The organism is Streptomyces sp. NPDC059398 (assembly GCF_042751845.1).
Lineage (GTDB): Bacteria > Actinomycetota > Actinomycetes > Streptomycetales > Streptomycetaceae > Streptomyces.
In genome coordinates this window covers 272-57,942 of sequence record NZ_JBHYWP010000035.1, presented here as the reverse complement: position 1 = coordinate 57,942, position 57,671 = coordinate 272, and the positions used below count along the sequence as shown (strand labels likewise).

Annotated in this window: 48 protein-coding genes (1 of these 48 cut by a window edge); 32 read left to right on the top strand and 16 right to left on the bottom strand. The window is 71.1% G+C overall.

Annotation, left to right across the window (positions count from 1 at the left end):
- Together ACFXBC_RS15460 and ACFXBC_RS15455 are read right to left on the bottom strand one after the other, a co-directional pair.
- A protein-coding gene (locus ACFXBC_RS15460) for a YhgE/Pip family protein (RefSeq protein WP_385023711.1) crosses the window boundary here: on the bottom strand, positions 1-123 show its beginning. The gene continues 1,962 nt to the left of window position 1, outside the view; only the first 123 of its 2,085 coding nucleotides appear in the window; its start codon is at positions 121-123; its stop codon lies off the left edge, out of view.
- The gene (locus tag ACFXBC_RS15455; RefSeq protein ID WP_385023709.1) at positions 95-985 is read right to left on the bottom strand and encodes an ATP-binding cassette domain-containing protein; all 891 of its coding nucleotides are present in this window, start codon (positions 983-985) and stop codon (positions 95-97) included. Before ACFXBC_RS15455 ends, ACFXBC_RS15460 begins: the two co-directional genes overlap by 29 nt.
- A 398-nt stretch (positions 986-1,383) precedes the next feature.
- Between ACFXBC_RS15455 and ACFXBC_RS15450 the strand changes: the two genes are divergently transcribed.
- The 3 genes from ACFXBC_RS15450 to ACFXBC_RS15440 all read left to right on the top strand — a co-directional run bounded on the left by ACFXBC_RS15450 (position 1,384) and on the right by ACFXBC_RS15440 (position 3,467).
- Entirely contained in the window at positions 1,384-1,968 is a 585-nt protein-coding gene (locus ACFXBC_RS15450; RefSeq protein WP_385023728.1) for an SAV_6107 family HEPN domain-containing protein, read from the top strand.
- 93 nt (positions 1,969-2,061) lie between these two features.
- Positions 2,062-2,820: a methyltransferase gene (locus ACFXBC_RS15445; RefSeq protein ID WP_385023707.1), complete on the top strand. Its 759-nt coding sequence runs from the start codon at positions 2,062-2,064 to the stop codon at positions 2,818-2,820.
- A 248-nt stretch (positions 2,821-3,068) separates the two neighbouring features.
- Entirely contained in the window at positions 3,069-3,467 is a 399-nt protein-coding gene (locus ACFXBC_RS15440) for a DUF3040 domain-containing protein (RefSeq protein WP_385023706.1), read from the top strand.
- A 195-nt stretch (positions 3,468-3,662) separates the two neighbouring features.
- Here the strand turns inward: ACFXBC_RS15440 and ACFXBC_RS15435 are convergent, their stop codons facing one another.
- The 4 genes from ACFXBC_RS15435 to ACFXBC_RS15420 all read right to left on the bottom strand — a co-directional run bounded on the left by ACFXBC_RS15435 (position 3,663) and on the right by ACFXBC_RS15420 (position 9,443).
- Entirely contained in the window at positions 3,663-6,080 is a 2,418-nt protein-coding gene (locus tag ACFXBC_RS15435) for a DUF3488 and DUF4129 domain-containing transglutaminase family protein (protein WP_385023704.1), read from the bottom strand.
- Positions 6,077-7,600, bottom strand: a complete 1,524-nt coding sequence (locus tag ACFXBC_RS15430; protein WP_385023702.1) for a DUF58 domain-containing protein — start codon at positions 7,598-7,600, stop codon at positions 6,077-6,079. Before ACFXBC_RS15430 ends, ACFXBC_RS15435 begins: the two co-directional genes overlap by 4 nt.
- Positions 7,600-8,604, bottom strand: a complete 1,005-nt coding sequence (locus ACFXBC_RS15425) for an AAA family ATPase (protein ID WP_385023700.1) — start codon at positions 8,602-8,604, stop codon at positions 7,600-7,602. The genes ACFXBC_RS15430 and ACFXBC_RS15425 overlap by 1 nt, the downstream gene beginning before the upstream one ends.
- A 257-nt stretch (positions 8,605-8,861) precedes the next feature.
- The gene (locus ACFXBC_RS15420; protein WP_385023698.1) at positions 8,862-9,443 is read right to left on the bottom strand and encodes a beta-class carbonic anhydrase; all 582 of its coding nucleotides are present in this window, start codon (positions 9,441-9,443) and stop codon (positions 8,862-8,864) included.
- A gap of 435 nt (positions 9,444-9,878) precedes the next feature.
- On the opposite strand from ACFXBC_RS15420, the gene rsmH reads away from it, so the two are divergent.
- The 16 genes from rsmH (at position 9,879) to ACFXBC_RS15340 (ending at position 27,639) form a co-directional block, all read left to right on the top strand.
- Positions 9,879-10,835 (top strand): 16S rRNA (cytosine(1402)-N(4))-methyltransferase RsmH, encoded by a 957-nt coding sequence (gene rsmH, locus ACFXBC_RS15415; RefSeq protein WP_385023696.1) that lies wholly within the window; start codon positions 9,879-9,881, stop codon positions 10,833-10,835.
- Positions 10,832-11,341, top strand: coding sequence for a hypothetical protein (locus tag ACFXBC_RS15410; RefSeq protein WP_385023694.1), 510 nt, complete (start codon positions 10,832-10,834; stop codon positions 11,339-11,341). Before rsmH ends, ACFXBC_RS15410 begins: the two co-directional genes overlap by 4 nt.
- Before the next feature lie 4 nt (positions 11,342-11,345).
- The gene (locus tag ACFXBC_RS15405) at positions 11,346-13,322 is read left to right on the top strand and encodes a peptidoglycan D,D-transpeptidase FtsI family protein (RefSeq protein ID WP_385023692.1); all 1,977 of its coding nucleotides are present in this window, start codon (positions 11,346-11,348) and stop codon (positions 13,320-13,322) included.
- A gap of 14 nt (positions 13,323-13,336) precedes the next feature.
- Positions 13,337-15,013, top strand: coding sequence for a UDP-N-acetylmuramoyl-L-alanyl-D-glutamate--2,6-diaminopimelate ligase (locus ACFXBC_RS15400; RefSeq protein ID WP_385023690.1), 1,677 nt, complete (start codon positions 13,337-13,339; stop codon positions 15,011-15,013).
- Positions 15,014-15,017: 4 nt separating this feature from the next.
- The gene (gene murF / locus ACFXBC_RS15395; RefSeq protein WP_385023688.1) at positions 15,018-16,439 is read left to right on the top strand and encodes a UDP-N-acetylmuramoyl-tripeptide--D-alanyl-D-alanine ligase; all 1,422 of its coding nucleotides are present in this window, start codon (positions 15,018-15,020) and stop codon (positions 16,437-16,439) included.
- Positions 16,436-17,506 carry a phospho-N-acetylmuramoyl-pentapeptide-transferase gene (mraY, locus tag ACFXBC_RS15390; RefSeq protein ID WP_385023686.1) on the top strand — a complete coding sequence of 357 codons (1,071 nt, stop codon included), beginning with the start codon at positions 16,436-16,438 and terminating at the stop codon, positions 17,504-17,506. Before murF ends, mraY begins: the two co-directional genes overlap by 4 nt.
- Positions 17,503-18,912, top strand: a complete 1,410-nt coding sequence (gene murD / locus ACFXBC_RS15385; protein WP_385023684.1) for a UDP-N-acetylmuramoyl-L-alanine--D-glutamate ligase — start codon at positions 17,503-17,505, stop codon at positions 18,910-18,912. Before mraY ends, murD begins: the two co-directional genes overlap by 4 nt.
- A gap of 69 nt (positions 18,913-18,981) precedes the next feature.
- Positions 18,982-20,310: a putative lipid II flippase FtsW gene (gene ftsW, locus ACFXBC_RS15380; RefSeq protein ID WP_385023682.1), complete on the top strand. Its 1,329-nt coding sequence runs from the start codon at positions 18,982-18,984 to the stop codon at positions 20,308-20,310.
- A gap of 6 nt (positions 20,311-20,316) precedes the next feature.
- Positions 20,317-21,411 (top strand): undecaprenyldiphospho-muramoylpentapeptide beta-N-acetylglucosaminyltransferase, encoded by a 1,095-nt coding sequence (gene murG / locus ACFXBC_RS15375; RefSeq protein ID WP_385023680.1) that lies wholly within the window; start codon positions 20,317-20,319, stop codon positions 21,409-21,411.
- Positions 21,412-21,428: 17 nt separating this feature from the next.
- A complete protein-coding gene (locus ACFXBC_RS15370; RefSeq protein WP_385023678.1) occupies positions 21,429-22,235 on the top strand; it encodes a cell division protein FtsQ/DivIB in 807 nt (268 codons plus the stop codon).
- Between the two features lie 274 nt (positions 22,236-22,509).
- Positions 22,510-23,718 carry a cell division protein FtsZ gene (gene ftsZ / locus ACFXBC_RS15365; protein WP_385023676.1) on the top strand — a complete coding sequence of 403 codons (1,209 nt, stop codon included), beginning with the start codon at positions 22,510-22,512 and terminating at the stop codon, positions 23,716-23,718.
- A 32-nt stretch (positions 23,719-23,750) separates the two neighbouring features.
- The gene (pgeF, locus tag ACFXBC_RS15360) at positions 23,751-24,479 is read left to right on the top strand and encodes a peptidoglycan editing factor PgeF (protein WP_385023674.1); all 729 of its coding nucleotides are present in this window, start codon (positions 23,751-23,753) and stop codon (positions 24,477-24,479) included.
- A gap of 6 nt (positions 24,480-24,485) precedes the next feature.
- Complete coding sequence (locus ACFXBC_RS15355) at positions 24,486-25,205, top strand: YggS family pyridoxal phosphate-dependent enzyme (protein WP_385023672.1); 720 nt, start codon at positions 24,486-24,488, stop codon at positions 25,203-25,205.
- A 139-nt stretch (positions 25,206-25,344) separates the two neighbouring features.
- Positions 25,345-25,959 carry a cell division protein SepF gene (locus ACFXBC_RS15350; RefSeq protein WP_385023670.1) on the top strand — a complete coding sequence of 205 codons (615 nt, stop codon included), beginning with the start codon at positions 25,345-25,347 and terminating at the stop codon, positions 25,957-25,959.
- A gap of 71 nt (positions 25,960-26,030) precedes the next feature.
- Complete coding sequence (locus ACFXBC_RS15345; protein ID WP_385023668.1) at positions 26,031-26,315, top strand: YggT family protein; 285 nt, start codon at positions 26,031-26,033, stop codon at positions 26,313-26,315.
- A gap of 49 nt (positions 26,316-26,364) precedes the next feature.
- Positions 26,365-27,639, top strand: a complete 1,275-nt coding sequence (locus ACFXBC_RS15340) for a DivIVA domain-containing protein (protein WP_385023666.1) — start codon at positions 26,365-26,367, stop codon at positions 27,637-27,639.
- 245 nt (positions 27,640-27,884) lie between these two features.
- Here the strand turns inward: ACFXBC_RS15340 and ileS are convergent, their stop codons facing one another.
- The gene (gene ileS / locus ACFXBC_RS15335; RefSeq protein ID WP_385023664.1) at positions 27,885-31,031 is read right to left on the bottom strand and encodes an isoleucine--tRNA ligase; all 3,147 of its coding nucleotides are present in this window, start codon (positions 31,029-31,031) and stop codon (positions 27,885-27,887) included.
- A gap of 554 nt (positions 31,032-31,585) precedes the next feature.
- On the opposite strand from ileS, the gene ACFXBC_RS15330 reads away from it, so the two are divergent.
- The 4 genes from ACFXBC_RS15330 to ACFXBC_RS15315 all read left to right on the top strand — a co-directional run bounded on the left by ACFXBC_RS15330 (position 31,586) and on the right by ACFXBC_RS15315 (position 34,671).
- The gene (locus tag ACFXBC_RS15330) at positions 31,586-32,449 is read left to right on the top strand and encodes a TraR/DksA family transcriptional regulator (protein WP_385023662.1); all 864 of its coding nucleotides are present in this window, start codon (positions 31,586-31,588) and stop codon (positions 32,447-32,449) included.
- A gap of 72 nt (positions 32,450-32,521) precedes the next feature.
- Positions 32,522-33,157, top strand: a complete 636-nt coding sequence (lspA, locus tag ACFXBC_RS15325; protein WP_385023660.1) for a signal peptidase II — start codon at positions 32,522-32,524, stop codon at positions 33,155-33,157.
- Between the two features lie 81 nt (positions 33,158-33,238).
- The gene (locus tag ACFXBC_RS15320; protein ID WP_385023658.1) at positions 33,239-34,186 is read left to right on the top strand and encodes an RluA family pseudouridine synthase; all 948 of its coding nucleotides are present in this window, start codon (positions 33,239-33,241) and stop codon (positions 34,184-34,186) included.
- Positions 34,183-34,671 (top strand): GNAT family N-acetyltransferase, encoded by a 489-nt coding sequence (locus ACFXBC_RS15315; protein WP_385023656.1) that lies wholly within the window; start codon positions 34,183-34,185, stop codon positions 34,669-34,671. The genes ACFXBC_RS15320 and ACFXBC_RS15315 overlap by 4 nt, the downstream gene beginning before the upstream one ends.
- Positions 34,672-34,725: 54 nt before the next feature.
- On the opposite strand, the gene ACFXBC_RS15310 is transcribed toward ACFXBC_RS15315, so the two are convergent.
- A complete protein-coding gene (locus tag ACFXBC_RS15310; protein WP_385023654.1) occupies positions 34,726-37,038 on the bottom strand; it encodes a hypothetical protein in 2,313 nt (770 codons plus the stop codon).
- A 214-nt stretch (positions 37,039-37,252) separates the two neighbouring features.
- Here ACFXBC_RS15310 and ACFXBC_RS15305 point away from each other — a divergent pair, with 214 nt between their 5' ends.
- Together ACFXBC_RS15305 and ACFXBC_RS15300 are read left to right on the top strand one after the other, a co-directional pair.
- Complete coding sequence (locus tag ACFXBC_RS15305) at positions 37,253-37,579, top strand: hypothetical protein (RefSeq protein WP_385023652.1); 327 nt, start codon at positions 37,253-37,255, stop codon at positions 37,577-37,579.
- 257 nt (positions 37,580-37,836) lie between these two features.
- Positions 37,837-39,423, top strand: a complete 1,587-nt coding sequence (locus ACFXBC_RS15300; protein ID WP_385023650.1) for a Na+/H+ antiporter — start codon at positions 37,837-37,839, stop codon at positions 39,421-39,423.
- Between the two features lie 149 nt (positions 39,424-39,572).
- Here the strand turns inward: ACFXBC_RS15300 and ACFXBC_RS15295 are convergent, their stop codons facing one another.
- Entirely contained in the window at positions 39,573-40,697 is a 1,125-nt protein-coding gene (locus ACFXBC_RS15295) for a mechanosensitive ion channel family protein (protein ID WP_385023648.1), read from the bottom strand.
- A gap of 30 nt (positions 40,698-40,727) precedes the next feature.
- Here ACFXBC_RS15295 and ACFXBC_RS15290 point away from each other — a divergent pair, with 30 nt between their 5' ends.
- Positions 40,728-41,297, top strand: a complete 570-nt coding sequence (locus ACFXBC_RS15290) for a dienelactone hydrolase family protein (RefSeq protein ID WP_385023646.1) — start codon at positions 40,728-40,730, stop codon at positions 41,295-41,297.
- Between the two features lie 44 nt (positions 41,298-41,341).
- Here ACFXBC_RS15290 and ACFXBC_RS15285 read toward each other — a convergent pair whose 3' ends face one another.
- The 3 genes from ACFXBC_RS15285 to ACFXBC_RS15275 all read right to left on the bottom strand — a co-directional run bounded on the left by ACFXBC_RS15285 (position 41,342) and on the right by ACFXBC_RS15275 (position 44,273).
- Positions 41,342-42,151: a thioredoxin domain-containing protein gene (locus tag ACFXBC_RS15285; RefSeq protein WP_385023644.1), complete on the bottom strand. Its 810-nt coding sequence runs from the start codon at positions 42,149-42,151 to the stop codon at positions 41,342-41,344.
- A gap of 50 nt (positions 42,152-42,201) precedes the next feature.
- Positions 42,202-42,885 (bottom strand): hypothetical protein, encoded by a 684-nt coding sequence (locus tag ACFXBC_RS15280; RefSeq protein ID WP_385023642.1) that lies wholly within the window; start codon positions 42,883-42,885, stop codon positions 42,202-42,204.
- Between the two features lie 62 nt (positions 42,886-42,947).
- Positions 42,948-44,273, bottom strand: a complete 1,326-nt coding sequence (locus ACFXBC_RS15275; RefSeq protein ID WP_385023640.1) for a DUF2252 domain-containing protein — start codon at positions 44,271-44,273, stop codon at positions 42,948-42,950.
- A 147-nt stretch (positions 44,274-44,420) separates the two neighbouring features.
- Here ACFXBC_RS15275 and dnaE point away from each other — a divergent pair, with 147 nt between their 5' ends.
- A complete protein-coding gene (dnaE, locus tag ACFXBC_RS15270; RefSeq protein WP_385023638.1) occupies positions 44,421-47,957 on the top strand; it encodes a DNA polymerase III subunit alpha in 3,537 nt (1,178 codons plus the stop codon).
- A 91-nt stretch (positions 47,958-48,048) separates the two neighbouring features.
- On the opposite strand, the gene ACFXBC_RS15265 is transcribed toward dnaE, so the two are convergent.
- Positions 48,049-48,234, bottom strand: a complete 186-nt coding sequence (locus ACFXBC_RS15265; RefSeq protein ID WP_385023636.1) for a hypothetical protein — start codon at positions 48,232-48,234, stop codon at positions 48,049-48,051.
- 285 nt (positions 48,235-48,519) lie between these two features.
- Between ACFXBC_RS15265 and ACFXBC_RS15260 the strand changes: the two genes are divergently transcribed.
- The 3 genes from ACFXBC_RS15260 to ACFXBC_RS15250 all read left to right on the top strand — a co-directional run bounded on the left by ACFXBC_RS15260 (position 48,520) and on the right by ACFXBC_RS15250 (position 51,741).
- Complete coding sequence (locus ACFXBC_RS15260) at positions 48,520-49,779, top strand: NYN domain-containing protein (protein ID WP_385023634.1); 1,260 nt, start codon at positions 48,520-48,522, stop codon at positions 49,777-49,779.
- Between the two features lie 100 nt (positions 49,780-49,879).
- Positions 49,880-50,851, top strand: coding sequence for an ABC transporter ATP-binding protein (locus ACFXBC_RS15255; RefSeq protein WP_385023726.1), 972 nt, complete (start codon positions 49,880-49,882; stop codon positions 50,849-50,851).
- Between the two features lie 92 nt (positions 50,852-50,943).
- Positions 50,944-51,741 (top strand): ABC transporter permease, encoded by a 798-nt coding sequence (locus ACFXBC_RS15250; RefSeq protein ID WP_385023724.1) that lies wholly within the window; start codon positions 50,944-50,946, stop codon positions 51,739-51,741.
- Between the two features lie 163 nt (positions 51,742-51,904).
- On the opposite strand, the gene ACFXBC_RS15245 is transcribed toward ACFXBC_RS15250, so the two are convergent.
- Complete coding sequence (locus tag ACFXBC_RS15245) at positions 51,905-52,948, bottom strand: DMT family transporter (RefSeq protein WP_385023632.1); 1,044 nt, start codon at positions 52,946-52,948, stop codon at positions 51,905-51,907.
- Between the two features lie 74 nt (positions 52,949-53,022).
- Here ACFXBC_RS15245 and ACFXBC_RS15240 point away from each other — a divergent pair, with 74 nt between their 5' ends.
- Positions 53,023-53,940: a LysR substrate-binding domain-containing protein gene (locus ACFXBC_RS15240; protein ID WP_385023630.1), complete on the top strand. Its 918-nt coding sequence runs from the start codon at positions 53,023-53,025 to the stop codon at positions 53,938-53,940.
- Positions 53,941-54,102: 162 nt separating this feature from the next.
- On the opposite strand, the gene ACFXBC_RS15235 is transcribed toward ACFXBC_RS15240, so the two are convergent.
- Positions 54,103-54,564, bottom strand: a complete 462-nt coding sequence (locus tag ACFXBC_RS15235; RefSeq protein ID WP_385023628.1) for a pyridoxamine 5'-phosphate oxidase family protein — start codon at positions 54,562-54,564, stop codon at positions 54,103-54,105.
- A gap of 139 nt (positions 54,565-54,703) precedes the next feature.
- On the opposite strand from ACFXBC_RS15235, the gene ACFXBC_RS15230 reads away from it, so the two are divergent.
- Entirely contained in the window at positions 54,704-55,378 is a 675-nt protein-coding gene (locus ACFXBC_RS15230) for a cysteine hydrolase (RefSeq protein WP_385023626.1), read from the top strand.
- On the opposite strand, the gene ACFXBC_RS15225 is transcribed toward ACFXBC_RS15230, so the two are convergent.
- On the bottom strand, positions 55,379-57,520 hold the full coding sequence (locus ACFXBC_RS15225; protein ID WP_385023624.1) for a prolyl oligopeptidase family serine peptidase: 2,142 nt from the start codon (positions 57,518-57,520) through the stop codon (positions 55,379-55,381). It abuts the gene before it with no gap.
- Between the last annotated feature and the right edge of the window lie 151 nt (positions 57,521-57,671).

The window sequence follows — 57,671 nt, the reverse complement described above, 5'->3', positions numbered from 1 at the left end:
CGACCAGAGGTAGAGCGCGCCGTAGAGCAGGGGCAGCAACAGCAGCGCGACGAGGGCGGCGCGCGGGAGCCTGCCCCTGCCGAACCGCTTCAGCTCAAGGGCGGCCAGTCTCGGCGAGCGCATCGGCCGCCCCTTCCTGCTCGGTCCCGGTGTCCTTCACGGTCTCCGCGCCCTTCTCGGTCTGCGTGCTCTTCTGCGGCTCGTCCTGCGGCTGGGCGGCCTGCTGCGCGTTCTTCTGCCGGGCGTTCGTCTTCTGCTGCCGCGCGTCCGCGGTGTCCGCCCGGTCCGCGGCCGGCCGGGTCGAGACGGTGACCGCGCCTTCGGGCGCGCTGCTGCAGACGGCGAGTGTGGTGACACCACTGGCCGCGACGGACCGCAGCAGCTCCCAGGCCGCGTCCCGTTCCGGGCCGGAGAGCTTGAGGTCCGCGTCGTCCACGGCGAGCAGCCGCGGACCGCCCAGCAGGCCGAGCGCCACCGAGAGCCGCAGCGCTTCGAGACGCTCCAGATCCCGTACGGAGGTCCTGCCCTGCTTGGGCAGCGTGGCGGGGTCCAGCCCGGCGGCCTCCAGCGCCGTGCCGATACGGGAGCGGGCCGCCGCCCGTCGCTCGGAGCGGGGCCGCAGCAGAGCGCGGAGCGATCCGCTGTACCGGCGCTGCAGCAGGACGCGCTCGCGCAGATGCTCGTCGACGGTCAGTGCGGGGTCGAGCTCGCTGACACCCGGGACCGGGCCCAGCGCGCTGATCCGGCGCACTTCGGCCGGTTTCCCGGGCAGCCGGAACCCGGCCACCTCGGCATGGCCCTCGCTCGTCCGCATCCGGCCCGTCAGGGCGAGGAGCAGACAGGTGCGCCCGGAGCCCGACGGACCCTCCACCGCGATGAGCGCGCCGGGCTCCGCGTCGACATCCACTCCGCGGAAGGCCCAGCCGTACGGGCCCTTGAGCCCCAGGTTCTCCGCTCTGACAGCTGCCCCGTGCGGGCTGTCCACGACACCCTCCCCTGCCTGCCGATACGCATGTCCCGTGCCAGTCCCGTGCCAGTCCTGCGCCGACCTATGAACTGACCGGTCAGTACAAAAAAGTACGCTGCCTTCCGGGGTCCTCGCAAAGGCCCAGGTCAGGGCTGATTGTCAGTGGTGGGCCGCACGATGGACACAGACGGCCACAGCGCCGTCACACGACGACAGGAGGTTCCGTCATGGCCAGCTCGAATGCCGCACCAGCGCACCGGCACCGTGTCACCGCCCCTGCCCCCTCACTTGCCCCCGTGGCCGCACCCGCCGCACCTGCGGTCGCCCCCGCGCCCACCGGCCCGTCTGCCCCCGCCTCCCCGGTGGCCGCCGGCCCGTCCGTCCCCGCGCCCGCCCCGTCACTCGCCCCGGTCCGCGTGCTCGCCGCGTCCCGCGGCCCGTCCCGCTCCCAGGCCCCGGGGGCTCCGGCTCTCTTCACACCGGCCGCCGCGGTCCCGCCCGCCCGCTCCGCGCCGGGCGGCCCCGCGAGCGACATCCACCCGGTGGCCCGCCGCACCACGGCCCCGGCCGCCGCTCTCGACCTGCTGGCCCAGGCCCGCGCGGGCCTGGCGGAGGCCGCCGGGCTCGACGTACCCAACGAGCGGTATGCCACGGCCCACCTGGCCGCACTGCGCACCGCAGCCGCGGTCCTCGCCTCACGCGCCAGGCCCGAGGCCGTACCGCGCCGGAAGACAGGCGGCACCCGCCGGAGGAACGCCATACGGACCGCCTGGGAGCTGCTGCCGGAGCTCGCCCCCGAGCTGACCGAGTGGAGCGCCCTCTTCGCCTCCGGTGCCGCCCGCCGGGCCAGGGCGGAGGCGGGCATACCGGGCGCGGCGTGCAGCCGCGACGCCGACGATCTGCTGCGCGACGCGGCCATGTTCCTGCGCCTGGTCGAGCGGCTGCTCGCCCTCCAGCCGGTGCTGCCGGAGACCGGTGCGGAGCGCCCGCACACGGGGTGACCAGCGGGAGCTTCGAAGGCAATAGGGTGGAGCCAGTCTTTGCTGTCTACGGCCCGCCGTCCGCGGCGGCACCGCGCCGAGGAGTCAACCGCCGTGTCGGACCAGCTGCGCCCCCGCGCCTCCCTTCGTACCGCCGTGGTGTGGGACGTACTCAAGGACGCCCTCGACCGCAGGGCCGAAGCGACCGGCCGGCCCGCCCTGGACGTGCTCGACACCGGCGGCGGCACCGGGAACTTCGCGGTGCCCGTCGCCCGCCTCGGCCACCGGGTCACCGTGGTGGACCCCAGCCCCAACGCGCTCTTCGGCCTGGAGCGCAGGGCCGCCGAGGCCGGGGTCGCCGACCAGGTGCGCGGGGTGCAGGGCGATGTGCTCGGCCTGTTCGACGTGGCGGAGCGCGGCGGATACGACGCGGTGCTCTGCCACGGCGTCCTCGAATACGTGGAGGACCCGGCCGAGGGCGTCAGGAACGCGGTGGACGCCCTCCGCCCCTCCGGTGCGCTCAGCCTGCTCGCCGCCGGGCTCGGCGGCGCCGTCCTGGCCCGTGCGCTCGCCGGGCACTTCAGTGAGGCCAGGCAGGCCCTGACGGACCCGGCGGGCCGCTGGGGCGACGGTGACCCGGTGCCCCGCCGCTTCACCGCGGAACAGCTCACCGGGCTGGTCACCACGGCCGGTCTGGAGGTCGGTGCCGTGCACGGTGTACGGGTCTTCGCCGACCTCGTTCCCGGGGTCCTGGTCGACACCGAGCCGGGCGCCCTGGAAGCCCTGCTGAAGCTGGAAGCGGCCGCCGCGGAACTGCCCGCCTTCCACTCGGTGGCCACCCAACTGCACGTTCTGGGCCAGAAGCAGGCCTGATCAGCGGTGCAGTGATGCACGGAGTGGCAATCAGGCCCCCCGTACGGGGGCTAGTCCCCGTATGATCGGGGTAACCATCCGGCATGACGGTCCGGCCGTCGGGGACAACACGTCCCGACAGCTGTGCCTGCATGGCGGCCCGGATGGTGAATTGGCGTAGAGGGCGGGTTTCACGGGGGCGAATCCCTGCCTATTCTGAAAGGGCCGCATCACGGTCGTACCCCGCGACCGACGAGTAGGAGGACTCCGTGCCGCTCTCGGAGCACGAGCAGCGCATGCTCGAGCAGATGGAGCGAGCGCTGTACGCCGAAGATCCCAAGTTCGCGACAGCGCTTGAGGGAAGCGGGATGCGTACGTACACCCGTCGCCGGGTGTACCAGGCGATCGCTGGCTTTCTGGTGGGTATCGCCCTCCTCATGGCGGGAATGGTCGCCCAGCAGATCTGGATCAGTGTGGTGGGGTTCCTCGTCATGCTCGGCTGCGCAGTGCTTGCGGTCACCGGATGGCGCAAAGCGCCCAAGCCCGGTGAACAGCAACAGGCCGGAGCCGGAGGCCCGGCCCCGGGCCGGCAGGCCAGGAAACACCGTTCTGTGATGACCCGCATCGAGGAGCGGTGGCAGCGCCGCCGCGACGAACAGGGGCACTGACCGGTCCGTTCACCGGCGCGACGCACGGCGGACGCGGGTCCACCACGCAGTCGGATCCACCCGGACGTACGCGACGGAATCGGCGACTGAGGGGCGTCCGCCCGAAAGCGGTCGCCCCTCAGCCATGTGCGGCCGAGGCAGCGGACGGACCGTCTCAGCGGGCTCAGCGGGCGGCCCGGCTCAGCGGGCAGGAGCTCAGCCGCGTTGCCGGGAGGGCCGCAGACGGGCCACCCACCGGGCCGTCCCCGCACGGCGCCGGCCCCAGCGGTCCGCCGCATGCTCCCGGCGCCGGGACAGCTCCCAGACCACCCGTACGGACGAGCGCGGCGCCAGCGTCGCCCGCAGCCGTGCCGTTCTGCCCGCACCGGCCCGCAGCGCGGCCCTGATCAGCTGGACGTCATCCGTGAGGCCGCCCGGCTCACCGGCCCGTGGCGCGTACAGCACCTGCTCCACCGCGTGCGCGGCCCGGTGGACCGCGTCGGCCGCCGGGCCCGCAAGCTGCCCGGTCCAAACGATCCGGTCCGCCGACTTGCGCGGGGTCAGGGAGTCGTCCGGCTGGAGCCCGTAGTCCCAGGCCGAGTCGGTGATCTCCCGCCAGGCCGACAGGGTCCGCTCCGCGGCGTCCTCCGGTGTCCGCCCGCCGGACCCCAGCCGCCGGGCCCGCGCCCTGGTCCGCCAGAACAGCGGCAGCAGGAGCAGCAGGACCACCACCAGCAGCAGCAGCGCCAGCCCCGCGCCCACCGCGGCGCCGTGGCCCGAGCCCCGGTCGACGGGCGGCACGCCGCTGCCCTGCGCCGCCGTCCCGCACCCGCTGAGCTTGCGCAGCTGCGGCGGGCAGGAGGACGTCGCGGACGGAGCCGTCTCGGGCGCGGCCGACGACGTGGCCCGGGGCTGCGCCGGTGACGCAGGACCGTCGGACGAGTGGTCCGCCTGGGTGTAGGAGGGTACGGAGCCACGGGTGGGTGTCGGCTCGAAACGCGTCCAGCCCACGCCCTGGAAGTACAGCTCGGGCCAGGCATGGGCGTCGCGCAGCCCGACCGACATCGTGCCGTCCGGCTGAGCGGTGCCCGGAGTGAAGCCCACCGCGACCCGGGCCGGGATGTGCAGCGTCCTGGCCATCGCCGCCATCGTGAAGGCGAAATGGACGCAGAAGCCCTGCTTTTCCTTCAGGAACCGGGCTATGGCGTCGGTACCGGTGCCCGACTGCACCTGGGTGTCGTAGGTGAAGCCGCCCTCCGACGCGAACCAGTCCTGCATCCTGACCGCGCGCTCGTAGTCGTTGGCGGCGCCCTTCGTCACCTGCTCCGCGGTCGACTTCACCACGCCGGGCAGCGATCCGGGCACCTCCGTGTACTCCCGCAGCAGCGCCGCGGGCGGCGGCGGGGCCGAGGCGAGCTGGGCCGGTGTCGGCTGGACGACCAGGCTGTCCACGCCGTACTCCGCACCCCGGGTGGTCTGCCCGCGGTCGCCGACGAGTGTCCGCCCGGCCGGTTCGTAGCGCCAGCGGCCCCTGATGTCCACCTTCGTCGCCGGGTAGGGGAGCGGCAGCCAGTTCTGCGCGTACCAGCCGGCCGCCGAGATATTGGTCCGCACATCGGTGGTGGCCACGTCGGAGCCGAGCCCCTCCGGCCGGGGCAGCTCCTTCGGGACGTCCTTGATCCGGCGCTCCGACGACTTCCAGGAGGTGCCGTCGAACTGGTCGAGCGCGACGATCCGCAGATACATCCCGTCGGTGTCGGCCGCGTTGGTGCGGTAGCGCATCACCTCGCGGTCGTCGGACTGGGTGAGGCTGTTCTGCAGCGAGACCAGCGGGTTGACCGCGGAGATCGTCCCGCCGCCGCCCCCGGGGCCGGTGCCGCGCCCCGCGCCGCCGAGCAGCCCGGTGTCCATCGCGGGCAGCGCCGCGGGGACCACCAGGGCGAACCCCAGCGCCACCGCCCCGATGCGCCGCCCCGTACGGACCGGCGCCGACGGGCCGCCACGGCTCGCGGAATTCCCGGCTCCGTGCCCGCGCGACGAGCCGCCGAAGACCCGCCCCCACTGGGAGAGCCGCTCCCTGCTCTCGGCCAGCAGGAGCAGCAGGAAACCGGCGGCCGCGAGGACGAACCACAGCCAGGCGGCGCTGTTCTGCGCGATACCGGCCGCCACCGAGTACAGCGCGAGCAGCGGCAGTCCGGCCGACGCGGCGCTCCGGAACGTCACCGCCAGCGTGTCCACCAGCAGCCCGACCACCAGCACTCCGCCGAACAGCATCAGCCGGATGTTCACCGTCGTCGGCGCCGGGATCGAGTACTGCCCTATGTCGTCGGCGCCCGCCCGCAGCATCGCCCCGAAATGCTCCACGGCCTCCGGGCCGGGCACGATGCCGCCGAGCGCCTGCCCCCGTGCGAAGACCACCGTGAGGATCAGCAGCGCGGCCACCGCCTGCGCCGCCACCGTCAGCGGACGCGCCAGCGGAACCCGTCGCGCCAGCGCGCCCACCCCGCTCTGCACCGCCAGCAGCAGGGCGGCCTGAATGATCCAGGTGACCGGCTGGACCAGCGGCAGCAGCGTGCACGCGGCCAGCATGGTGGCCGCGTAGGCGCACAACGCCAGTCGCGCAGGGCCGCTCATGACCATCCCCCTGTGCCTGTGCCTGTGCCTGTGCCTGCGCCGCCGGTGCCAGTGTCTGCGCCGATGCCGCCGTTGTCAGTACCCGTACCCGTGCCCCTGCCGGCGCCGGCAACCGTTCCGGCGCCGCTTCCCGGCGGAGCCGCGCCCGTCCCCGTCGCCCGAGTGCCGCTCCCCGCCCCCGCCGTGCCGCCGTGCCAGGCCGCCGGGCCCGTACCACTGCGCTGCTGCCCGGCCCGGCGCCACAGCTCGCCGAGCACCGCCCCCGGCCCGGCCTCCAGCGCCGTCCACCCCACATCCCGCAGCAGTTGCAGCGTCCGGGTGTCGTGCTCCGCCTCCCCGTACACCCAGGCTTCGCTGTTCAGTACGAAGGCGACGGCCGCCCCGCTGCGCTGCCGCATCCGGGCCGCCACCGCGGCCTGCTCCTCGTCGAGACGGCCGAAGAAGGCGATCAGCAGCCCTTCGTTCCCGCCGCGCAGCACATCGTAGGAACGGGAGAGACCGGTCCCGTCCGAGTGCCCGACGACGGCGAGAGTGTCCATCATCAGCCCGGCGGAGTCGGCGGACTCCTGGGTGGCCCCGGCGAATCCGCCCGAGCTCTCGCCCGGCACCGAGCTGCCCGTGTCCGTCAACAGCCGTACCGAGAAGCCCCGTTCGAGAACGTGCGCCAGCGCCGACGCCGCACCCGAGACAGCCCACTCGAAGGCCGAGTCCGGCCCCGCGCCCAGATAGGCGGTCCTGCGGGTGTCGAGCAGCACCGTGCAGCGCGCCCGCTGCGGCTGCTCCTCGCGGCGGACCATCAGTTCGCCGTAGCGGGCGGTGGAGCGCCAGTGCACCCGGCGCAGATCGTCGCCGTGCCGGTAGCCGCGCGGGATCACGTCGTCCTCGCCGGCCAGTGCGAGCGAGCGCTGTCTGCCGTCCCCGTACCCGGCCGCCTCACCGGTCAGCCGGACCGGTGGCAGCGGCTCGGTCCTGGGAATCACCGTCAGATCGTCGTGCGCGCTGAACGACCTGGTCAGCTCGCACATCCCGAACGGGTCCGTGAGCCGCAGCTGGAGCGGCCCCAGCGGGTAGCGGCCCCGCAGATCCGACCGGACCCGGTACGACACCTCGCGCCGCCCGCCCGCCTCCACCCGGTCCAGTACGAAACGGGGCCGCGGCCCCAGCACGTACGGCACCCGGTCCTGGAGCATCAGCAGCCCGGTGGGCAGCCGCGAGACGTTGTCCATCCGCAGATGGACGCGGGACTCGGACCCCGCCGGAACGCGGGCGGGGGAGAGACGTCTGCTGGCCGCGACGCGGTACCGCGTACGGAACAGCACGGCCACGCACACCAGCGGCAGCACCGCGAGCAGCAGTCCCACTCGCAGCAGATCGCTCTGGCCCAGGACATACGCGCAGACCCCGGCGGCGACACCCGCCGCGATGAACGACCGCCCCCGAGTGGTCAGCCCCGACAGCGCGGTGCGCAGCCGGCCCCCGTCCTCCTCGTCGGCGGCGGTCGGAGCACCCCCCGCGGCCATCACAGCCGCCGGGCGCCGGGCCGCTGGTCGCCGGAGGCCGTGTACGCGGGAACGGGCGTCCGCTGGAGGATCTCCAGGACGACCTGCTCAGCGGTACGGCGGTTCAACTGAGCCTGGGCCGTGGGCAGCAGCCGGTGCGCCAGCACCGCGACGGCCAGCCCCTGGACGTCGTCGGGCAGCGCGTACTCCCGGCCGCTCAGCGCGGCCGACGCCTTGGCGGCCCGCAGCAGATGCAGGGTGGCGCGCGGTGACGCGCCGAGTCTGAGGTCCGGGTGGCTGCGGGTGGCCGACACCAGCTGCACCGCGTACCGGCGCACCGCGTCGGCGACATGCACCTCGCGCACCGCTTCGATGAGCTTGAGGATCTCGTGGGCGTGTGCCACCGGCTGGAGGTCGTCGAGCGGTGAGACACCGCCGTGCACATCGAGCATCCGCAGCTCGGCCTCGGCGCTCGGGTAGCCGATCGAGACCCGTGCCATGAACCGGTCGCGCTGCGCCTCGGGGAGGGGGTAGGTGCCCTCCATCTCCACCGGGTTCTGCGTGGCGACCACCATGAACGGGCCGGGCAGCTCGTACGTCTGCCCGTCGATGGTGACCTGGCGCTCCTCCATCGATTCGAGCAGTGCCGACTGGGTCTTGGGCGATGCGCGGTTGATCTCGTCACCGATCACGATCTGCGCGAAGATCGCCCCCGGCTTGAACTCGAAGTCGCGCCGCTGCTGGTCGAAGATCGAGACACCGGTGATGTCCGAGGGCAGCAGGTCGGGGGTGAACTGGATACGCCGCACCGAGCAGTCGATGCTGCGGGCCAGCGCCTTGGCCAGCATGGTCTTGCCGACGCCCGGCACATCCTCGATGAGGAGATGCCCCTCGGCGAGCAGCACGGTCAGCGAGAGCCGTACGACCTCGGGCTTGCCCTCGATCACACCCTCCACCGACCCGCGGACGCGCTCCGCCGTGGTCGTCAGATCTGTGAGGCTCGCTCGATCGTCATAGGTCGTCACCCGGCCCTCCTCGGCCCTACTCCCGCGCTCCTGAGAAGCAGGGGATACCCCATTCACGGGCCGGGGCACTCGCGTACGGCCCGGCCCAACCCCGGACAGCTGACGCCCCGCCCGGAGCGATCCGGACGAGGTGCCGCCTCCGCATTGTTGTTGCCGTTACCGCTTCGTGTCACTCGCCTGTGGACAAGTGGGCGGGATATGTCGTGGGTTGCCATATTTTCGTCCTGCTTCGAGGGTGCGAACGGCAGCCCGGCGGCTCACTCCTGGGAGTCGCCGGCGGCCGGGTCGATCTCGCGCAGGAGGCCCTCCCGCACATCGAAGACGAAGCCCCGCACATCCTCGGTGTGCAGCAGGAACGGAGAGGTCCGCACCCGCTGCATCGACTGGCGCACGTCCTGGTCGACATCGCGGAAGGACTCCACCGCCCACGCCGGACGCTGCCCGACCTCCTCCTCCAGCTCGACCCGGAAGTCCTCGGTGAGGCTCTCCAGACCGCACGTGGTGTGGTGGATCAGGACCACGCTCCGGGTGCCCAGGGCGCGCTGGCTGATCGTCAGCGACCGGATGACGTCATCGGTGACCACACCGCCCGCGTTGCGGATCGTGTGGCAGTCGCCGAGGTCGAGTCCGAGGGCCTTGTGCAGGTCGAGCCTGGCGTCCATGCACGCGACCACGGCCACCTGGAGTACGGGGCGTGCGTCCATACCGGGATCCTCGAACGCCCCGGCGTACTGCCGGTTGGCCTCGACGAGCCGGTCGGTCACCGTTCCGCCGTCAGGCACGGACGGGTGCGGACGGGAGGGGCTGGGTTCTGCGGGAGAGTGCGCAGCAGTCGACATGCGTATGACGGTAGCCGCCGTTGATCGAACGGTCCTGTCAGGGGGCCCGGAAAAGAGTGTCAACCCGGACTGCTGTGACCTAATCCACAGCCGACGGGACCAGTACCCCGTCCGGGTGAAAACCGGAGCCCGCGGCACGCTGGGCGGTTGATTGACCGGGGGGACGAGTGGACTAAAGTGGCGCGAAGTGGGAGGCGTGAGCGTCGTCACGTCCTGCACGGGCGCACTCCTCACGGTCACTCACCGCAGGCACACCTGCTTGACGGACACACCCCGCACACCCGCGCAACACCCGCGCATGCGCGGCGTACGTACGGCTCGGCCCTCTCCCGCTCGCCGGCCGGCCGACGCCCTTCCCGGCGCCGGCGGACCGTCCCCTTCCGAGCGGGCGGGGACCTGGCAGTACGTCCGACCGCGCCGTACCTGAGAGGGCGCATGAGCCAGTCCCGACATGTCCCGGTGATGCTCCAGCGATGCCTGGACCTGTTGGCCCCGGCCCTCGCCCAGCCCGGGGCGGTCGTCGTCGACTGCACCCTGGGCCTCGGCGGCCACAGCGAGGCGCTGCTCTCGACCTTCCCCGCGGCCCGGCTGATCGCGCTCGACCGGGACAAGGAGGCCCTGCGGCTCTCCGGCGAGCGGCTCGCTCCGTACGGCGACCGGGCCACCCTGGTGCACGCCGTCTACGACGAACTGCCCGAGGTCCTGGACCGGCTCGGGGTCCCGCGCGTCCAGGGAGTCCTCTTCGACCTCGGTGTCTCGTCGATGCAGCTGGACGAGGCCGACCGCGGTTTCGCCTACGCCCAGGACGCCCCGCTCGACATGCGGATGGACCAGACGACCGGCATGGGCGCGGCCGAGGTGCTGAACACCTACCCGCCCGGCGAACTGGTCCGGATCCTGCGCGCGTACGGCGAGGAGAAGCAGGCCAAACGCATCGTCTCCGCTGTCGTACGGGAGCGTGAGCGGGAGCCTTTCACCAACAGCGCCCGGCTGGTCGACCTGATCCGCGACTCCCTGCCGCAGGCCGCCAAGCGCACCGGAGGCAACCCGGCCAAACGCACCTTCCAGGCGCTGCGTATCGAGGTCAACGGCGAACTCACCGTTCTGGAGCGGGCTGTCCCGGCCGCGGTGAAGTCCCTCGCGGTGGGCGGGCGCATCGCCGTCCTCTCCTACCACTCGCTTGAGGACCGGCTGGTCAAACAGGTCTTCGCGGCAGGCGCCGCCAACACGGCACCCGCCGGTCTGCCGGTGGTGCCCGAGCGCTTCCAGCCGCGCCTCAAACTCCTCACCCGCGGCGCGGAACTCCCTGCGGAGGAGGAGGTCGCGGAGAACCGGCGCGCGGCGCCCGCCAGGCTGCGGGGTGCGCAGCGCATCCGCGAGGAGGCGCTGTGAGCAAGCCGCCCCGGCAGCTCAAGGGCCGGGCCGCGCGCCTCGCCGCACTGCTGCCCGCCGGACCGGGCCGGGCGGCCAGGATGCCCTTCGTCCTGCTGGTCGTCGTGCTGCTCGGGGGAGGTCTGATCACGCTTCTGCTGCTCAACTCGGCGCTGAACGAAGGTTCCTTCAGGCTCAGCAAGGACCAGAAGAAGATCACCGAGCTGACCGACGAGGAACAGGCCCTGCAGCGGGACGTCGACGGCCGTGCCGCGCCCGGTGCGCTGGAGAAGCGGGCCCGCGAACTCGGCATGGTGCCGGGCGGCGGCCCCGCCTTCCTCGGCCCCGACGGCAAGGTCCTGGGCCGCGCCGAGGAGTCCACGGCGCGGCCCGCGCCCCCTTCGCCCACCTCGACGCCGTCCCCCACCTCCTCGGCACCGGCCACGACTCCGTCGGACGGCGCCCCCTCCGTGCCGGCCACGCCGACGGGCACGACAACATCGCCGACCCCGACCCCCGGCAGGTGACGCAGTGCCGTCCAAGGAACCCCCGCGCCGCCGCGTACCGGGCCCCGCACGCCCGGCCCGGCCCGCCGCGCGGACGGCGCGCCCGGCGCGGACCGCACGCCCGGCGCAGCGCCGCCCGCGCTCCGGGCGGCCGGGCGGCCCCCGGAAGCTGCGGCTCGGCAGTCCGCGCCCCCGGCTGCGGCTCGTCAGCCTCGCCCTGACGCTCGTGATGGCGGTCTTCGTCGTACGGCTGCTCCAGGTCCAGGCCGTCGACGCCAGCGCCTACACGACCAAGGCCGACAAGAACCGCTATCTGAGCCACACGCTGACCGCCGAGCGCGGGGAGATCACCGACCGCAGCGGTGTGGCCCTGGCCGCCAGCGTCGACGCGTACGACATCACGGCCGACCCGACGATGTTCAGCCGCGCCCAGAGCCACGCGACCGACGCCCCCGAGCAGGCGGGCGCACTGCTCGCGCCGATCCTCGACGAGGACGCCGAGACGATCGCCAGGAAGCTCAGGACGCCCGACACCCGCTATGTGCTCCTCGCGAGCCGGCAGACCCCGCAGGTCTGGAACCAGATCAAGGACCTGAAGGGCGTCTTCGCGCAGAAGGCGGCAGCGGACAAGGCCAAGGGCGGCAAGGGCGCCAACGTGATCGCCGGGGTCTTCCAGGAGCCCAGCACCAAACGGGTGTATCCGAACGGTGATCTCGCCGCCGGGGTGCTCGGCTGGGTCAACTCGGCCGGCCAGGGCGCCGGCGGCCTGGAGTCCTCGCTGAACAAGGAGTTGGCGGGCCGCAACGGCAAGGTCACCTACGCGCAGTCGGGCGGCCGTACGGTGCCGACCGCCGGCGCCAGCGAGAAGCCGGCCGTCCCGGGCTCGGACGTCCAGCTGACCCTGGACCGCGACATCCAGTGGGCCGCGCAGAGCGCGATCGCCGCTCAGGTCAAGGAGTCCAAGGCCGACCGCGGCTATGTGGTGGTGCAGGACACCAGGAGCGGACAGGTCCTCGCCATGGCCAACGCGCCCGGCTTCGACCCCAACGACCTGACCCACGCCGACCCCTCCGCGCTCGGCAACGCCGCGGTCCAGGACGCCTTCGAGCCTGGCTCCACCAGCAAGATCATGTCGATGGCCGCCATCATCCAGCAGGGGGTGGCCACGCCCACGACCCATGTGACCGTCCCCAACCGGCTGCACCGCGGGGACCGGCTCTTCAAGGACGACGTCGACCACGACACCTGGTCCCTGACGCTCAACGGGGTGCTCGCGAAGTCCAGCAACATCGGCACCATCGAGGCCGCCGGCCAGCTCGGCAAGACCCAGCCCGAGGCCAACAGGGTCCTCTACTCCTACCTGCGCAAGTTCGGCATCGGCAGCCCGAGCGGGGTCGGCTTCCCCGGCGAGACCTCGGGGATCCTGGCCAAGCCGCAGGACTGGTCGACGTCCCAGCAGTACACGATCCCGTTCGGCCAGGGGCTCTCGCTCAGCGCACTCCAGGCGGCCTCCGTGTACTCCACGATCGCCAACGGCGGCGTACGGGTGGAGCCCTCGCTGATCAGCGGCACCAAGGGCCCCGACGGCCGCTTCACCCCGTCCCCCGCCCCGAAGCGGACCCGGGTCGTGAGCGAACGTACGGCGAAGACCGTCTCGCAGATGCTGGAGTCCGTCGTCACCGATGTGGAGGGCACCGGCGTCTCCGCCCGGATCCCCGGCTACCGGGTCGCGGGCAAGACCGGGACGGCCAACCGGGTGGACCCGAAGACCGGCCGCTACAGCGGATACACCGCCTCCTTCGCGGGCTTCGCTCCCGCCGACAAACCCCGCGTCACCGTCTACTGCGCCATCCAGAACCCGACCAGCGGAAGCCACTTCGGCGGCCCCACCTGCGGCCATGTCTACAAGAAAGTCATGGAGTTCGCCCTCAAGACCCTCCAGACCCCGCCGACCGGCAAGAAGGCCGACCCCATCCCGGTCACCTTCGACCCCCACGAGTGACTCAGGAACCATCAGTGACGACCATCACCCCGGAGCCGGGGAACCGGAAGCCCCCCGGACCCTCACTTCGCGGGGAGCCCGGTACGCCCGGTACGCTCACCGCCGTGCCACACGCTGATCAGTACCAAATCGCCCAGAAAGACCCTTCTGTGACCTATCCGGGAGCACCCCGTCCGGCCGAGGTCCGACCGACCCCCCTGGGGGATCTGGCAGGACGACTGGGCATCGCGTCACCCGGCGGCGGTGCCGAGGTCACCGGCATCACCCACGACTCGCGCGCGGTCCGCCCCGGAGATCTGTACGCCGCTCTTCCCGGCGCCCGGCTGCACGGCGCCGACTTCGTCGAGCAGGCCGCGGGTCTCGGAGCCGCCGCGGTACTCACGGACCCCACGGGCACCGAACGGGCCGAGGCCACCGGGCTTCCCGTACTGACCGTCCCCGACCCGCGGGCCGTGATGGGCGAACTGGCCACCGAGATCTACGGCCACCCCGGCCGCGACCTCCTCCAGATCGGCATCACCGGCACATCCGGCAAGACCACCACCGCCTATCTGGTCGAGGGCGGCATCCGGGCCGCCGGGCATCTCAGCGGCCTGATCGGCACGGTCGAGATGCGGATCGGCGACGAGCGCATCAAGTCCGAGCGCACCACCCCCGAAGCCACCGATCTCCAGGCGCTGTTCGCTGTCATGCGCGAGCGCGGGGTCGACACGGTCGCCATGGAGGTCTCCAGCCACGCGCTGGTGCTCGGCCGGGTCGACGGCTGCGTCTTCGACGTGGCGGTCTTCAACAACCTCAGCCCGGAGCACATGGAGTTCCACTCCGGGATGGAGGACTACTTCCAGGCCAAGGCCCAGCTCTTCACCCCGCTGCGCAGCAGGGTCGGTGTCGTCAACTACGACGACGAGTACGGCCGCAGGCTCGTCGACGAGGCGACCGTCCCCATCACCACCTTCTCCGCCGAGGGCCACCCGGACGCCGACTGGCGGGCCGAGGACGTCGAAGTCGCCCTGTTCACCAGCACCTTCACCGCCGTGGGACCGCAGGGGCAGCGCATCGCCGCCACCTCCCCGCTGGCCGGGCCCTTCAACGTGGCCAACACGCTCGCCGCGATCGTCACCCTCGCCGTCGCGGGCATCGACCCGCAGACCGCGGCCGACGGCGTCGCGGCCGTCCCCGGGGTGCCGGGCAGGCTGGAGCGGGTGGACGCCGGACAGCCCTATCTCGCCGTCGTCGACTACGCGCACAAGACGGACGCCGTCGAGTCGGTGCTGCGCGCCCTGCGCAAGGTCACCGAGGGCCGGCTCCTCATCGTGCTCGGCTGCGGCGGCGACCGAGACCAGACCAAGCGCGGCCCGATGGGCGCGGCGGCGGCCCGCCTCGCCGACACCGCCGTACTGACCTCCGACAACCCGCGTGGCGAGGACCCCCTTGCGATCCTCGCCGCGATGATCGCCGGCGCCGCCGAGGTGCCGGTGCACGAGCGCGGCGACGTCCTGATCGACTCCGACCGCGCGGCGGCCATCGCCGCCGCGGTGGCCCGGGCCAGGCCAGGGGACACCGTGCTGGTCGCAGGCAAGGGCCATGAGCAGGGCCAGGACATCGCCGGAGTGGTACGCCCCTTCGACGACCGCCAGGTCCTCCGCGCAGCAATCGAGCGCGCAGCAACCGAGAACAACAGTCAGGGATGACCAAGTGATCGCCCTTTCACTCGCCGAGATCGCCGACATCATCGGCGGGCAGCCGCACGACATACCGGATCCGTCCGTCCTGGTCACCGGCCCTGTCGTCACCGACTCCCGCGCGGTGCGGCCCGGCAGTCTCTTTGTCGCGTTCGCCGGTGAACGCGTCGACGGCCACGACTACGCGCGGAGTTCCGCCGAAGCCGGGGCGGCGGCCGTGCTGGCCACCCGGCCCGTCGGCGTACCCGCCATCGTGGTGCCCGACGTGACCGCCGCGCTCGGGACGCTCGCGCGTACCGTCGTGGAGCGTCTCGGCACCGAGGTCGTCGCGCTCACCGGCTCGGCCGGCAAGACGTCGACCAAGGACCTGATCGCCCAGCTCCTGGAGCGCAAGGGCCCGACGGTCTACCCGGAAGGCAATCTCAACAACGAGATCGGCCTGCCGCTCACCGCGCTGCGCGCCGACGAGAGCACCCGCTACCTGGTGCTCGAAATGGGCGCGCGCTACATCGGCGACATCCGCTACCTCACCAGCCTGGTGCCGCCGAAGACCGGTCTCGTGCTCAACGTCGGGACCGCGCACATCGGGGAGTTCGGCGGGCGTGCGCAGATCGCCCAGGCCAAGGGCGAGATGGTCGAGTCGCTTCCGGAGCATGGCGTCGCCGTGCTCAACGCCGACGACCCTCTCGTACGGGCCATGTCCTCCCGTACCAAAGCGCGCCTCCTGCTCTTCGGAGAGGCGGATGAAGCGGACGTACGGGGAGAGAATGTCCGCCTCACCGAGACCGGACAGGCCGCATTTACGCTGCACACACCCACCGGGTGCAGCGATGTGACCTTGCGCCTGTACGGTGAGCACCACGTGTCGAACGCGCTTGCCGCGGCCGCCGTCGCACATGAGTTGGGCATGTCCGCTGACGAGATCGCAACGGCGCTCTCCGAAGCTGGCTCGCTCTCCCGCTGGCGCATGGAGGTCACCGAGCGTCCGGACGGTGTGACGGTTGTCAACGACGCCTACAACGCGAACCCCGAATCCATGCGCGCCGCGCTGCGCGCGCTGGCGGCCATGGGCCAAGGCGCACAGGCCAGGGGGGGACGTACGTGGGCGGTGCTCGGCCAGATGGCCGAGCTCGGTGACGAGTCACTCGCCGAGCACGACGCGATCGGACGGCTCGCCGTCCGGCTCAACGTGAGCAAGCTCGTGGCAGTCGGGGGTGTGGAAGCGTCCTGGCTGCAACTGGGCGCCTATAACGAGGGTTCGTGGGGTGAGGAGTCGGTGCACGTGTCCGACGCGCAGGCGGCCGTCGACCTGTTGCGCAGTCAACTGCGTGAGGGAGACGTCGTGCTGGTGAAGGCGTCCAGGTCGGTGGGGTTGGAGCAGGTGGCGTCCGCGCTGCTCGAAGGTGGTACCGAGGGCGAGGTCGCCGCCCGATGAAGCAGATTCTCTTCTCGGGAGTCATCGGACTCTTCCTCACCCTGGTCGGCACACCGCTGCTGATCAAACTCCTTGCCCGCAAGGGGTACGGGCAGTTCATCCGGGACGACGGGCCGCGCGGCCACCACGGCAAGCGCGGCACGCCGACCATGGGTGGTATCGCCTTCATCCTGGCCACGGTCATCGCCTACCTCGCCACCAAGCTGATCACCGGCGACCCGATGACGTTCTCGGGTGTGCTGGTGCTCTTCCTGATGACGGGGATGGGCCTGGTCGGCTTCCTCGACGACTACATCAAGATCGTCAAGCAGCGCTCGCTGGGCCTGCGGGCCAAGGCGAAGATGGCCGGCCAGCTGATCGTCGGTATCGCCTTCGCCGTACTCGCCCTGATGTTCAAGGACTCGCGCGGCTACACACCGGCCTCCACCAAGCTCTCCTTCGTCTCGGACTTCGGCTGGTCGATCGGGCCCGTGCTCTTCGTCGTCTGGGCGCTGTTCATGATCCTGGCCATGTCGAACGGGGTGAACCTCACCGACGGCCTCGACGGCCTCGCCACCGGTGCATCGGTGATGGTCTTCGGCGCGTACACCTTCATCGGTGTCTGGCAGTTCCAGGAGTCCTGCGCCAACGCGGCGACCCTGACCAACCCCAGCGCCTGCTTCGAGGTGAGAGACCCACTCGACCTGGCGGTCGTCGCGTCGGCCCTGATGGGCGCCTGCTTCGGCTTCCTGTGGTGGAACACCTCACCCGCCAAGATCTTCATGGGTGACACCGGTTCGCTGGCGCTGGGCGGCGCGCTCGCCGGGCTCGCCATCTGCTCGCGCACCGAGTTCCTGATGGCCATCCTCGGCGGCCTCTTCGTCCTGATCACCATGTCCGTCGTGATCCAGGTCGGCTCGTTCAAGCTGACCCGCAAGCGTGTCTTCAAGATGGCACCGCTCCAGCACCACTTCGAACTCAAGGGGTGGTCCGAAGTCCTTGTCGTGGTCCGCTTCTGGATCATCCAGGGCATGTGCGTGATCGTCGGTCTCGGACTCTTCTACGCGGGCTGGGCGGCCGCCAAGTGAACTGGCAGGGCAAGCGCGTCACCGTGGCTGGCATGGGTGTCTCCGGGCTTCCGGCGGCGCGCGCCCTGCACGGCCTCGGCGCCGAGGTCACCGTCGTCAACGAGGGCGACGACGAGCGCGCCCGCGCGCAGGCCGCCGAACTCACCGCGCTGGGCATCACGGTGCGCCTCGGCGACGGGGCGACGCTGCCCGACGGCACCGAACTGGTCGTCACCGCACCCGGCTGGAGCCCCGGCAAACCGCTCTTCCTGGCGGCGGCCGAAGCAGGCGTGCCGGTCTGGGGCGACGTCGAACTCGCCTGGCAGCTGCGGGGTCCGGACGCGGCCCCCTGGCTCGCGGTCACCGGCACCAACGGCAAGACCACGACCGTACGGATGCTCGCCTCGATTCTGCGCGCCGCCGGGCTGCGCACCGAGGCCGTCGGCAACATCGGCGTCTCGCTGCTCGACGCCGTACTCGGCGACCAGGAGTACGACGTACTGGCCGTGGAGCTCTCCAGCTACCAGCTGCACTGGGCGCCCAGCCTGCGTGTCCACTCGGCGGCCGTGCTCAACCTGGCCCCCGACCACCTCGACTGGCACGGCTCGATGGCGGCGTACACGGCCGACAAGGGCCGGGTCTACGAGGGCAACACCGTCGCCTGCGTCTACAACGCCGCGGACCCGGCCACCGAGGACCTGGTCCGCGCGGCCGACGTGGAGGAGGGCTGCCGGGCCATCGGCTTCACCCTCGGTGCCCCCGGGCCCTCACAGCTCGGCGTGGTCGACGGCATCCTGGTCGACCGGGCCTTCGTCGCGAACCGGCAGACGCAGGCCCAGGAGCTGGCCGAGGTCTCCGACGTCAACCCGCCGGCCCCGCACAACATCGCCAACGCCCTCGCGGCGGCGGCGCTGGCCCGCGCGTACGGCGTGGCGCCCGCGGCCGTACGTGACGGGCTCCGCGCCTTCCGGCCCGATCCGCACCGGATCGAGAAGGTGGCCGACGTCGCGGATGTCGCGTACATCGACGACTCCAAGGCCACCAACACCCATGCCACCGAAGCCTCACTGGCGGCCTACGATCCGATTGTCTGGATCGCGGGCGGCCTCGCCAAGGGCGCGAGCTTCGACGAGCTGGTCGAGGGGGCGGCGAAGCGGCTGCGGGGCGTCGTGCTGATCGGCGCCGAGCGGGCGCTCATCGCCGAAGCCCTGGCGCGACACGCCCCGGAGGTACCGGTGGTCGACCTCGACCGGACCGACACTGGGGCCATGTCAGCGGCGGTCCGGGAGGCGGCACGGCTCGCCCGTCCGGGGGACACGGTCCTGCTGGCCCCGGCCTGTGCCTCCATGGACATGTTCGCCAACTACAACAAGCGTGGCGAGGCATTCGCCGACGCGGTACGCGAGTTGGCCGCCGAGAACGGCTAGGGTCTGTCCGGCCGTACGGCCCCGCGCCGGGACCCGGCGGAGAGCCGGGCACGAGTGGAGGGGACAGACATGCCGGTCAAGGACAGAGGCGGGCGTGGCGGTACCGGGACGGCACGCCGCCCGTCCGCGGTCCGGCGCGGCCCCGCACCGCGCGGCGGGGCCGGAAGCCAGCTGCGCCGCAGCTACGAACAGGCGCGGAGCGCCCTGGACCGCCCGCTGACGGCCTACTACCTGCTGGTGGGTTCCGCCCTCCTGATCACGGTGCTCGGCCTGGTGATGGTCTACTCGGCGTCGATGATCAAGGCGCTGGAGATCTCCGAGCCCGGCTCGTTCTTCTTCCGCAAGCAGCTCTTCGCCGCGGTGCTGGGCGGAGGCCTCGCGCTCATCGCGACCCGGATGCCGGTGAAGCTGCACCGGGCCCTCGCCTACCCCCTGCTCGCGGGCACCGTCTTCCTGATGGTCCTCGTCCAGGTGCCGGGGATAGGGCGTTCGGTCAACGGCAACCAGAACTGGATCTCGCTGGGCGGCCCCTTCATGCTCCAGCCGAGCGAGTTCGGCAAGCTCGCCCTGATCCTCTGGGGCGCCGACCTGCTCGCCCGCAAGCAGGAGAAGAAGCTGCTCACGCAGTGGAAGCACATGCTGGTGCCGCTGGTACCCGTCGCCTTCATGCTGCTCGGACTGATCATGCTCGGCGGCGACATGGGCACGGCGATCATCCTCACCGCGATCCTCTTCGGACTGCTGTGGCTCGCGGGGGCACCCACCCGGATGTTCGCGATGGTGCTCGGCATCGCGGCGTTCATGACGTTCCTGCTGATCAAGACCAGCCCGAACCGGATGGGCAGGCTCGCCTGCATCGGCGCGACCGACCCGGGCCCGCAGGACCAGTGCTGGCAGGCGGTGCACGGAATCTACGCACTCGCGTCCGGCGGCTGGTTCGGATCCGGACTGGGTGCGAGTGTGGAGAAATGGGGCCAACTCCCCGAGCCCCACACGGACTTCATCTTCGCGGTCACCGGGGAGGAACTGGGCCTCGCGGGGACTCTGTCGGTACTCGGCCTCTTCGCGGCTCTAGGCTATGCGGGTATCCGCGTGGCCGGACGCACGGAGGACCCCTTCGTGAGGTACGCAGCGGGAGGTGTGACCACCTGGATCACGGTCCAGTCCGTGATCAACATCGGTGCGGTGCTCGGTCTGCTGCCGATCGCCGGTGTGCCGCTCCCGCTGTTCTCCTACGGGGGCTCCGCCCTGCTGCCGACCATGTTCGCCGTCGGGCTGCTGATCGCCTTTGCGCGATCGGACCCCGCGGCGAGAAGGGCTCTGGCCTTGCGGAGGCCCGGGGTGAGATGGAAGTCGATGAGACGGCGCGTCAAGAAGCGTCCGTCCGGAGAGCGGTGAATTTCGGTGCATGTCGTACTCGCCGGCGGGGGGACCGCCGGCCACATCGAGCCGGCGCTCGCCCTTGCGGATGCCCTGCGCAGGCAGGACCCGGCCGTGGGCATCACGGCCCTCGGCACGGAGCGCGGACTCGAAACCCGTCTCGTGCCCGAACGGGGCTACGAGTTGGGGCTGATCCCCGCCGTGCCGCTGCCCCGCAGACCCACCCCCGAGCTGATCACCGTCCCCGGACGGCTGCGCGGGACGATCAAGGCCGCCGAGCAGATCCTGGAGCGGACCAGGGCCGACTGCGTCGTCGGCTTCGGCGGCTATGTGGCGCTGCCCGGCTATCTCGCCGCCAAGCGTCTCGGCGTACCGATCATCGTGCACGAGGCCAACGCCAGGCCGGGTCTTGCCAACAAGATCGGTTCCCGGTACGCGGCCGCCGTGGCTGTGTCGACGCCAGACAGCAAGCTCCGCGGCGCCCGTTACATCGGGATCCCGCTGCGCCGCACGATCGCCGTCCTCGACCGGGCCAGGGTCCGCCCCGAGGCGCGTGCCGCCTTCGGACTCGACCCCAACCTGCCGACGCTGCTGGTCTCCGGCGGCTCGCAGGGCGCCCGCCGGCTCAACGAGGTGGTCCAGCAGGTCGCCCCGGTGCTCCAGCGCTCCGGGATCCAGATCCTGCACGTGGTCGGCCCGAAGAACGAACTGCCGCGTGTCGACAACATGCCCGGAATGCCGCCCTACCTCCCGGTACCGTACGTGGACCGGATGGACCTCGCGTACGCCGCGGCCGACATGATGCTCTGCCGCGCGGGCGCGATGACCGTGGCCGAGCTCTCCGCCGTCGGGCTGCCAGCCGCCTATGTGCCGTTGCCGATCGGCAACGGCGAACAGCGGCTCAACGCCCAGCCGGTGGTCAACGCCGGCGGCGGCCTGCTGGTGGACGACGCCCAGCTGACCCCCGAGTGGGTGCAGGGCAACGTCCTGCCGGTTCTCGCCGACCCGCACCGGCTGTTCGAGATGTCCCGCGCCGCAGCCGAGTTCGGCCGGCGCGACGCCGACGACCTGCTCGTCGGCATGGTGTACGAGGCGATCGCGGCGCGCCACCAGGCGTGACGCCCTAAGGAGCGAGCGTGGCCGGACCGACGACCGCACAGCGCGGCGAGCGCAACCCAGCGGCGGAGTCCGGCCGCGGCCGCCCCCGGGGGCAGGGGAGGCGCCCCGGCCGCCTCCGGCCGCGCGGCCGGAGGCTGGTGGTCCTGGTGGCGGTCGTCGTGCTGCTTCTGGCAGGCGGCGGTATCTGGGCTCTCTACGGCTCGTCCTGGCTGCGGGTGGAGCAGGTCCGGGCCACCGGGATGCGGGTTCTGACCCGGGACCAGGTGGAGTCGGCCGCGGCCGTTCCGATCGGTGATCCGTTGATTTCAGTCGATACGGATGCGATGGAGAACCGGCTCCGGAAGAAATTGCCCCGAATCGACTCGGTGGTTGTCACCCGTTCATGGCCGCACGGCATCAGTCTGAAAGTGACCGAGCGAAAGCCGGTACTGCTCATGAAGTCGGGCGGTAAGTTCACAGAAGTGGACGCGAAGGGCGTGCGTTTCGCCACAGTGGAAAGCGCTCCCCGAAGAGTGCCGGTACTCGAATTGACCGCGGGTCAGTCACCGAGTCTCCGCCGTTTCGGCGTGGACCGGCTGCGGGTCGAGGCAGTCAGGGTCGCCGGAGAACTTCCGCCCGCTGTCGCCCGCGACACCCTTTTCGTCCGGGTCAGTTCATACGACTCGATCTCGCTTGAGCTGACCGGGCACCGCACAGTGGCCTGGGGGAGCAGCGAGTTCGGCCCGGCGAAGGGCCGCGCGCTCATTGCACTCACCAAAGCCGCCCCCAAGGCGGCGCACTTCGATGTGAGCGCCCCCACCGCCCCCGCGGCGTCAGGGAGTTGACGTACATCGTCGCTGGCCAGGACCCTGGTTGGTCAGCGCAACGGCTGATCACATAGGGTGAAAAGAAAAACGGGAGGTTCGGCGTGTTCATTGAACGTGCGCCACTTGTCGACTTAGTGTCCTGTTCGGAGAGTCCAAGGAGCAGACACACTGGTAACCCTGAACTTCACAGTTAGGGTTCGGGTCGGCGTTCGGACCGTCCCATCGGCATCCGTCGTCGCGACGCGGCAAGCGCGCAGCGGCGACACGTAACTCGAGGCGAGAGGCCTTCGACGTGGCAGCACCGCAGAACTACCTCGCAGTCATCAAGGTCATCGGTGTCGGCGGCGGTGGTGTCAATGCCATCAACCGAATGATCGAGGTCGGCCTCAAGGGCGTCGAGTTCATCGCGATCAACACCGACGCACAGGCCCTGTTGATGAGCGACGCCGACGTCAAGCTCGACGTCGGCCGTGAACTGACCCGGGGCCTCGGCGCCGGGGCCAACCCGGCAGTCGGCCGCAAGGCGGCAGAGGACCACCGTGAGGAGATCGAGGAGGTCCTCAAGGGGGCCGACATGGTCTTCGTCACCGCAGGAGAAGGCGGCGGCACCGGCACCGGCGGCGCACCCGTGGTCGCCAACATCGCCCGTTCGCTGGGCGCACTCACCATCGGCGTGGTCACGCGCCCCTTCACCTTCGAGGGGCGGCGCCGCGCCAACCAGGCGGAGGACGGCATCGCCGAACTCCGCGAAGAGGTCGACACCCTCATCGTCATTCCCAACGACCGCCTGCTGTCCATCTCGGACCGCCAGGTCAGCGTCCTCGACGCGTTCAAGTCCGCGGACCAGGTACTGCTCTCCGGTGTCCAGGGCATCACCGATCTGATCACCACACCGGGTCTGATCAACCTGGACTTCGCGGACGTCAAGTCCGTGATGTCCGAGGCCGGATCGGCGCTCATGGGGATCGGTTCGGCCCGCGGTGACGACCGCGCGGTGGCCGCGGCCGAGATGGCGATCTCCTCGCCCCTGCTCGAAGCGTCCATCGACGGCGCACGCGGAGTGCTGCTCTCGATCTCCGGCGGTTCGGACCTCGGTCTCTTCGAGATCAACGAGGCCGCACAGCTGGTGAGCGAGGCCGCCCACCCCGAGGCGAATATCATCTTCGGTGCCGTCATCGACGACGCGCTCGGCGACGAGGTGCGGGTCACGGTCATCGCGGCGGGCTTCGACGGCGGACAGCCGCCGACCCGCCGGGAGAGCGCCATCGGTTCGGGCTCCGCCAAGCGCGAGGAGCCCGTACCGGTCCGGGCCACCGAGGCACCCCGGTCACTCGGCGGTCTCGGTGCGGTCACCCAGCGCGAGGAGACTCCGGCCCCGGCCGAGACCGAGCGGGTGAACGAGGCCCCGGCCGCACCGGTCGCCCCGCCGCAGGTGCCGCCGGCCCGTCCGTACCAGGACAGCCAGGCCGAAGAGCTGGACGTACCGGACTTCTTGAAGTGACACGTCGTCCCATAACCGCGTACGACAGCGCGATGTCCACGAACGGCGCGCACTTCGCTTTCACCGACAGGTGGGGCGGGGTGAGCGCCGTTCCGTACGAGGAGCTCAATCTCGGCGGTGCGGTCGGGGATGACCCGGCCGCCGTCATGACGAACCGTGAGACCGCCGCGCGGTCCCTGGGCATCGACCCGGCGCGGGTCGTCTGGATGAACCAGGTACACGGGCGCGAAGTCGCCGTGGTCGAAGGCCCCTGGGCCGAGGCGCTCGGCGACCATGCGGAAATCCCCGCAACCGACGCGGTCGTGACGGCCCGCCGGGGGGTTCCGCTGGCGGTGCTCACCGCCGACTGTGTCCCCGTCCTGCTGGCCGACCCGGTCGCGGGGGTGGTGGCCGCCGCACATGCCGGCCGTCCCGGGCTGGTCGCCGGGGTCGTGCCCGCCGCGGTCGGCGCGATGGTCTCGCTCGGCGCCGACCCCGCGCGGATCACGGCCCGTACCGGACCGGCCGTCTGCGGGCGTTGCTACGAAGTCCCCGCCGAGATGCGGGCCGAGGTCGCCCGGGTCGTGCCCGAGGCCTGGTCGGAGACGAGCTGGTCGACGCCCGCGGTGGACGTCACGGCGGGTGTGCTCGCCCAGCTGTCGGCGCTCGGGGTCGTGGACCGGGCGCACTCGCCGGTCTGCACCCTGGAATCGACCGACCATTTCTCCTACCGTCGCGACCGCACCACTGGGCGGCTCGCCGGATATGTCTGGCTGGACTGATAGCGCATGACGGATCGCAGGGGCGAACTCGCCGCCAATCTGGCCCGTGTGGAGGAGCGCATCGCTTCGGCCTGCGCGTCCGCCGGCCGCGAGCGGGAGGAGGTGACCCTGATCGTGGTCACCAAGACGTATCCCGCGAGCGATGTGCGACTTCTCTCGGAACTCGGCGTACGGCAGGTCGCGGAGAACCGCGACCAGGACGCGGCACCGAAGGCCAAGGAGTGCGCGGATCTGTCGCTTTCCTGGCACTTTGTCGGTCAGCTTCAGACGAACAAGGTCCGTTCTGTAGCGAGTTATGCCGATGTTGTGCAGTCGGTGGACCGGGCCAGACTTGTTACATCTCTCTCAGCCGCCGCTGTCCGGGCCGGTCGTGAACTCGGCTGTCTGGTCCAGGTCGCGCTCGACGCGGAGGCCGGCGGACGTGGGGAGCGCGGCGGTGTCGCCCCGGACGGCGTGGGGGAGTTGGCCGATTCGGTGGCTGCCGCACCAGGACTGCGGCTCGACGGGCTGATGACCGTCGCACCGCTGGCCGGCCCGTACGCGGGACGGCAACAGGCGGCGTTCGAGCGGCTGATGGAAATCTCATCCCGCCTGCGCGTGACTCATCCTGCTGCCAACATGGTGTCAGCAGGGATGAGTGCGGATCTCGAAGAGGCGGTGAAGGCGGGTGCGACACATGTCCGCGTCGGCACTGCGGTACTCGGCGTCCGTCCCCCGCTCGGGTAACGTCGCGAAGCAAGTCGGACCACAGCAGAAAATATGGTCATTCCCGCCAATCGACGGGCAGACCCAGTGGATCGCGGGCACTTGGTGACGCTGCGAAATTGGCACAAGGCGATCCACCACAGAGCGGAGGACTCAGAGCATGGCCGGCGCGATGCGCAAGATGGCGGTCTACCTCGGCCTCGTGGAGGACGATGGGTACGACGGCCCGGGGTTCGACCCCGACGACGAGTTCGAACCCGAGCCCGAGCCCGAGAGGGACCGACGGCGACACCAACCTCCGCATCAGCCGCACCAGTCCCAGCAGGACGAACCGGTGCGAATGGTGCAACCGCCCGCTCAGCGCGAGCCTGTTGCGCTACCGGCGGAAAGCGGACGACCCGCCCGAATCGCCCCCGTGGCGTCCATCACACCTGAACGTCCGAGCATGGAGAAGAACGCCCCGGTGATCATGCCCAAGGTTGTGTCCGAGCGGGAGCCCTACCGCATCACCACGCTGCACCCCCGGACCTACAACGAGGCCCGTACCATCGGGGAACACTTCCGTGAGGGCACTCCGGTGATCATGAATCTGACCGAGATGGATGACACCGACGCGAAGCGACTTGTCGACTTTGCCGCAGGACTTGTCTTCGGTCTGCATGGCAGCATTGAGCGGGTGACGCAGAAGGTGTTCCTGTTGTCGCCTGCTAACGTCGATGTCACGGCGGAGGACAAGGCCCGTATCGCAGAGGGCGGTTTCTTCAACCAGAGCTGAGAGAGACACCGGGTACGACCCCGGCCGGGAGGCCGGAAGAACAAGAGCGTCAGGGGAGAGGGAAGCGTTAGATGGGCATCGCATTGGATGTGGTCTACATCGCGCTGATGTGTTTCCTCATCGTGCTGATCTTCCGGCTTGTCATGGACTACGTCTTCCAATTCGCCCGTTCATGGCAACCCGGCAAGGTGATGGTGGTCGTTCTGGAGGCCACTTACACTGTCACCGATCCACCGCTCAAGCTTCTGCGGCGGTTCATTCCGCCGCTGCGTCTCGGGGGCGTGGCGCTCGACCTGTCCTTCTTCGTTCTGATGATCATCGTCTACATCCTGATCAGCATTGTGAGCCGGGTGTGAACGATTCGGTCCTGCCGACTGCCGACGACTACGTAGAGGTGAAGAAGAGATGCCGCTGACCCCCGAGGACGTGCGGAACAAGCAGTTCACGACCGTCCGCCTCCGAGAAGGCTATGACGAGGACGAGGTCGATGCCTTCCTCGACGAGGTCGAAGCCGAACTGACGCGACTGCTCCGCGAGAACGAGGATCTGCGCGCCAAGCTGGCCGCCGCGACGCGTGCCGCCGCGCAGAATCAGCAGCAGGGCATGCGCAAGCCGCCCGAGCAGCAGGACGGCCGGGGCGGCGGTCCCAACGCTCCCGTGCCCGCCGCCATATCCGGTCCACCGCAGGGCCAGCAGCAGCCGCAGATGGGTCCGCCCCAACTGCCGGGCGGACAGCCCCAGCTGCCTGCAGGTCCTGGCGGTCACGGCCCCGGTCCCCAGGGTCAGCACGGCCCGGGTCCGCAAGGCCAGCACGGCCCCGGTCCCCAGGGCCAGCACGGTCCGGGTCCGCAGGGTCAGCACGGCCCGGGTCCCATGGGCCAGCAGGGCCCGATGGGCGGCCAGGGCCAGCTCGGCCCCGGCCCCATGGGGCAGCAGGGGCCGATGGGCCAGGGCCCGATGGGCCAGCAGGGTCCGATGGGCGGTCAGGGGCAACTCGCCCAGGGCCCCATGGGCGGTCCGATGGGCGGCCACGGCGGTCCCCCGCAGATGCAGCAGCAGGGCCCCGGCGGCGACAGCGCCGCCCGTGTGCTCTCGCTCGCGCAGCAGACGGCGGATCAGGCGATCGCGGAGGCCCGTTCCGAGGCCAACAAGATCGTCGGCGAGGCCCGGAGCCGTGCCGAGGGTCTGGAGCGGGACGCCCGCGCCAAGGCTGACGCACTGGAGCGGGACGCTCAGGAGAAGCACCGCGTGGCGATGGGCTCGCTGGAGTCGGCCCGCGCGACGCTGGAGCGCAAGGTCGAGGATCTGCGTGGCTTCGAGCGTGAGTACCGGACCCGTCTGAAGTCCTACCTGGAGAGCCAGCTGCGTCAGTTGGAGACCCAGGCGGACGACTCGCTGGCCCCGCCGCGGACCCCGGCGACCGCTTCGCTGCCGCCGTCGCCCTCGATGGCTTCGGCCGGTGCGGGCGCCATGGGGCACACCCAGCACGGCATGGGCGGTGGCAACCAGTCCATGGGCGGTCAGCCGTCGATGGGCGGTGGCCCCTCGTACGGTGGTCAGCAGCAGATGTCGCCTGCGATGACTCAGCCGATGGCGCCGGTGCGGCCGCAGGCTCCGCAGCCGATGCAGCAGGCGCCTTCGCCGATGCGCGGGTTCTTGATCGACGAGGATGACAACTGAGGTGAGTGCTCGTTGAGCGCTTGACGGTCGGTTGACTGAGGGCCGGGCCCCGGGGTTTCCCTGGGGCCCGGCCCTTTTGCGTGGGGTGTTCGGGTTGCGGTGCGGGTGTGTGGGGCACCTGGGGCGGGCCTGCTCCTCCCGCCCCAGCTACCCGCTGGGAGGTGCCGCCGGGAGGGGCTGGAGGGGAGCGCGAAAGCCGATGGGCCCGGCCGGAGTTCCGGCCGGGCCCAACGGGGCGGGTGGTGTTATGCCTCTGTCTTGTGGAGGTGGAACGTCAGCGCGAGGCCCTCGTCCGTGAAGGGCTCGCCGTACGCCTCTGTGTCCGGGCCGCCCTCCGCGTAGTCCAGGGCCAGGACCTCGTCCGCGATCAGGGCGGCGTGTTCGGCCAGGGCCTCCCTGGTCTCCGGGGTGGTGCTGGACCAGCGGACCGCGATGCGGTCGGCCACGTCCAGGCCGCTGTTCTTCCGGGCCTCCTGGATCAGGCGGATGGCATCACGTGCCAGCCCGGCCCTTCGCAGCTCCGGGGTGATCTCCAGGTCCAGGGCCACCGTCGCACCCGAGTCGGACGCCACCGACCAGCCCTCACGGGGGGTTTCGGTGATGATCACCTCGTCGGGTGCGAGGGTGACGGTCTCGCCGTCGACCGTCACGGACGCCGTGCCCTCGCGCAGTGCGAGCGAGAGGGCTGCCGCGTCCGCCCCGGCCACCGCCTTGGCCACGGCCTGGACCCCCTTGCCGAAACGCTTGCCCAGCGCGCGGAAGTTGGCCTTGGCCGTGGTGTCCACCAGGGAGCCGCCGACATCGGAGAGCGAGGCCAGCGAGGAGACGTTCAGCTCCTCGGTGATCTGGGCGCGGAGTTCGGGCGTCAGCGCGGCGAACCCGGACGCGGCGACCAGGGCGCGGGAGAGCGGCTGGCGGGTCTTGACGCCCGACTCGGCGCGGGTCGCGCGGCCCAGCTCCACCAGCCGGCGCACCAGCGCCATCTGCTGCGAGAGCTGCGGGTCGATCGCCGTCAGGTCGGCCTTCGGCCAGCTGGACAGGTGCACCGACTCCGGGGCGCCCGGGGTGACCGGGACGACCATGTCCTGCCAGACCCGCTCGGTGATGAACGGAGTGAGCGGCGCCATCAGTCCGGTGACCGTCTCGATCACCTCGTGCAGGGTGCGCAGCGCCGCCGCGTCGCCCTGCCAGAAGCGCCGGCGCGAGCGGCGTACGTACCAGTTGGACAGGTCGTCGACGAAGGCGGACAGGAGTTTGCCGGCCCGCTGGGTGTCGTACGCGTCGAGGGACTGGGTGACCTGGTCGACCAGCGCGTTGAGTTCGCTGAGCAGCCAGCGGTCCAGCACGGTGCGGTCCGCGGGCGCAGGGTCGGCCGCCGAGGGGGCCCAGCCGGACGTACGGGCGTACAGCGCCTGGAAGGCCACCGTGTTCCAGTACGTGAGGAGGGTCTTGCGGACCACCTCCTGGATCGTGCCGTGGCCGACCCGGCGGGCCGCCCAGGGGGAACCGCCCGCGGCCATGAACCAGCGCACGGCGTCCGCGCCGTGCTGGTCCATCAGCGGGATGGGCTGGAGGATGTTGCCCAGGTGCTTGGACATCTTCCGGCCGTCCTCGGCGAGGATGTGGCCCAGGCAGACGACGTTCTCGTAGCTCGACCTGTCGAAGACCAGCGTGCCGACCGCCATGAGCGTGTAGAACCACCCGCGCGTCTGGTCGATGGCCTCGGAGATGAACTGCGCCGGGTAGCGCCGCTCGAAGAGCTCCTTGTTCCGGTACGGGTAGCCGTACTGCGCGAACGGCATCGAGCCCGAGTCGTACCAGGCGTCGATGACCTCCGGGACCCGGGTGGCGGTCTTCTCGCACTGCGGGCACGGGAAGGTGACCGCGTCGATGTACGGGCGGTGCGGGTCCAGCTCCGACTGGTCGGTGCCGGTCAGGTCGGTCAGCTCGGCGCGTGAACCGATGACCGTGAGGTGGTCGTCCTCGCAGCGCCAGATCGGCAGCGGGGTGCCCCAGTAGCGGTTCCGGGAGAGCGCCCAGTCGACGTTGTTGTTCAGCCAGTCGCCGAAGCGGCCCTGCTTGACCGAGTCCGGGAACCAGTTGGTCTTCTCGTTCTCCCGGAGCATCGCGTCCTTGACCGCGGTGGTCCTGATGTACCAGGACGGCTGCGCGTAGTAGAGGAGCGCGGTGTGGCAGCGCCAGCAGTGCGGATAGCTGTGCTCGTACGGAACGTGGCGGAAGAGCACACCGCGGTCCTGGAGGTCGGCGACGAGGGTCTCGTCGGCCTTCTTGAAGAAGGCGCCGCCGACCAGCGGGAGGTCCTCGTCGAACGTGCCGTCCGGGCGGACCGGGTTGACGACCGGCAGGCCGTACTCCCGGCAGACCTTGAGGTCGTCCTCACCGAAGGCCGGGGACTGGTGGACGAGTCCGGTGCCGTCCTCCGTGGTGACGTACTCGGCGTTGACGACGTAGTGCGCATCGGCCGGGAATTCGAGCAGCGTGAACGGACGCTGGTAGGTCCAGCGCTCCATCTCGGCTCCGGTGAAGCGCTCGCCCGTGGTCTCCCAGCCCTCACCGAGTGCCTTGTCGAGCAGCGGCTCCGCGACGACCAGTTTCTCGTTGCCGTCGGTCGCGACGACGTAGCTGACGGCGGGGTGCGCGGCGACGGCCGTGTTGGAGACCAGCGTCCAGGGGGTGGTCGTCCAGACCAGCAGGGCGGCCTCGCCGGCCAGCGGCCCCGAGGTGAGCGGGAAGCGCACGAAGACGGAGGGGTCGACGACCGTCTCGTACCCCTGGGCCAGCTCGTGGTCCGAGAGGCCGGTGCCGCACCGCGGGCACCAGGGGGCGACGCGGTGGTCCTGGACCAGCAGGTCCTTGTTGAAGATCTCCTTCAGCGACCACCAGACGCTCTCCACGTAGGAGGGGTCCATCGTCCGGTACGCGTTCTCCAGGTCGACCCAGTAGCCCATCCGGGTGGTCAGCTCGGCGAAGGCGTCGGTGTGCCGGGTCACCGATGCGCGGCACTTGTCGTTGAAGGCGGCGATCCCGTACGCCTCGATGTCCTGCTTGCCGCTGAAGCCGAGTTCCTTCTCGACCGCCAGCTCGACGGGCAGGCCGTGGCAGTCCCAGCCGGCCTTGCGGGGCACGTGGTAGCCCTGCATCGTACGGAAGCGCGGGAAGACGTCCTTGAAGACACGGGCCTCGATGTGGTGGGCGCCGGGCATGCCGTTGGCGGTCGGCGGCCCTTCGTAGAACACCCACTCGGGACGTCCTTCGGACTGCTCCAGGCTCTTCGTGAAGACCTGTGCCTCGCGCCAGAAGTCCAGCACGGCGTGTTCAAGGGCGGGCAGGTCGACCTGGGCGGGCACCTGGCGGTACAGGGGCGGTGTCATCGAACTCCTCCAACGGACGTTTCTCTCTCCGTCGGAGGGACGAGAGCCAGTCGCTCCCGCGGTACCACCCTCCTTGGCCGCGGCTGTCGTGCCGTGGCCCCCTCATTGGGGTCGCGGTGCCGGTTCTACTCGCCCCGTCCACGGTGTCCGGGGGTTTCTTCCGACAGCTCGGGGTGATCTTCACGCCGTGCCTGCCTCCGGGCTCACACCGTCCCCGGATCGCTCGTGGCCGCCTGCGCCGCTACTCGTCCCGTCCATGCCTTCCGCTGCGGCCAGTGTACGGGCCCGGCAGGGCGCGCTCCGACCGGTTTTCCCGAGGGTGCCCCCGGCCGCCGCGGTGACCCGAATGGCCACACGGGACCCATCGGGAACAGCCGGACCCGCGGCCGGCGGATTACCGGGCGGGGAGCTGGGCACAACGCATGCAGGTCCGGCCTGCCCCGGACGTGAGGAGGGCTGAACCGGCGGCGTGCCCCGTTGCCGCGCGACTGGTGTCGATTTATCGTCCCAGCAGACTCGCGAGCAAGATCACAAAATGTGAAGGGGCCGCGGCCATGGTGGCGAAGAAGACCGCCGGATCGAGATCGGCGTCCGCAGATTCCACCGCGAAGAAGGCCGCGGCGGCGAAGAAGGCAGCAGCCAAGAAGGCGGCATCCAAGAAGGCCGAGAAGGCAGCAGCCGATGAGACCGCAGCCGATGAGACCGCAGCCGAGGAGACGGCCGCCGGAGAGGCCGGCCGGACGGCCGCGAAGAAGTCCGTGAAGAAGGCCACGAAGAAGACTGCGAAGAAGACTGCGAAGAAGACTGCGAAGAAGGCGGCTGCCAGGAAGACGGCCGCATCGAGTACGCCACCGGGCCACCGGGCGCCGGGCAGCACGGCCGCGACCGCGGCACAGGGGGCGGCCGAGGCCGCGGAAGAGACAGGAGCCGAAACGGTGGTTGCGAAGAAGAGTGCTGGAGGGGACGGGGCAGCGGGCGAGCGCGCCGTGTCCACGGCCCGGGTCGTCGCGCCCGCGGCCCCCGACGAGCTGCCCGTACGGCCCGGAGAGGACCCCTGGACTCCGGAGGAGGTCGCGGAGGCGCGGGCGGAGCTGCAGAGCGAGGATCTGCGGCTGGGGGCCGAGATCGCCGCGGCCGAGACGGCTCTCGCCGGTCTGATGCGGGACTCCGGCGACGGCGCGGGGGACGACCAGGCCGACACCGGCACCAAGAACATCACCCGGGAGAGCGAGCTGGCGCTCGCCGCCAACGCGCGCGAGATGCTGGAGCAGACCGAGCGGGCGCTGGAGCGGCTCGACGCGGGAACCTACGGGCTCTGCGAGAACTGCGGGAAGCCGATCGGCAAGGCGCGGATGCAGGCCTTCCCGCGCGCGACCCTCTGCGTCGAGTGCAAGCAGAAACAGGAGCGCAGGTACTGAGGGCTTCCGGGCGCGTGTGCCGTAGGTGTGTCGTACCCTCGTCCTCAGTCAGTACTGAGGCGAGGGAAACACGTGGCAGAGGCGGAGCGCATCATCGGTACGCCGGACGTTCCCGAGTCGGCGGGGGACGCACCGGAGCAGCCGTCCGCGGAGGAGACCACCGTGGTGGCCGCCCCCGAGGCTTCGGCCGCGGACGGGGAGAGCTCCGACGAGCGGCCCCGGGGCAGGCGCAGGCTCACGGTGCTCTTCGCCGTGGCCGTTCTCGCCTACCTGCTCGACCTGGTGAGCAAGATGGTCGTGGTGGCCAAGCTGGAGCACCACGCCCCGGTCAAGGTGATCGGCGATCTGCTCCAGTTCGACGCGATCCGGAACGCGGGCGCGGCCTTCGGGCTGGGGTCGGCGTACACCGTGATCTTCACCATGGTCGCGGCGTCCGTGATCGTGGTCATCGTCCGGCTGGCCAGGAAGCTCTACAGCGCGCCCTGGGCCGTCGCCCTCGGCCTGCTGCTCGGTGGGGCGCTGGGCAATCTCACCGACCGGATCTTCCGCGCACCCAGCGTCTTCCAGGGTGAGGTCGTCGACTTCATCAGGCCCGCGCACTTCGCGGTGTTCAACCTCGCCGACTCCGCGATCGTCTGCGGCGGCATCCTGATCGTGCTGCTCTCGTTCCGTGGCCTCGACCCCGACGGGACCGTCCACAAGGACTGACTGGCCGGTCCCGCAAGCCGGCGGAAGCGTCCCACGAGGCCGGCGGCCGGGAGGGTCCGGCGGGCAAGGCATACTCGACGGGTGAGCACCGTTCCCGAGATCCGCACCCTGCCCGTTCCCGACGGCCTGGAGGGCGAGCGCGTCGACGCCGCCATCTCCCGTATGTTCGGGTTTTCCCGTACCAAGGCGGCCGACCTCGCCGCCTCCGGAAAGGTGCAGGTCGACGGGTCGGTGGTCGGGAAGTCCGAGCGGGTCCACGGCGGCGCCTGGCTGGAGGTCGAGATGCCGGCGGCCGCGGCCCCCGTGCGGATCGTCGCCGAGCCCGTCGAGGGCATGGAGATCGTCCACGACGACGACGACATCGTGGTGATCCTGAAGCCCGTCGGTGTCGCCGCCCACCCCAGCCCCGGCTGGACCGGTACCACCGTCATCGGCGGTCTCGCGGCTGCCGGGTACCGCATCTCCACATCGGGTGCGGCCGAGCGCCAGGGCATCGTGCACCGGCTGGACGTGGGGACGTCCGGACTGATGGTGGTGGCCAAGTCGGAGCGCGCGTACACCCTGCTCAAGCAGCAGTTCCGGGAGCGCACGGTCGACAAGCGCTACCACGCGCTGGTGCAGGGACACCCGGATCCGATGAGCGGGACGATCGACGCCCCCATCGGACGCCACCCCCAGCACGACTACAAGTGGGCTGTGACGGCCGAGGGCAAGCCGTCCGTCACGCACTACGACCTGATCGAGGCGTTCCGGGCGGCCTCGCTGCTCGACATCAAGCTGGAGACCGGTCGTACGCACCAGATCCGGGTGCACATGTCCGCCCACCGCCATCCTTGTGTGGGCGACATCACCTACGGCGCCGACCCGACCATGGCGAAGCGGCTCGGACTGACACGGCAGTGGCTGCACGCGATGAGCCTGGGCTTCGAGCACCCGTCGGACGGCCAGTGGGTCCAGTTCCGCAGCGAGTACCCGGAGGACCTGCGGAAGGCGCTGGAGGCGATCCGGGCGGAGAGCGAGCAGCGGTGACCACTGGGTACGAGGTGCGGGTGGTGGCCGACCCGGCCGGTCTCGACGCCTGCCTCGCCGTCCGCAGGGACGTCTTCGTGACCGAGCAGGGCGTGCCGCCCGAGCTGGAGTACGACGCGTACGACACCGACGCCGCCACGGTCCATGTGCTGGCCGCCGACGCGGAGGGTCCGCTGGGCACCGGGCGGCTGCTGCTGCCTGCCGCGGGCCCGGGGCGCGGTGTGGACGAGCCGGGCGTCGGCTCGCTCGGCCGGCTCGCCGTCGCCGCCGCCGCGCGGGGCAGGGGCGTCGGCGCCGCGCTGGTCCGGGCGATCGAGGACGCGGCCCGTGAGCACGGGCTGACCGCCGTCGATCTGCACGCGCAGACCCATGCTCTGGGTTTCTACGAGCGGCTGGGGTACGAGGTGTACGGCCCCGAGTTCCCGGACGCGGGCATCCCGCACCGGGCGATGCGCCGGACGGTCGGGGACGCGGCGCCCCGCTGAGGGGACGGGCCGCGCCCCTGACCGGATGTCAGGACCGGTGACGTGGCCGGCCGGTCAGTCCGGCAGCCCCCAGGGTTCGGCCGTCCCGTTCGCCGGTACGTCCCTGGGGCCCCGGGTCCCGTGGCCGCCGCGCGGGGTGACCACGGCCGCCGCACCGCGCGGCAGCCGTACCGCGATCCGGCCGGGACCCGTACCGCGCCAGGACAGCGGGCGCCCGTGGTCGTCCCGTACGTCCACCGCGCCGGAGATCCCGTGGTCGAGCGTGAGCGGTTCGCCCGCCTCGCTCCTGATCCGTATCCAGCGGGTGGCGCCGCCCGCCCGGTCCGCGTCCACGAGGAAGGCGCCCTCGGTACGCAGCGATGCGATCGACGCGTCCGCCCAGCGCTCCGACACCGAGGGGAAGACCTTCAGCACCCCGCCGTCGCCCTGCACCGCCATGTCCAGCATCGACTGGACGGCGGCCGGCGGGGATTCGAGCGCCAGGTTCTTGCCCTCGCGGTACATCGTGTTCGGCGTCAACTGGCAGTCGGCCACGGTGTTCCCGCCGGTGAAGAAGGCCAGCCGGTCCAGGGCCTTCTCCGGCTCGCCCGTCACGGAGTACATGGACGACAGGGTGGCGTAGCTGTAGCCGTGCCAGGCGCTCCGCATGCTCGTCCAGTGGTCCAGCGAGCGCCGTATCACGTCCCGGTCGGCCGGCCGGTCCCACTTCCGCTCGCGCAGCGGGTAGAGCCAGAGCAGATGGGAGTGGTGGCGGTGCGAGTCCGCCAGCGGGACGTCCTTGCCGATCATCACCCCGTCCGCCGGATCCTCCGCGTACGGGGTGAGCCTGGCCGCGATGTCCCGCCACTGCCGGGCCCTGGGGTCGTCCACGCGCAGCAGCCGGGCCGATTCGATGAGCGTACGGACGCCCCAGCGGATCAGCGAGAGGTCGTAGGTGCAGTCCGCCGCGTCGGCGTACTCGGGGGAGCGGGTGGTCAGCAGGTGCAGCCTGCCGTCGCCGCCCTCGTGCAGGAAGTGGGCGTAGAAGGCGATGGCCTTCGCGAGGATCGGATGGACCACGTCGCGCAGGGTGGCGAGGTCCATCGAGTGCCGGTAGGACAGCCAGACGTTGTGCAGGGCCCAGGTGAGATTGCCGAAGTTGTCGGAGATGCGGCTGGAGCCCGGGACTCCGACGTCGTAGGTGTCGCCCGCCCGCAGCTGCCAGTCGGACGGATGCCCGAGGGCGTAGCTCCGGCCGTCGCGGTAGGCGGTGGGCACGGAGGCCGAGAGGTTCTTCTCGAAGCGGCGGAACGCCTGGGTCACCGAGTCGAGTTCGGGGTGGTTGGTGCCGTTGACCGGCGCCATCCCGATCTGGACGTTGAGGTTCCACCACACCGCCGTCCAGCTGTTCCCGACCTCCGGGTACCAGGGCCCCCACTCGGACATCGTCGGGCCGTCGGCGCGGGTGGCCGAGGCCAGTTTGTAGAGCTGGAGGATGAAGAAGGTCTGGAGCCGCTTGTCCGGTACGGAGAGGAAGCTGCGCCGGTAGTAGGCGTGCCACCACGCCCGGTGCCGGGCGACCAGCCGGTCGGGGCCGGTGGCCAGGGCGCGGTCCACCGCCCGTACGGCGTCCGCGGTCGCCTGCCGTACATCGCCGGGGAAGAGGTGGACGAGTTGTGCTGCCAGCAGCCGTCCGGTGCCCTCGCGCTGCTCCCGCCAGGCCGTTGTCCAGCCGCCGCCCGCCAGCAGCGGCTGCTCCACGAAGCCCGCGCCGACCCGCGGATCCGGGTTGGGCGTGTAGTCGGCCGGTCTGTCGATGAGCCGGGTACTGGCGGCCTGGAGCCACTGGAAGGACCAGGCGGCGGAATCCTCGCCCGCGCTCGGCCGGGTCGAGACCAGCAGCGCGCCCGAATCGTTCTGTACGAGCGCGGAGAAGGTGAGGGAGCCGCGGGTGGTGGTAAGGGTGCCGCGCAGCTCCGCGTCGTAGGGGTCGAGCGTCCAGTCGACCGCGGTGATCTCCCCGGCCAGGGTGAGCGTGAAGTACCCGACGGGCAGCCGGGAGTAGCCCGTGCCGCCGCGCCACTGGCCGCGCTGGTCCTGCACCTGGCTGTGGCTGATCATCAGCTTCAGGGTGTTCGCGGCCGCGCCCTGGTAGAGCTGAGCGCCGAGGTAGCCGTTGGCGAGGAAGGGCGCGTCCTGCCAGCCGGTGGGCAGCCGCCGCCACTTCATGGCGGCCGCGCGGACCGTGCGTTCGTACACATCGGGGCGGTGGGCCGCGGGCCCGCCGTCGGCCGGGGCCGCCCAGGCGGTGCGGGACCCGGCCAGCCAGAGGGCGGCGGTCGCGCCCGCCGCCGTACCGGCGAAGTGTCTGCGGGAGAGCTCGTGCACGGTGGGTCTCCTGTTCCCCGCGGGGGCCGGGCCCGCGCGGTGTGCGGCGTACGGTGTCCGGCCAGGGGGCCGGTGCGGTGCGGGGCGCCCCGGGCGGGGCGTGGTGTGTCAGGAGGCGGGCAGCCCGCGGCAGGCGTCGGCCGGCGGGCCCATGCCGTGGTCGGGGCCGGCGCCGTACAGCTCGGCCGGCGGTTTCGGCGCCACGATGATGCCGGTGAAGAAGGACGAGCCGGTCCCCGCCGCGTGCGGGCGGCGGATGTGCTGGTCGATCCCCCGGGCGTTCTCCTCGGCCCGGGCACGGTCCTCGGAACCCGCCGGAAAGATCCGATCGCCGACGCTGTCGAAGGTGACTCCGGTGTGCGGCGGGCGGAAGTCGTCGATGACCTGGCCGTCCTATCCGTACGAGGCCGGGGTGCGCGGGTCGTTGCAGCGGGACTCGGTCATCGGCTCGCCGGGGTTCGCCCGGACCATGTCGGTGAGGAAGAGCAGCCGCCTGCCGGGGGAGTGGTCGTACGGCCGGGCCGGTGCGCGGAGGGCATAGGAGCTCCAGTCAGGTATGTGTCGGCAGTTCTCGTTCCTGAATCCATGCACCCTGCATAGTGCCCGCGCCCGCACCGGACCGGAAGACCTCGCGCACCATAGACATCGGATGAAAGCGGAGGTGTGACGCGAGCCGAGCCGGAACGGGCGGGGCTATTGGGCCGGTACGCGCCCCTTGCATGGCACGCTTGGGCCACTGATCGTCAAGGTTTCGGCAGTGATGCCGACGGAGATTCCGACAGCCCCGGAGGGCACCCCGTGGACCAATTGGCACTGCTGCTCCTGCTGTTGATCGGAGCGGTGGTCTCCGTACCGATCGGCGAGCGGCTCGGGCTGCCCGCGCCGGTCCTGATGACGCTCGGCGGAATCTGCCTCGCCCTGCTGCCCTTCGTGCCCAATGTCGACATCCCCTCGGACTTCATCCTTCCGCTGGTACTGCCGCCCCTGCTGTACGCGGCCGTACAGCGCACCTCGTGGCGGCAGTTCACGGCCAACTTCCGGCCGATCCTGCTGCTCGCCGTGGCACTGGTCTTCGTGACGACGGCCGCGGTGGCCGCCGTCACGAGCGCGATCGTGCCGGGCCTGCCGATCGCGGCCGCGGTCGCGCTGGGTGCGCTGGTGGCGCCGCCCGACCCGGTGGCGGCGACCGCGGTGGCGGGCGCGCTCGGGCTGCCCCGCCGGCTGGTCTCGATCCTGGAGGGCGAAGGGCTGTTCAACGATGTGACGGCGATCGTGCTCTACCACGTGGCCATCGCCGCCGCCGTGACCGGGACGTTCTCCTGGCCGGTCGCGGCAGGGCAGTTGGTGCTCTCCGCGGTGGTGGCCGTGGTGGTGGGGATCGCACTCGGCTGGATCACCAACAAGCTGATGGGGCTGCTCGGCGACACCACCCTGCAGATCGGCCTCACCCTCCTGGTGCCCTTCCTCAGCTATGTGCTGGCCGAGGAGCTGATGGGCTCGGGCGTGCTGGCCGTGCTCACCTCCGCGCTGTTCCTCGCCGAACACACCGCCGATGCCGACGACGTACGCGGCCGGCTGGAGGGCAACGCCTTCTGGGAGATCGTCGACACCCTCGTCACCGGCGTGACCTTCGGCCTCATCGGCCTTGAACTGCATGTGGTCTTCGGCACCGCGGGAGGGCATCTGGCCGAGATGATCGGCTGGGGTGCGGCGGCCGTCGGCGTGGTGGTCGGACTGCGTCTGGCGTGGCTGCTGCCCGCCACCTGGCTGGCGAAGAAACTGCACACCCTGCGGGACTACGACGAGGACATCCCCACCAGCTGGCGCGAGACCATCGTCATGTGGTGGTCCGGGATGCGCGGCGTCGCATCGGTCGCACTGGCCCTCGCCATCCCGATGACCAAGGACGACGGCAGCCCCTTCCCGGCCCGCAGCGAAATGATCTTCATCGCCTTCGCGGTGGTCATGGTCACCCTGGTCTTCCAGGGGCTGACCCTGCCCTGGCTGGTGAAGAAACTGGGGGTCCGCGCGGACACCGGCGCCGAGCGCGAACTGGAACGGAGCCTGGCGGTACGGGCGGCCAAGGCCGCCAGACACCGGCTCAAGGAGATCCAGGGCGTCGAGGAGCTGCCCGAGGACGTCCAGGAGCGGCTGGCCCGCGGCGCGTTCGAGATCGGCGTCAGGATCAGCCCCGACATGGTCGACGAGGAGCGGCACGCCGCGTATCTGAAGCGGGCCGAGCGGGTCAGGACGGTCCAGCGGATCCAGCGGGAGATGATGTCGGCGGCCCGCCACGAGGTGCTCTCCGCGCGCAACGAACCCGGCGCGGACCCGGAGATCGTCGACCGGGTGCTGCGCCACCTCGACGTACGCAGCCTGCGGTAGCGCCGGTCCCTCTGTCCGATCTGTTCGCTCTGTCAGGAGCCGGCCGTATCTCCTTGGCCGCTGAGCCGCTGAGCCGCTGAGCCGCTGAGCCGCTGAGCCGCTGAGCCGCTGAGCCGCTGAGCCGCTGAGTCGCTGGGCCGCTCAGTCCCTCAGCCCCGGCCGGTCCTGGGGTTGGGGTCGTGCTTGACGGGGGCGGCGTCGTGCTTGAACAGGTCGGGGCCGCCCCAGCCGTTCTTCGACAGCTCGGCCGGCGCCGTGGAGATCCTCGGCAGGGCGTACGGATGCTCGTCGCGCAGCCAGGCGATCAGCTGCTCCCGTACCGCACACCGTACGGTCCAGATGTCGTCGGCGTCCCTCGCGGTGACCACGGCCCGTACCTGGATCGTGCTCGGAGAGGTGTCCGTGACCGCCAGCGACCAGTTCCTGCCGTCCCACGACGGGATCTCCCGCAGGATCTCCCGCAGCTTCTCGCGCATCTGCGGGACGGGCGTCGAGTGGTCCAGCTCGAAGAAGACCGTGCCGGACATCTGCGCACCGCCGCGCGACCAGTTCTCGAACGGCTTGCTGGTGAAGTACGAGACCGGCATGGTGATCCGGCGCTCGTCCCAGGTGCGTACCGCGAGGAAGGTCAGCGTGATCTCCTCGATGGTGCCCCACTCGCCGTCCACGACCACCGTGTCCCCGATGCGGACCATGTCGCCGAAGGCGATCTGCAGCCCGGCGAACAGGTTGCCCAGCGTGGACTGCGCGGCCACACCGGCGACGATGCCGAGGAGTCCGGCCGAGGCCAGCAGGGAGGTCCCGGCCGTGCGCATCGCGGGGAAGGTGAGCAGCATCGCGGCGGCGGCCACCGTCGCGACGATCGCGGTCACCACCCGCTGGATGAGGGTGACCTGGGTACGGACCCGGCGGAGCCTGGCCGGATCGCGGGTGGTGGCCGCGTAGCGGGCGTACGAGGAGTCGACGATCGCCGTCGCGATCCGCAGCGCCAGCCAGGCCGTGGACCCGATCAGCACCAGGCTGAGGATCTGCCCGATCCCGGTGGCGTGGTGCTCGACCGCCTTCAGCCGCACCTCGTGGTAACTGCCCCGCAGCAACGCCGTGATCAGCACCGACTGGAGCGGCACCCGGCAGCGCCGCAGCAGGCCCCAGAGCGGGGTCTCGTGGTGGCGGGCGTCCGTTCTCCTCAGCGCGCGGTCGACCAGCCAGCCCACCGCGAGGGTCAGCACCACCGAGCCGCCGATGACGATCAGCGGTCGCACGACGGTCTCCATGCCTCCTGCCGCAGCTGGCACCATGGCCACGTGAACATCATCCTTTTCCATTCGACCTACGGTTTGCGGCCCGCCGTCCACGCGGCGGGCGACCGGCTGCGTGCAGCCGGTCATCAGGTGCTGGTGCCCGATCTTTTCGACGGTATGACTTTCGAGACCGTCGAGGAGGGCATGGCCCTCAAGGAGGAGCTGGGCTCCGAAGAGCTGCTCAAGCGCGCCGTGACGGCCGCAGCTCCCCACTCGGACGAGGGTCTGGTCTACGCCGGGTTCTCGCTCGGCGGTTCCCTCGCGCAGAACCTGGCCATCGCCGACGAGAAGGCACGCGGGCTGCTGCTCCTGCACGGTACATCGGACATCGCCGACGACGCCTCCGTGGACGAGCTGCCCGTACAGCTGCACGTCGCCGACCCCGACCCGTTCGAGCCGCACGACTGGCTGAACGCCTGGTACCTGCGGATGCAGCGGATCGGGGCCGACGTGGAGGTGCACCGCTACGCGGGCGCGGGCCACCTCTACACCGACCCCGGGCTGCCCGACTACGACGCCGAGGCGGCCGAGCGGACCTGGCGGGTCGCGCTCGGCTTCCTCGAAACGCTGTAGAGCCGCGCGCGCCGGGGCCGGCCTGGAGTGGCTTCCCGCCGGGGTCAGCCCTTGAGGGCCTTGTCCAGGGCGGTGTTGAAGTCGGCGACGGACATGGGCGCGTTGTCACTGCCCGGGGTGGTCAGCTTCTTGCCGTCCATCTTGAGGGTGGGCGTGCCCGTGACCCCGCTCTTGTCGAACTTCTGGGACATCTTCATCGCCCACGCGTCGTAGGTGCCCTCGTTGACGGCTTTCTGGAAGGCCTTGTTGTCCTTCAGCTCGGGCACCGTCTGCGCGATCTTGATGAGGTACGAGTCGTCCTTGAACGTGTCCGTGGTCTCGTCGGGGTGCCACTTCGTGGAGTACATCGCGGTCTTGTACTGCTCGAAGGCGGTGGGGCTCACATTGAGCGCGGCGCCCAGGGCGCTCAGACCGTTCTTCGAGCCCTCGCCGCCGTTGTTGTCGATGAACGTCGCACCGATGTACTGGATCTTGAACTTGCCCGCGTCGAGGTCCTTCTGGACCGTCGGGCCGACCGTCTGGTCGAAGGTCGCGCAGATCGGGCAGCGCGGGTCCTCGTACATCTGCAGCGTCTTCTTGGCGGACGCCTTGCCGACGGTGACCGTGGTGCCGTCGGTGCCCGTGGTGTTCTTCGGCGCGACGACCTTGTCGCTCTTCGCGGCCTCCCAGTGGGAGGGCTTGTTCAGCTGCATGACGCCGTAGCCGACGCCGGCGGCTATCGCGAGGACGACGACGACCGATCCGGCGACGAAGACCTGCCGGCGGGTCTTGTCCTTCTTCGCCTGGCGCTCGCGCTCGGCGCGCAGCCGCTCGCGGGCCGCTGCCTTGTTGGCCTGGTTGTTGCGTGCACTCATGGTGGGGCTCTCCGTTTAGGACGTGGTGGGGGCAGGACGGAACTGCGTACTCAGCTCGGAAGGGGAGCCGGGTACGGAGGTCCGCGCAGTCCCACGGAGTGCGCGAGGAGCAGGGCGCGCGAGGTGCGCGGGCGGTGCACGGGGCGCGCACCGGGCCGTACGGAGGCGCCCGCGGCCGCGATGACGGCGACTGCGACGCGCAGCGGCCGGAATGCCAGGGCGCCGACCGACCGGGCCACCGAGGCCAGCGCGCTCTCCCCGCGCCGCAGCCAGAGCGCGGCCAGCAGCCCGACCGCGACATGTGCGCCGAGCAGCAGCCAGGGCAGCGCCGGGGCGGGGGAGTCGAGCAGCGCGACCGCGTCCTTGCCGGGGCCGGTCACGGAGGTCAGCGGGGTGCCGACCTGGCCGCCGCAGAGCACGTCCACGCCGACCGAGCGCAGCGCGCCTGCGACCGGGCCGCCCGAAGGGCCGTAACAGACGTGCTGGCCGGTGGTGAAGACGGTGTCGGCGGCGAGTTCGAGCGGGATGAGGACACCCGCGATCGCCCCGAACCCCCGCTCGCGCCCCGCCAGCGCGAAGGCCACGCCGAAGACGGCGGCGGCGAGCGCCGCCACGGTGACCGGCGGCAGCGGGACCCGCGAGAGGAGCACATGGGACGCAGCGGAGAGGGTCACGACCAGCGCTGTGAAAAGCGCCGCGCGAACCGCTCTGAGCTGCGTCCCTGATATGTCCATCGGCCCCGAGTGTGTCATGGGCGCGGGTAAGGGTCCCTTAAAGGTCCATGAGTCTCCTCGGTCTAAAGACCGGGGATGCGGCCATTGCGGAACAATTCCACGAATACCGCGTGGTCACGGCGGGTCTGCACCCCGTAGGAGTGCGCGAAGTCCACCAGCATCTTGGCGAAGCCGTCCTCGTCGGCAGCGATGGCCGCGTCGATGGCGCGCTCCGTCGAGAACGGCACCAGCGAGTGGCCGCTCTCGTCGTCCGCCGCCGCGTGCATGGTGGCCGTGGCCCGCCCGAGGTCGGCGACGACCGCCGCGATCTCCTCGGGGTCGTCCAGATCCGACCAGTCGAGATCCACCGCGTACGGCGAGACCTCCGCCACCAGCTGGCCCGCCCCGTCCAGCTCGGTCCAGCCGAGCCACGGGTCGGCGTGCGCCTGCAGGGCGCGCTGCGAGATCACCGTGCGGTGGCCCTCGTGCCGGAAGTAACCGCGGACCGAGGGGTCGGTGATGTGCCGGGCGACCGCCGGGGTCTGCCCCTGCTTCATATAGATGATCACGTCGTTCTCCAGGGCGTCGCTGTGCCCCTCCAGGAGAATGTTGTACGAGGGCAGCCCGGCCGAGCCGATCCCGATGCCCCTGCGCCCCACCACGTCCTTCACCCGGTACGAGTCGGGGCGGCCCAAGCTCTCCTCCGGGAGCGTCTCCAGATAGCCGTCGAAGGCCGCGAGGATCTTGTACCGGGACGCGGCGTCGAGCTCCACCGCGCTGCTGTCGGACGTGAAGCGGCGCTCGTGGTCCCGGATCTCGGTCATCGAGTCGAGGAGGGCGAATCGGGTGCGCGCCCTGGCCGCGCGCAGCGCGCCGAGCAGCGGGCCGTCCGCGGTGTCCAGCGTGAACGGCGGCACGTCGTCGTCCCTGGCGCCCGAGGCCAGCACCCGGATCCGCTCGCGGTAGGCGGCGGCGTAGGTCTCCACCAGGCCGGTGATCTGGTCGTCGCTGAGCGCCTTCGCGTGGCCGAGCAGCGCCAGCGAGGCCGCGAAGCGCTGGACGTCCCAGGTGAACGGGCCGACATAGGCCTCGTCGAAGTCGTTCACGTTGAAGACCAGCCGGCCGTTGGCGTCCATGTAGGTGCCGAAGTTCTCCGCGTGCAGGTCGCCGTGGATCCAGACCCGGCCGGTCCGCTCGTCCAGATACGGTCCGCCCTGCGCGCTCTCGCCCAGATCCTGGTAGAAGAGGCAGGCCGCGCCCCGGTAGAAGGCGAAGGCCGAGGCGGCCATCTTCCGGAACTTGACCCGGAAGGCGGCCGGATCGGCGGCCAGCAGCTCGCCGAATGCGGTGCCGAAAACGGCGAGGATCTCCTCGCCGCGCTCCTCGGAGCTGGACTGCGGGACCGACATCGCGTGTGCCTCCAGGGGCGTGACATAGGGGACAGCTGTTCCAACGGGCTCAACGCACGGAGCCACCGGGGAGTGCCCCACGGCTGTCGGTGGGCCGACGTAGACTCCAACGCTGTTCGCCCCACTCGTCCCGCAGGAGGCACCCCCGTGACCAAGCCGCCTTTCACGCACCTTCACGTCCACACGCAGTACTCCATGCTGGACGGTGCCGCGCGGCTCAAGGACATGTTCAACGCCTGCAACGAGATGGGCATGTCGCACATCGCCATGTCCGACCACGGCAACCTGCACGGGGCGTACGACTTCTTCCACTCCGCGCAGAAGGCGGGCGTGACGCCGATCATCGGCATCGAGGCGTACGTCGCCCCGGAGTCCCGGCGGAACAAGCGCAAGGTCAAATGGGGCCAGCCGCATCAGAAGCGGGACGATGTGTCCGGTTCGGGTGGTTATACCCATAAGACGATCTGGGCGGCGAACAGCACCGGCCTGCACAACCTCTTCAAGCTGTCGTCGGACGCGTACGCCGAGGGCTGGCTGCAGAAGTGGCCGCGTATGGACAAGGAGACGATCTCCCAGTGGTCCGACGGCCTGATCGCCTCCACCGGTTGCCCGTCCGGCGAGGTGCAGACCCGGCTGCGGCTCGGGCAGTTCGACGAGGCGATGCAGGCCGCATCGGACTACAAGGACATCTTCGGTGAGGGCCGGTACTTCCTGGAGCTGATGGACCACGGCATCGAGATCGAGCGCCGGGTCCGCGAGGGTCTGCTGGAGATCGGCCAGAAGCTCGGCATCCCGCCGCTGGTGACCAACGACTCGCACTACACCTACGCGCACGAGGCGAGCGCGCACGACGCCCTGCTCTGCATCCAGACCGGCAAGAACCTCTCGGACCCGGACCGCTTCCGCTTCGACGGCACCGGCTACTACCTCAAGACGACCGACGAGATGTACGCCATCGACTCGTCGGACGCCTGGCAGCAGGGGTGCGCCAACACCTTCCTGGTCGCGGAGCAGATCGACACCTCAGGGATGTTCGAGAAGCGCGACCTGATGCCCAAGTTCGACATCCCGGAGGGCTACACCGAGATCACCTGGTTCCAGGAAGAGGTCAGAACCGGCATGGAGCGCCGGTATCCGGGAGGTGTCCCCGAGGACCGCCAGAAGCAGGCGGAGTACGAGATGGACATCATCATCCAGATGGGGTTCCCGGGGTACTTCCTCGTCGTCGCCGACTTCATCATGTGGGCCAAGAACAACGGCATCGCGGTCGGCCCCGGCCGGGGCTCGGCGGCCGGTTCGATCGTCTCGTACGCCATGGGCATCACCGACCTCGACCCGATCACGCACGGGCTGATCTTCGAGCGGTTCCTCAACCCCGAGCGCGTCTCCATGCCCGATGTCGACATCGACTTCGACGAACGCAGGCGCGTCGAGGTGATCCGGTACGTGACCGAGAAGTACGGCGCCGACAAGGTCGCCATGATCGGTACCTACGGAAAGATCAAGGCCAAGAACGCGATCAAGGACTCAGCGCGGGTGCTCGGCTATCCGTACGCGATGGGCGACCGCCTCACCAAGGCGATGCCCGCCGACGTCCTCGGCAAGGGCATCGACCTCAGCGGCATCACCGACCCCAAGCACCCGCGCTACAGCGAGGCGGGCGAGATCCGGGGGATGTACGAGAACGAACCGGACGTCAAGAAGGTCATCGACACCGCCACCGGTGTCGAGGGGCTGGTCCGGCAGATGGGTGTGCACGCGGCCGGCGTGATCATGTCCAGTGAGCCCATCGTCGACCACGCCCCGGTCTGGGTCCGGCACACGGACAACGTCACGATCACGCAGTGGGACTACCCGCAGTGCGAGTCGCTCGGCCTGCTGAAGATGGACTTCCTGGGCCTGCGCAACCTGACGATCATGGACGACGCCGTCAAGATGGTGAGGGCCAACAAGGGCATCGACCTGGAGATGCTCTCCCTCCCGCTCGACGATCCCAAGACCTTCGAACTGCTCTGCCGCGGTGACACGCTCGGGGTCTTCCAGTTCGACGGCGGCCCGATGCGCTCCCTGCTGCGCCAGATGCAGCCCGACAACTTCGAGGACATTTCCGCCGTCTCGGCCCTGTACCGGCCGGGCCCGATGGGTATGAACTCGCACATCAACTACGCGGAGCGCAAGAACCACCGCCAGGAGATCACCCCGATCCACCCGGAGCTGGAGGAGCCGCTCAAGGAGGTCCTCGGCCTCACCTACGGCCTGATCGTGTACCAGGAGCAGGTGCAGAAGGCCGCCCAGATCGTCGCCGGGTACTCGCTCGGCGAGGCCGACATCCTGCGCCGCGTGATGGGCAAGAAGAAGGCCGACGAGCTCGCGAAGAACTTCGTGCTCTTCGAGGCCGGGGCCAAGAAGGAGGGCTTCTCGGACGCGGCGATCAAGGCGCTCTGGGACGTCCTGGTGCCCTTCGCCGGGTACGCGTTCAACAAGGCGCACTCCTCCGCGTACGGCCTGGTCACCTACTGGACCGCGTATCTCAAGGCCAACTACCCGGCCGAGTACATGGCGGCGCTGCTCACCTCGGTGCGCGACGACAAGGACAAGTCGGCGATCTACCTCAACGAGTGCCGCCGTATGGGCATCAAGGTGCTGCCGCCCAATGTGAACGAGTCCGAGTCCAACTTCGCCGCCCAGGGCGACGACGTGATCCTCTTCGGCCTCTCCGCGGTCCGCAACGTCGGGACGAACGTGGTGGAGTCGATCATCCGCTCCCGCAAGGCCAAGGGGAAGTACAGCTCCTTCCCCGACTACCTCGACAAGGTCGAGGCCGTGGCCTGCAACAAGCGCACCACCGAATCGCTCATCAAGGCGGGCGCCTTCGACGAGATGGGGCACACCCGCAAGGGCCTCACCGCGCACTTCGAGCCCATGATCGACAACGTGGTGGCGGTCAAGCGCAAGGAGGCCGAGGGGCAGTTCGACCTCTTCGGCGGCGGAGAGGAGGACAGCTCCGAGCCCGGCTTCGGACTCGATGTGGAGTTCTCCGACATCGAGTGGGAGAAGTCGTATCTGCTCGCGCAGGAACGGGAGATGCTCGGTCTCTACGTCTCCGACCACCCGCTCTTCGGCCTGGAGCACGTGCTCTCGGACAAGAGCGACGCCGCCATCGCCGCGCTGACCGGCGGGGAGCACGCGGACGGCGCCGTGGTGACCATCGGCGGCATCATCTCCGGCCTCCAGCGCAAGATGACCAAGCAGGGCAACGCCTGGGCCATCGCGACCGTCGAGGACCTGGCGGGCACCATCGAGTGCATGTTCTTCCCGGCCACCTACCAGCTGGTCTCGACCCAGCTGGTCGAGGACACCGTGGTGTTCGTCAAGGGCCGTCTCGATAAGCGCGAGGACGTCCCGCGGCTGGTCGCGATGGAGATGCAGGTCCCCGACCTGTCGTCGGCGGGGACCAACGCCCCGGTGACGATCACCATCCCGACCGTGAAGGTCACCCCGCCGATGGTCAGCAGGCTCGGTGAGATCCTCTCCCACCACCGGGGCAACTCCGAGGTACGGATCAAGCTCCAGGGCTCCCGCAAGACCACGGTGCTCCGCCTCGACCGGCACCGGGTGCAGCCCGACCCGGCGCTCTTCGGTGATCTGAAGGTGCTGCTCGGCCCGGCTTGTCTGGCCGGCTGAGCGGAGCGGCCTGCCGGGGGAGCCGGTCCGGGAGACCGGCTGAGGGGCGCGCTGTGCACGGCGCGCCCCTCGAACATCATTACAGCGAAGATCAGTTGTGCCCGAAGCGCTTCTGGTGCTTGCGCGCGACATCCGACGGGTTGCCCGGCATCGACTGCGGCTGGGACTGGTTCTGTGAATCGAAGGAGCCGGACCGGCCGTCCTGGCCGCCGCCTTCGGCGGAGGACGAGCGGTCCTGCTGACTGTCGTGCTTGGGACGGTTCTTGTGCTTGGCCATGGTGATGCCTCCTTGAGGGGGACCGGGGCCTGCCGCCCTTCGGGCAGCAACTGCACTCTGACGGCAGGCCCCAGGGCCAGGGTCGCGACCAGATTCACATATCGCACAGACTGCCGCATTTTGGATCATTACCGTGCGTAATGAGGGCTTGTCCCGGGCGACTTCGGACCAACTTGGCGCTGCGCCACGCCGATGATCGAGTTCCGGCCGTTAACCCTCGCGCGGTCGGGCAGACTCGAAGGAAACCCGAAGCACTTCCCCTTCTCCCGAGGTACCCGAAAGAGGGTGGATCGCGTGGACCGCTGCGTCGTTCTGGTGGACGCCGGATACCTGCTGGGGGCCGCCGCGAGTCTCCTCGCGGGAGAACCCGCCCGCTCGCGCATCACGGTCGACCACGGGGCACTCATCCAGGGCCTGCGCGAGCGCGCCGAGGACGACACCGCGCAGCCGCTGCTGCGGATCTACTGGTTCGACGGTGCCCCCGACCGGGTACCGCAGCCCGAACACCGCAGACTGCGGGTGATGCCCCGGGTGACCGTCCGGCTGGGCGCGCTGACCCGCAGCGACGGCCGCTGGGCGCAGAAGGGCGTCGACGCCGCGATGCACGCGGAGCTGACCGAACTGGCCAGAAATCGCGCCTGCTCGGACATTGTGCTGGTCACCGGTGACGGAGATCTGCTGCCCGGTCTGATGTCGGCGAAGGAGCACGGCGTGGCCGTGCACCTCTGGGCGGTCCAGGCCGCCGACGGGGACTACAACCAGTCCGAGGACCTGGTCGCCGAGGCCGACGAACGCCGGGTGCTGGACCGGAGCTGGATCACCAAGGCCGTACGGGCCAAGGAGACCGGCGGGGTTTGCGCTCCGGCGCCCGTGCCCCGGCCGGAGATCGCCGCGATCCTCTCCGCCCCGCTGCCCGAGTCGGCGCTCGCCGCGTCGGCCGAGCGGGCGGCGCAGGCCGCGGCCGTGCACAGCGTCGCGCCCCCCGGCCGTGAGGACACCCGGCGGCCGACCGACGAGGAGCGGGCACACGCGGCGGCCAAGGCCGGTGTCCCCACCCCCAAGGACCTTGCCGGACTGCGCGGACCCGCGGCGCAGCCCGCCCAGCAGCCGGCGAACGCGACGCTGCGCTGGTCGTCGGAGCGTGGCTGGATCGAGCGCCCGGGCCAGGCCGGTGAGCCCCCGGAGATCGCCTCCCTGCCGACACTCGCCCAGGTCACCACCGCCGAGCAGCGGTGGGCCGACCGCGAGGAGGACATCACCACGGTCGGCGGTGACCCCTTCGAGGTGGGGCAGGTCTTCGCCAGGCGGTGGATGGAGCGGCTTCCGGACCCGGGCCAGGTGCAGAAACTGTCCGCGATGTATCCCCGGATCCCGCACCGGATCGACGGCGAGCTGCTGCGGTACGCGGCCAGGTTCGGGCTGCTCGCCCATAAGGACGACCAGATCGACGAGCACGACCGGTACGCGATCAGGGCCGGGTTCTGGCGGGAGATCGACGTACGGGCCACGGAGCACGCGCCCGAGGGGGAGCAGGCCGGACGCTGACGCGCCCGCCGCAGGCCACCGCCCGAGCGGCCCCGCACGGCCCCGGCGCCCCTGCGGGCCGCCCAACCCCGTAGGCTCGTCCCTCGTGAGTACGGGCAATGTGTGCGTGGTGCGCGAGCTGGTGAAGACGTACCCGGCCGCGCGCGGCAGACGGGGGGCTCCCGGCACGCCCGAGGTGCGGGCCACCGACGGCATCTCCCTGACCGTGCGCCGCGGCGAGATCTTCGGACTGCTCGGCCCGAACGGCGCGGGCAAGTCCACCCTCGTACGCCAGCTCACCGGGCTGATGCGGCCCGACTCCGGCCGGGTCGAGGTGCTCGGACACGACCTCGTACGCCATCCCGAACGCGCCGCGCGGCTGCTCGGCTATCTCGGCCAGGAGTCCACCGCGCTCGACGAACTGACCGTCGCGCTGGCCGCCGAGACCACCGGCCGGCTCCGCGGACTCTCCGTGCCGGACGCCCGCCGGGAGCGGGACGCCGTCCTCGATGAGCTGGGCATCACCGAACTCGCCGGGCGGCCGCTGCGCAAGCTCTCCGGCGGCCAGCGCAGACTCGCCTGTTTCGCCGCGGCACTCGTCGGGGACCGCTCACTGCTCGTCCTGGACGAGCCCACCACCGGGATGGACCCGGTCGCACGGCGCGCCGTGTGGGCCGCGGTCGACCGGCGGCGGGCGGAGCGCGGAGTGACCGTGCTGCTGGTCACCCACAACGTCATCGAGGCCGAGACCGTGCTGGACCGGGTCGCCGTCATCGAACGCGGCCGGGTGATCGCCTGCGACACCCCGGCCGGGCTGAAGGCCCAGGTCGCCGGCGAGGTCCGGGTCGAACTGGTCTGGCGGGAGCGGGCGCCGCTCGATATCCCGGAGGTCGCCGTACTGCGCGAGTCCGCGCAGGAGTCGGGGCGCCGCTGGGTGCTGCGGCTCGCGCCCGACGCGGCGCGGGCCGCCGTCGCCGCGGTGACCGGCGGCCCCGCCTTCACCGCTCTCGACGACTTCACGCTGTCCACACCGAGCCTGGAGGACGTGTACATGGCGCTGGGCGGCCGTACGAAGGGGCTGGTGAAGGCGTGACCGCAGCGGTCTCCGCAGAGTCGCAGCCGTACCCGGGGGTCCCGGCACGCGGCGGGCCGGGCGTTCCCGAAGGCGCGGGGGCCCCGGGGAGCCTGCCCGACCCCGGCGCGGCCGACGCCGGAGCGGTCACCGAGGCCGCACCGCTCGCACCGCGCGCCCGGCTGCTGCCCGCGCTCGGCGCGGTCTACCGGGCGCAGCTGTCCCGGGCCCGGGTGGCGCGCATCCCGCTGCTCTTCGTGGCGACCTTCCAGTCGGTCGGGATCATGATCCTGATGCGCGGGGTGGTCGACGGCGGCGACGAGGCCCGCGCCGTGGTGGCGGGCTCGGCCGTCCTGGTCGTGGCGTTCGTCGCGCTCAACCTGCTCGCGCAGTACTTCGGGCAGCTGCGCGCCAGCGGCGGACTCGACCACTACGCCACCCTGCCGGTGCCGCCCGCGTCCGTGGTGCTGGGGACCGCGGGGGCGTACGCCTCCTTCACCGTGCCCGGCACGGTCGTCACGGCCGTCGCGGGTTCCGTTCTCTTCCAGCTGCCGCTGGCACATCTGTGGGTGCTCGCCGCCGTCGTCCCCCTCGCGGGAGCGGCGCTCGCCGGGCTCGGCGCGGCCCTGGGACTGCTCGCACCGCGCCAGGAACTGGCCACCCTGCTCGGGCAGCTGGGGATGTCCGCCGCGCTGCTCCTCGGCGTGCTGCCGGCCGCCCGGCTGCCGGAGCCGATCGCGTACGCCCGTGACCTGCTGCCCTCCACCTACGGTGTGGAGGCGCTGGCCCGTACCTTCGGGGACCACCCCGACTGGCCGGCGGTCGGGGCCGACCTCGCGGTCTGCGCGGCCGTCGGGGTCGTCTCGCTGGCCGTGGCGACGTGGGCCTACCGGCGGGCGGCGGTCCGGTGAGGCGGCGCACAGGGCCGCCTGGCACGATGGCAGAGTGACCGCGCCACTGACACCTCCGCACCAGCCGCCGAACGACGACCCGTGGCAGAAGGGTCCTTCGGGAGCCACCCCCGGGGCGGGGGGCGCCCCGCGGGGGGGGGGGGGGCCCCGCGCCCGGCAGGCGCTACGACTGACGGCTGCCGCTGCCGCCGACTGCTGCCGTCGCCGCGCTCGCCCCCGCTGTCGGGCCGGTCCCCGCGGTCTCGGGCGTGCCATCTCGCCGGCGGCGCCGCGGTCTGCTCTGGGTGAGGGCGGCGCCGGCCAGGACGATCACCGCGCCGACCGGGGTGTTCCAGCCGATCGTCTCGCCCAGCAGCGCCACGCCCGCCGCGGTGGCGATCACCGGGATGAAGTACGTGACCATCTGGGCCGTGGTCGGGCCGACCTCGGCCACAAGGCCGTACTGCAGCAGCAGGGCGACCCCGGTGCCGAGTGCGCCGAGTGCCGCGACGGCGAGCAGTGGGGCCACCGGAAAGGAGGTGGGCAGCTGGGTGAACAGCGGTGTGACCAGGGCCAGTTCGACCGTCGCCACCAGCAGTTGCGAACCGGTGATCGCGAGATGCGAGCCGCCGGTGCCCGCCAGGGTCCGCCGTACGTAGATCCAGCCGACCGGGTAGCACAGGGAGGCCAGCAGGGCCATCGCGGTGCCGGTGAGGTCCAGCCCCGAGAACCCCTGCCAGACGCCCAGCACGGTCAGGACCCCCAGGAACCCGAGCCCCAGACCGGCGACTCTGCGACGGGTGGGGCGGTCCTCGGAGAGCGCGACCAGGGAGAGCGCCATGCCCCACAGCGGTGAGGTGGCGTTGCAGATCCCGGCGAGCGTCGAAGGGATGGTCTGCTCGGCGTAGGCGAAGAGGGAGAACGGCGCCGCGTTCAACAGCAGTGCGGCGACCGAGAGATGGGCCCAGGTCCGTGCCCCGCGCGGCAGCCGCTCCCGCCGGAAGGCGATGGCCGCGGCCAGTACGGCGGTCCCGAAGAAGAGGCGGCCGAAGGTGACCTGGAACGGGGCGTACCCTCCGGTGCCCACCTTGATCAGCAGAAAGCTGAAACCCCAGATGAGCGAGAGCAGGACGAAGCGGATGCGCCAGTCGACAGCGGGGCGGCGGGCGGTGGGCGGCGGTGCGATGACCGGTGCTGACACGGTCCTGGCGGGAGTCGCGGTGCTCATACGTGCCACTGTGGACGGGCTCATCTCGTAGCACAAGCGAGATTACGTGGAGTGGTTGCCTTAGAATCGCTTACATGTTGAATCTGGAGCGTCTGCGCATCCTCGACGCGGTGGCCCGGCACGGTTCGGTGAGCGGGGCGGCCGACGGGCTGCATGTGACCACATCGGCCGTCTCCCAGCAGCTGGCCAAGCTGGAGCGGGAGGCCGGGCAGCCGCTGCTCGCCAAGAACGGCCGGGGCGTCCGGCTCACGGACGCCGGGCGGCTCCTCGCCGACCACGCGGCCCGGATCCTCTCCCAGGTGGAGCTGGCCCAGTCCGATCTGGAGGCGCAGCGCGGCCGGGTGGTCGGCGAGCTGCGGATCTCCGCCTTCCCCACCGCGGCCCGCGGTCTGCTCCCCGGAGTCCTCGCGGGGCTTCGCGAGGCCCACCCCCAACTGGCGGTCTGCTCCCAGGAGCTGGAGGGCGAGGACGGGGTACGGGGGGTGCTCCGCGGTGACCTCGATGTGGCCGTGGTGCTCGACTGGTACAACAAGCCCACGGCGATGCCCGAGGGGATGGCCAAGCGCGCCCTCTTCGACGACATCGCGGACATCGCGGTGTCCGCGGACCATCCGCTGGCCGGGGCCGCCGATGTCGGGCTGGAGGCGTTCGCCCAGGACGAGTGGATCACCTGGCCGGAGGGCGAGTTCTGCCGTGAGTGGCTGATGTTCACGCTCGGGGGCAAGGGGTTCGAGCCGCGTATCTCGCATGTCGCGGGCGAACACCCCACCCAGATGGCGCTGATCGCCGCAGGGCTCGGGGTCGGGGTCGCGCCACGGCTTGGCCGGGGGCCGGTCCCCGACGGTGTGCGGGTCGTCACCGTACGGGAAGCGCTGCGACGCCATGTGTACGCGATCTGGCGCGCCGACGCCGACCGGCGGCCCTCCATCCGGGCGGCGGTCGACGCGCTGCACGCGGCCGGTGCGGTGCTCGACGGCGCGGGCCCGGTCTGAGGGGCCGTCCGGTCCGGGGGGGGGGAGGGGGCCGATCTGTGGGAGGGCCCGGTCTGAGGGAGGGGCCGGTCCGAGTGAGGGTTGAGGGGCCGGACGGCCCGGCGTCGGACTCCATCGCCTCCCGGGTCGGCGGAGGACCCGGGAGGCGATGGGGCCCGACGGTCAGCCGAGTTTGCGGAAGTCCCAGGAGACGATGGAGTCCGGGGTCAGCCGCAGCCAGGCGTGGCGGCCGTCGTACGGCATGAGGTCCATCCCGAAGTTCTTGCGCGCGAACAGCTTCTCGGGGGCGTCGAGTTCGGGGCAGGGTTCTCCCGTGCGGGGTGCCTCCCCGACCATGACCGCGTTGCCCGAGAGCTCCACGCCGCGCAGCTCGCCGTACTCCTCGCCGTCGTCGACCACCACGGCCAGCCGCGGGTCCCCGGTCAGCTGGGACCAGCGGCGGCTGCGGGTCAGTGAGTAGAGCCAGAGCGACGTGCCGTCCCAGAGGAACCAGAGGGCGCCGACGTGCGGACGGCCGTCCGCCGATACCGTCGCCACCCGGCAGGTGCGCTGCCCGCTGAGGAAGGTGTCGCGCTCCGGCTCCGTCATCATGATCCTGCGGCCTCGGCGCTGGGTGTCGGTCATGGGGCTTCTCCCGCCGTCACGGCTGTTCCTGACTATGTGTCAGAAATCATGGAGTCTCTTCCCTCATGACGCAATGGGCGTTAGCCTCGCGCGCCCCGGTCCTGTCCGCAGGACCCGGTTCCCCGAGAGGTGAGGGCCGATGGTGTCGTCCGAACAGCTTGCGCAGCAGCTCGATCCCGCCACGGCGGTCCTGCTCACCGTGGAGTGCCAGGAGGGGGTGGTCGGCGCGGACGGCGCCCTGCCCGAACTGGCCGCCGAAGCCCGCTCGTCGGGTGCCCTGGGGCGCGTCGCCCAACTGGTCACCCGCGCCCATGAAGCAGGGGTGCAGGTGGTGCACGCGGTGGCGGAACGGCGCCCCGACGGGCGGGGCGCCAGCCACAACGCCCGGCTCTTCCGGGCGGCCGGCCGACTGCCCGTACAGCAGCACACGGGCTCGAAGGCGGTCACGGTGGCCGCGCCGATCGAGGTGGCGGACGAGGACCTGGTGGTACGGAGGCTGCACGGCCTCTCCCCCCTCGCGGGTACGGACGTCGACGCGCTGCTGCGCAACCTGGGCTGCCGCACGCTGGTCGTCACCGGTGTCTCGGCCAATGTCGCGATCCCCAACGCGGTCTTCGACGCCGTCAACCTCGGATACACGGTGGTGGTCCCGGCGGACGCCATCGCGGGGGTGCCCGCCGACTACACCCCCGCGATGATCCGCAACACCCTGGCGCTCGTCGCGACCGTCACCACGGCCGACGACGTACTCGCGAGCTGGAAGGCGTCCGGGGGCCCGGCGGGCGACCCGGCGGGCGACCCGGTGGGCGGGTGATCAGCTCCCCACCGCGCGCTGCTCCAACGCCCCCTTGAGGAAGTCGAGTTCGAGGAGCAGCAGCCGGTCCGCCACGCCCTCGCTGTGTACGAGGTGTCCCGTGCCGCACAGTGGCAGCACGCTGTGCGGGCGTCCGGCGGCGAGCAGTGCGGCCGACAGGCGCAGCGTATGCGCGGGCGCGACGTTGTCGTCGGCCAGTCCGTGCACCAGCAGCAGTGGCCGGGCGAGCCGGTGCGCGTGGGGGAGCAGCGAGGACCGTTCGTACCCCTCGGGCAGGATGTCCGGGTGGCCGAGGAAGCGCTCCTCCCAGTAGGTGTCGTAGAGCCGACGGTCGGCGGGTGCGGCGCCCGCGACCGCCGCATGGAACACATCGGGGCGGTGCAGCACGGCCCCCGCGGCGAGATAGCCGCTGTACGACCAGCCGCGGATCGCCACGCGTCCGAGGTCCAGGGCGTCGTACCGCTCCGCTGCCGCGTGCAGGGCGTCGATCTGGTCGTCGAGCACGGGCCCCAGCCGGTCGCCGTCGATGGCGTGCTCCCAGGCGATGCCGCGGCCGGGGGTGCCGCGTCCGTCCGTGGCCAGTACGGCGAAGCCGTGCTCGGCGTACCACTGGCAGACGGCCGTGTACCAGGCCCGCCCTCTGGTCACCACCTGCATACCGGGTCCGGCGTACGGGCTGAGCAGAATCGGCAGCCGTTCCTGTCCGGGCTCGTACCAGGAGGGCAGATGCAGCCGGGTGCGCAACTCGCGTGCGCCGAGGGTGAGATGGATGTGCGCCGGGGTGACCAGCGGCTTCTCGGTGAGTACCGCGATCCGTCCGTCCGGGCGTCCGGCCCGGCGCACCGTCACCGACTGACCGTCGTCCGTCCTGCTGTCGACGACCAGCGTGGGGCCGCCCGCCGCGGCTGTGTGCACCCCTGGTCCCTGGGTCAGTCTGGCGAACCCGGGCCCTCGCTCGTACGACCAGACATGGACCTCCGTCGGCTCCTCGCTCGCGGTGAAGAAGACCCGTTCGCCCACCGACCCCAGCACCTCGCGCACATACAGGCCGTCCGGGCTGCGGACGTCCCCGATCCGGATCCCGCGTACATCGCCACGGACCGCGGGCAGTACCCGGACGCCCGCCGGGGTGTGGAGCGGTGTGCCGGGCCGGAAGGCCACCCACCTGTCGTCGGACGTCCGCGAGACCACCTCGTACGGGCCGCCCGCCGGGTCGGCCGCGACCACCCACACCGTGCGCTGGTCACGGGTCTGGAGGACGGCGACGGGGCCGGTGTTCTCCCAGGACGCCGAGACCAGGTACTCGAAGGCGGGGGCGTCCCAGACACCGGGGGGTGTCTGTCCTCCGGGCGCGGAGCGGGGGAGTGCGAGGGGGGTACGGTCGCCCCCGGCCGTGATCACGTAGAGCGAGGTCTCGGCGTTGGGCGTACCGGCCGCGGGGTAGCGGATGGCGACGGGGGGCTGCTCCGGGTCGGCGGCGTCGGCGATCCAGCGGCGCCGCACCATCGAGGTGTCGACCCGGGCGACGAGCAGCGCGTCGCTGTCCGGGGACCACCAGTACCCGCGCGACCTGCCGATGGAGGCGTTGGCGCAGTAGTCGGCGAGACCGTAGGTGACATCGGGGCCCTCGGGCGCGGCGAGCAGCCGGTCACCGGTCCCGTCCGTCCGTACGACATGGAGGGCGCCCCCGGTGACGTACGCGATCAGGGTGCCGTCCGGCGAGGGCCGGGGGTCGGTCACGGGACCGGGGGTGCGGATGTGGCGCGGGATGCCGGTGGTGGGGCTGTGTTGCGGGGCGCCGGCCGCGCCGTGTCGCGGGCCGTCCGGGGCGCGGGTTGCGCGGTCGTCAGGGGCGGACTCCGCGCGGACGGTCCAGAGCCGGCCGTCCACGGCGTAGGCGACGAGCCGGGCGTCCCGGTCGGCCGCGTAGGCGGTCACGCCCGCCGACGGTGACCGGTGGCCGGCGAGGAGACGCTCCTGTCCGTGCTCGTGCATCCAGAGCAGGACGCGGGGGTCGGTGCCGGTCGCGGACCGGAGGAACAGCACCCGCTCGCCGTCGGGGGAGACGGTGAACTGCCGGGGGGTACCGAGAGTGAAGCGGCGGGTCCTGGCGAACTGGCGCGGGAATCCGTTGATGTCCAAGGCTCCAAGCCTTCCGTGGGCGTGACCGGTCGGGGAACGAAAAAGATCGTCGTCCTCGCTCCCCGGCGCGGCCGCGGCTTCGGCGGCTAAACGCCCCCAGCCCACCCTACCCGCACAGTCGGTGGCGGGGGGGGGGGGCGGACGGGGATCG

Bases quoted from the DNA above. Each gene is read 5' to 3' on its own strand.
- ACFXBC_RS15435 (WP_385023704.1), bottom strand. From the start codon at position 6,080: ATGAGCGGCCCTGCGCGACTGGCGTTGTGCGCCTACGCGGCCACCATG.
- ACFXBC_RS15430 (WP_385023702.1), bottom strand. From the start codon at position 7,600: ATGGCCGCGGGGGGTGCTCCGACCGCCGCCGACGAGGAGGACGGGGGC.
- ACFXBC_RS15420 (WP_385023698.1), bottom strand. From the start codon at position 9,443: ATGTCGACTGCTGCGCACTCTCCCGCAGAACCCAGCCCCTCCCGTCCG.
- rsmH (WP_385023696.1), top strand. From the start codon at position 9,879: ATGAGCCAGTCCCGACATGTCCCGGTGATGCTCCAGCGATGCCTGGAC.
- mraY (WP_385023686.1), top strand. From the start codon at position 16,436: ATGAAGCAGATTCTCTTCTCGGGAGTCATCGGACTCTTCCTCACCCTG.
- ftsW (WP_385023682.1), top strand. From the start codon at position 18,982: ATGCCGGTCAAGGACAGAGGCGGGCGTGGCGGTACCGGGACGGCACGC.
- pgeF (WP_385023674.1), top strand. From the start codon at position 23,751: ATGTCCACGAACGGCGCGCACTTCGCTTTCACCGACAGGTGGGGCGGG.
- ACFXBC_RS15355 (WP_385023672.1), top strand. From the start codon at position 24,486: ATGACGGATCGCAGGGGCGAACTCGCCGCCAATCTGGCCCGTGTGGAG.
- ACFXBC_RS15350 (WP_385023670.1), top strand. From the start codon at position 25,345: ATGGCCGGCGCGATGCGCAAGATGGCGGTCTACCTCGGCCTCGTGGAG.
- ACFXBC_RS15345 (WP_385023668.1), top strand. From the start codon at position 26,031: ATGGGCATCGCATTGGATGTGGTCTACATCGCGCTGATGTGTTTCCTC.
- ACFXBC_RS15340 (WP_385023666.1), top strand. From the start codon at position 26,365: ATGCCGCTGACCCCCGAGGACGTGCGGAACAAGCAGTTCACGACCGTC.
- ileS (WP_385023664.1), bottom strand. From the start codon at position 31,031: ATGACACCGCCCCTGTACCGCCAGGTGCCCGCCCAGGTCGACCTGCCC.
- ACFXBC_RS15330 (WP_385023662.1), top strand. From the start codon at position 31,586: ATGGTGGCGAAGAAGACCGCCGGATCGAGATCGGCGTCCGCAGATTCC.
- ACFXBC_RS15295 (WP_385023648.1), bottom strand. From the start codon at position 40,697: ATGGAGACCGTCGTGCGACCGCTGATCGTCATCGGCGGCTCGGTGGTG.
- ACFXBC_RS15285 (WP_385023644.1), bottom strand. From the start codon at position 42,151: ATGAGTGCACGCAACAACCAGGCCAACAAGGCAGCGGCCCGCGAGCGG.
- ACFXBC_RS15280 (WP_385023642.1), bottom strand. From the start codon at position 42,885: ATGGACATATCAGGGACGCAGCTCAGAGCGGTTCGCGCGGCGCTTTTC.
- ACFXBC_RS15275 (WP_385023640.1), bottom strand. From the start codon at position 44,273: ATGTCGGTCCCGCAGTCCAGCTCCGAGGAGCGCGGCGAGGAGATCCTC.
- ACFXBC_RS15265 (WP_385023636.1), bottom strand. From the start codon at position 48,234: ATGGCCAAGCACAAGAACCGTCCCAAGCACGACAGTCAGCAGGACCGC.
- ACFXBC_RS15245 (WP_385023632.1), bottom strand. From the start codon at position 52,948: ATGAGCACCGCGACTCCCGCCAGGACCGTGTCAGCACCGGTCATCGCA.
- ACFXBC_RS15240 (WP_385023630.1), top strand. From the start codon at position 53,023: ATGTTGAATCTGGAGCGTCTGCGCATCCTCGACGCGGTGGCCCGGCAC.
- ACFXBC_RS15235 (WP_385023628.1), bottom strand. From the start codon at position 54,564: ATGACCGACACCCAGCGCCGAGGCCGCAGGATCATGATGACGGAGCCG.
- ACFXBC_RS15230 (WP_385023626.1), top strand. From the start codon at position 54,704: ATGGTGTCGTCCGAACAGCTTGCGCAGCAGCTCGATCCCGCCACGGCG.